Annotated in this window: 40 protein-coding genes and 7 pseudogenes (1 of these 47 running past the window's edge); 41 read left to right on the top strand and 6 right to left on the bottom strand. The window is 60.2% G+C overall.

All coding sequences use genetic code 11. The features are described from left to right. From ACTEK7_RS22530 to ACTEK7_RS22500, 7 genes and pseudogenes are all read left to right on the top strand, one after another. A protein-coding gene (locus tag ACTEK7_RS22530; protein WP_225128631.1) for an ArdC family protein crosses the window boundary here: on the top strand, positions 1-380 show its final stretch. Its footprint begins 574 nt before the window's first position; the window shows 380 of its 954 coding nt (coding positions 575-954); its start codon lies beyond the left edge, outside the window; it ends in the stop codon at positions 378-380. A gap of 105 nt (positions 381-485) precedes the next feature. Beyond that, positions 486-2,596: pseudogene (locus ACTEK7_RS22525) on the top strand (ParB/RepB/Spo0J family partition protein). A gap of 180 nt (positions 2,597-2,776) precedes the next feature. Next, entirely contained in the window at positions 2,777-7,096 is a 4,320-nt protein-coding gene (locus ACTEK7_RS22520) for a strawberry notch-like NTP hydrolase domain-containing protein (protein ID WP_225147714.1), read from the top strand. Next, on the top strand, positions 7,096-8,157 hold the full coding sequence (locus ACTEK7_RS22515; RefSeq protein ID WP_225128629.1) for a DUF7146 domain-containing protein: 1,062 nt from the start codon (positions 7,096-7,098) through the stop codon (positions 8,155-8,157). The genes ACTEK7_RS22520 and ACTEK7_RS22515 overlap by 1 nt, the downstream gene beginning before the upstream one ends. 327 nt (positions 8,158-8,484) lie before the next feature. Beyond that, a complete protein-coding gene (locus tag ACTEK7_RS22510; protein ID WP_225128627.1) occupies positions 8,485-9,408 on the top strand; it encodes a DUF2493 domain-containing protein in 924 nt (307 codons plus the stop codon). A gap of 138 nt (positions 9,409-9,546) precedes the next feature. Then, a complete protein-coding gene (locus tag ACTEK7_RS22505) occupies positions 9,547-9,996 on the top strand; it encodes a hypothetical protein (RefSeq protein WP_225128625.1) in 450 nt (149 codons plus the stop codon). A gap of 573 nt (positions 9,997-10,569) precedes the next feature. Beyond that, positions 10,570-10,890: a DUF736 domain-containing protein gene (locus ACTEK7_RS22500; protein WP_128948358.1), complete on the top strand. Its 321-nt coding sequence runs from the start codon at positions 10,570-10,572 to the stop codon at positions 10,888-10,890. Positions 10,891-10,956: 66 nt separating this feature from the next. Here ACTEK7_RS22500 and ACTEK7_RS22495 read toward each other — a convergent pair. Further along, positions 10,957-11,159: pseudogene (locus tag ACTEK7_RS22495) on the bottom strand (helix-turn-helix domain-containing protein). A gap of 209 nt (positions 11,160-11,368) precedes the next feature. Between ACTEK7_RS22495 and ACTEK7_RS22490 the strand changes: the two are divergent. From ACTEK7_RS22490 to ACTEK7_RS22390, 21 genes and pseudogenes are all read left to right on the top strand, one after another. Then, a pseudogene (locus ACTEK7_RS22490) lies at positions 11,369-11,613 on the top strand (DUF2285 domain-containing protein); the annotation flags it as partial. Positions 11,614-11,894: 281 nt separating this feature from the next. Further along, positions 11,895-12,176 carry a helix-turn-helix transcriptional regulator gene (locus ACTEK7_RS22485; RefSeq protein WP_008561544.1) on the top strand — a complete coding sequence of 94 codons (282 nt, stop codon included), beginning with the start codon at positions 11,895-11,897 and terminating at the stop codon, positions 12,174-12,176. Between the two features lie 22 nt (positions 12,177-12,198). Continuing rightward, on the top strand, positions 12,199-13,080 hold the full coding sequence (locus tag ACTEK7_RS22480; RefSeq protein ID WP_225128623.1) for a replication initiator protein A: 882 nt from the start codon (positions 12,199-12,201) through the stop codon (positions 13,078-13,080). Positions 13,081-13,369: 289 nt separating this feature from the next. Beyond that, complete coding sequence (locus ACTEK7_RS22475) at positions 13,370-13,834, top strand: DUF2840 domain-containing protein (RefSeq protein ID WP_225128622.1); 465 nt, start codon at positions 13,370-13,372, stop codon at positions 13,832-13,834. Next, positions 13,831-14,343, top strand: a complete 513-nt coding sequence (locus ACTEK7_RS22470) for a S26 family signal peptidase (protein WP_225128621.1) — start codon at positions 13,831-13,833, stop codon at positions 14,341-14,343. Before ACTEK7_RS22475 ends, ACTEK7_RS22470 begins: the two co-directional genes overlap by 4 nt. Before the next feature lie 2 nt (positions 14,344-14,345). Then, the gene (locus ACTEK7_RS22465) at positions 14,346-15,176 is read left to right on the top strand and encodes a lytic transglycosylase domain-containing protein (protein ID WP_225128620.1); all 831 of its coding nucleotides are present in this window, start codon (positions 14,346-14,348) and stop codon (positions 15,174-15,176) included. Between the two features lie 385 nt (positions 15,177-15,561). After that, positions 15,562-17,325: a DUF3363 domain-containing protein gene (locus ACTEK7_RS22460; RefSeq protein WP_225147713.1), complete on the top strand. Its 1,764-nt coding sequence runs from the start codon at positions 15,562-15,564 to the stop codon at positions 17,323-17,325. A 36-nt stretch (positions 17,326-17,361) separates the two neighbouring features. After that, positions 17,362-19,350 carry a conjugal transfer protein TraG gene (locus tag ACTEK7_RS22455; protein ID WP_225128618.1) on the top strand — a complete coding sequence of 663 codons (1,989 nt, stop codon included), beginning with the start codon at positions 17,362-17,364 and terminating at the stop codon, positions 19,348-19,350. Between the two features lie 5 nt (positions 19,351-19,355). Beyond that, positions 19,356-19,781, top strand: coding sequence for a ribbon-helix-helix domain-containing protein (locus ACTEK7_RS22450; RefSeq protein ID WP_225128617.1), 426 nt, complete (start codon positions 19,356-19,358; stop codon positions 19,779-19,781). Between the two features lie 135 nt (positions 19,782-19,916). Further along, on the top strand, positions 19,917-21,251 hold the full coding sequence (locus tag ACTEK7_RS22445) for an MFS transporter (protein ID WP_225128616.1): 1,335 nt from the start codon (positions 19,917-19,919) through the stop codon (positions 21,249-21,251). Positions 21,252-21,481: 230 nt separating this feature from the next. Further along, complete coding sequence (trbB, locus tag ACTEK7_RS22440) at positions 21,482-22,396, top strand: P-type conjugative transfer ATPase TrbB (protein ID WP_225128792.1); 915 nt, start codon at positions 21,482-21,484, stop codon at positions 22,394-22,396. Between the two features lies 1 nt (position 22,397). Then, positions 22,398-22,721 carry a TrbC/VirB2 family type IV secretion system protein gene (locus ACTEK7_RS22435; protein ID WP_225128615.1) on the top strand — a complete coding sequence of 108 codons (324 nt, stop codon included), beginning with the start codon at positions 22,398-22,400 and terminating at the stop codon, positions 22,719-22,721. Continuing rightward, positions 22,721-22,984 carry a VirB3 family type IV secretion system protein gene (locus ACTEK7_RS22430; RefSeq protein ID WP_225128614.1) on the top strand — a complete coding sequence of 88 codons (264 nt, stop codon included), beginning with the start codon at positions 22,721-22,723 and terminating at the stop codon, positions 22,982-22,984. Before ACTEK7_RS22435 ends, ACTEK7_RS22430 begins: the two co-directional genes overlap by 1 nt. A gap of 10 nt (positions 22,985-22,994) precedes the next feature. Continuing rightward, positions 22,995-25,436, top strand: coding sequence for a conjugal transfer protein TrbE (trbE, locus tag ACTEK7_RS22425; protein ID WP_225128613.1), 2,442 nt, complete (start codon positions 22,995-22,997; stop codon positions 25,434-25,436). After that, positions 25,433-26,164, top strand: coding sequence for a P-type conjugative transfer protein TrbJ (gene trbJ / locus ACTEK7_RS22420; protein ID WP_225128611.1), 732 nt, complete (start codon positions 25,433-25,435; stop codon positions 26,162-26,164). The genes trbE and trbJ overlap by 4 nt, the downstream gene beginning before the upstream one ends. Further along, positions 26,164-26,535: a putative entry exclusion protein TrbK-alt gene (gene trbK-alt, locus ACTEK7_RS22415; RefSeq protein WP_225128609.1), complete on the top strand. Its 372-nt coding sequence runs from the start codon at positions 26,164-26,166 to the stop codon at positions 26,533-26,535. The genes trbJ and trbK-alt overlap by 1 nt, the downstream gene beginning before the upstream one ends. Beyond that, entirely contained in the window at positions 26,532-27,758 is a 1,227-nt protein-coding gene (gene trbL, locus ACTEK7_RS22410) for a P-type conjugative transfer protein TrbL (RefSeq protein ID WP_225128607.1), read from the top strand. Before trbK-alt ends, trbL begins: the two co-directional genes overlap by 4 nt. Before the next feature lie 92 nt (positions 27,759-27,850). Then, on the top strand, positions 27,851-28,534 hold the full coding sequence (gene trbF, locus ACTEK7_RS22405) for a conjugal transfer protein TrbF (protein WP_225128605.1): 684 nt from the start codon (positions 27,851-27,853) through the stop codon (positions 28,532-28,534). Continuing rightward, entirely contained in the window at positions 28,531-29,562 is a 1,032-nt protein-coding gene (gene trbG, locus ACTEK7_RS22400; RefSeq protein ID WP_225128604.1) for a P-type conjugative transfer protein TrbG, read from the top strand. Before trbF ends, trbG begins: the two co-directional genes overlap by 4 nt. After that, on the top strand, positions 29,559-30,770 hold the full coding sequence (locus tag ACTEK7_RS22395) for a TraB/TrbI/VirB10 family type IV secretion system protein (RefSeq protein WP_225128603.1): 1,212 nt from the start codon (positions 29,559-29,561) through the stop codon (positions 30,768-30,770). Before trbG ends, ACTEK7_RS22395 begins: the two co-directional genes overlap by 4 nt. A gap of 4 nt (positions 30,771-30,774) precedes the next feature. Beyond that, positions 30,775-31,017 carry a DUF2274 domain-containing protein gene (locus ACTEK7_RS22390; RefSeq protein WP_128931751.1) on the top strand — a complete coding sequence of 81 codons (243 nt, stop codon included), beginning with the start codon at positions 30,775-30,777 and terminating at the stop codon, positions 31,015-31,017. Between the two features lie 162 nt (positions 31,018-31,179). Here ACTEK7_RS22390 and ACTEK7_RS22385 read toward each other — a convergent pair whose 3' ends face one another. Together ACTEK7_RS22385 and ACTEK7_RS22380 are read right to left on the bottom strand one after the other, a co-directional pair. Next, positions 31,180-32,088, bottom strand: coding sequence for a TauD/TfdA dioxygenase family protein (locus ACTEK7_RS22385; RefSeq protein ID WP_225128602.1), 909 nt, complete (start codon positions 32,086-32,088; stop codon positions 31,180-31,182). 502 nt (positions 32,089-32,590) lie between these two features. Beyond that, positions 32,591-33,220: an FMN-binding negative transcriptional regulator gene (locus tag ACTEK7_RS22380; RefSeq protein ID WP_225128601.1), complete on the bottom strand. Its 630-nt coding sequence runs from the start codon at positions 33,218-33,220 to the stop codon at positions 32,591-32,593. Positions 33,221-33,420: 200 nt separating this feature from the next. Here ACTEK7_RS22380 and ACTEK7_RS22375 point away from each other — a divergent pair. The 3 genes and pseudogenes from ACTEK7_RS22375 to ACTEK7_RS22365 form a co-directional block, all read left to right on the top strand. Further along, positions 33,421-33,678: pseudogene (locus ACTEK7_RS22375) on the top strand (transposase); the annotation flags it as partial. Positions 33,679-36,908: 3,230 nt separating this feature from the next. Then, positions 36,909-37,124 (top strand): cold-shock protein, encoded by a 216-nt coding sequence (locus ACTEK7_RS22370; protein WP_225128600.1) that lies wholly within the window; start codon positions 36,909-36,911, stop codon positions 37,122-37,124. Between the two features lie 2,302 nt (positions 37,125-39,426). Then, positions 39,427-40,210: pseudogene (locus ACTEK7_RS22365) on the top strand (efflux RND transporter permease subunit). A 414-nt stretch (positions 40,211-40,624) separates the two neighbouring features. On the opposite strand, the pseudogene ACTEK7_RS22360 reads toward ACTEK7_RS22365, so the two are convergent. Continuing rightward, positions 40,625-40,911: pseudogene (locus ACTEK7_RS22360) on the bottom strand (IS3 family transposase); the annotation flags it as partial. Between the two features lie 708 nt (positions 40,912-41,619). Here ACTEK7_RS22360 and ACTEK7_RS22355 point away from each other — a divergent pair. From ACTEK7_RS22355 to ACTEK7_RS22320, 8 genes and pseudogenes are all read left to right on the top strand, one after another. Beyond that, positions 41,620-41,832: a transposase gene (locus ACTEK7_RS22355; RefSeq protein ID WP_463671666.1), complete on the top strand. Its 213-nt coding sequence runs from the start codon at positions 41,620-41,622 to the stop codon at positions 41,830-41,832. A gap of 800 nt (positions 41,833-42,632) precedes the next feature. Then, positions 42,633-43,301 (top strand): pantoate--beta-alanine ligase, encoded by a 669-nt coding sequence (locus tag ACTEK7_RS22350; RefSeq protein WP_463671667.1) that lies wholly within the window; start codon positions 42,633-42,635, stop codon positions 43,299-43,301. Between the two features lie 706 nt (positions 43,302-44,007). Next, entirely contained in the window at positions 44,008-47,112 is a 3,105-nt protein-coding gene (locus tag ACTEK7_RS22345) for an efflux RND transporter permease subunit (RefSeq protein WP_225128599.1), read from the top strand. A 459-nt stretch (positions 47,113-47,571) separates the two neighbouring features. Continuing rightward, on the top strand, positions 47,572-47,760 hold the full coding sequence (locus tag ACTEK7_RS22340) for a hypothetical protein (RefSeq protein ID WP_225128598.1): 189 nt from the start codon (positions 47,572-47,574) through the stop codon (positions 47,758-47,760). A 211-nt stretch (positions 47,761-47,971) separates the two neighbouring features. Then, a pseudogene (locus tag ACTEK7_RS22335) lies at positions 47,972-48,732 on the top strand (IS5 family transposase). A 30-nt stretch (positions 48,733-48,762) separates the two neighbouring features. Beyond that, positions 48,763-49,671 (top strand): sulfite exporter TauE/SafE family protein, encoded by a 909-nt coding sequence (locus ACTEK7_RS22330; RefSeq protein ID WP_225128790.1) that lies wholly within the window; start codon positions 48,763-48,765, stop codon positions 49,669-49,671. A gap of 7 nt (positions 49,672-49,678) precedes the next feature. Further along, complete coding sequence (locus tag ACTEK7_RS22325) at positions 49,679-49,861, top strand: hypothetical protein (RefSeq protein WP_225128597.1); 183 nt, start codon at positions 49,679-49,681, stop codon at positions 49,859-49,861. A gap of 432 nt (positions 49,862-50,293) precedes the next feature. Then, positions 50,294-51,415 carry an MFS transporter gene (locus ACTEK7_RS22320; protein WP_225128596.1) on the top strand — a complete coding sequence of 374 codons (1,122 nt, stop codon included), beginning with the start codon at positions 50,294-50,296 and terminating at the stop codon, positions 51,413-51,415. A gap of 272 nt (positions 51,416-51,687) precedes the next feature. Here the strand turns inward: ACTEK7_RS22320 and ACTEK7_RS22315 are convergent, their stop codons facing one another. Continuing rightward, the gene (locus ACTEK7_RS22315) at positions 51,688-52,665 is read right to left on the bottom strand and encodes a GDP-L-fucose synthase family protein (protein WP_275945323.1); all 978 of its coding nucleotides are present in this window, start codon (positions 52,663-52,665) and stop codon (positions 51,688-51,690) included. Beyond that, on the bottom strand, positions 52,646-53,731 hold the full coding sequence (gene gmd, locus ACTEK7_RS22310) for a GDP-mannose 4,6-dehydratase (RefSeq protein ID WP_225128595.1): 1,086 nt from the start codon (positions 53,729-53,731) through the stop codon (positions 52,646-52,648). Before gmd ends, ACTEK7_RS22315 begins: the two co-directional genes overlap by 20 nt. A 1,045-nt stretch (positions 53,732-54,776) precedes the next feature. Here gmd and glmS point away from each other — a divergent pair. After that, entirely contained in the window at positions 54,777-56,603 is a 1,827-nt protein-coding gene (glmS, locus tag ACTEK7_RS22305; protein WP_225147790.1) for a glutamine--fructose-6-phosphate transaminase (isomerizing), read from the top strand. 646 nt (positions 56,604-57,249) lie between these two features. Then, complete coding sequence (locus ACTEK7_RS22300) at positions 57,250-57,537, top strand: transposase (protein WP_271581332.1); 288 nt, start codon at positions 57,250-57,252, stop codon at positions 57,535-57,537. The last annotated feature ends 134 nt before the right edge of the window (positions 57,538-57,671 follow it).

Here is a 57,671-nt window from a genome sequence, read left to right as displayed (position 1 = left end):
ATGTGCAGGTACCGCCACCACAAGCCTATTTCGAGCCGATCAACTGGCATCGGACGGCCTTTCACGAGCTGGCGCATGCTAGCGGCCATACATCGCGTCTGAGTCGCGATTTGTCGGGAAGCTACGGAAGCAAGAAGTATGCCTTTGAGGAATTGATCGCGGAGATATCATCCGCATTCGGATGCGCCTCGCTCGGCATCGTGCCGACGGTGCGACATGCCGATTATATCGGCTCCTGGCTTGAGGTGCTGCGAGAGGACAATCGTGCTATTGTGCGAGCTGCCTCGCAAGCCAGCAAGGTTGCGGATTATCTCCTTGGGTTCTTGCCGGAGGAGGTTGGCGACATGACGACGGAGAGAGCGGAACAGGAGGCAGCGTGAGGGTCTCCTCGGCCACCGCGGGTAAGCGAGTGAGAGGGCAGGGTCGTTTTCGCGACGGGTTGAAGGCCGAGAGAGGCTCGCGGCGGCCCGTCGTGGAGACTCGACATCACGAAGGCTGTCCAGAAGATCACCCTGTCGCCCTCACGCGACATTCCCTTCAATAAGCTGGTGCTGAGCCAATCCAATGTTCGCCATGTGAAGGCGGGCATTTCGATCGAGCAACTCGCCGAAAGCATCGCGGCGCGCACCCTCCTGCAAAGCCTCAACGTCCGTGCCGTCGTTGATGCCGAAGGGAACGAGACGGGCATGTTCGAAGTGCCTGCAGGCGGCAGGCGCTATCGCGCCCTCGAACTGCTTGTGAAACAAAAGCGCATGGCGGAGACGCAAGCGGTTCCGTGCGTTGTTCGGGACCAGGGTATCGCGGAAGATGACTCGCTTGCGGAGAATGACGAGCGAGTCGGCCTCCACCCCCTCGATCAGTTCCGCGCGTTCCAGCGCCTCCAGCAAGGTGGCATGAGCGAGGAAGACCGCTGCGTGGCATTTTGTGACCCGGCCGTCGTGAAGCAGCGGCTTCGACTGGCCTCGGTTTCGAGCAAGCTGCACGAGATCTATGCCCACGACGGTATGACGCTCGAGCAACTGATGGCGTTCTCGGTGACAGCCGATCATGTTCGCCAGGAGCAAGTCTGGGAGCAGGTCAGTCGTTCGGGTTACGACGAGCCATACCAGATCCGGCGCTTGCTGACCGAACTAACGGTCCGTGCGTCCGATCGCCGCGCTCGGTTCGTGGGCCTCGAGGCTTACGAACAGGCAGGCGGCGGCGTTTTGCGTGATCTGTTCGAGCAGGACGATGGCGGATATTTGCAGGACCTTGCCTTGTTGGACCGTCTTGTTACCGACAAGCTGAAGCTCGAGGCGGAAAGCATCGCAACCGAGGGTTGGAACTGGATCTCAGTGGCGGTCGATTTCCCCTACGGCCATACCAACGGCCTCCGCGAACTCGAGGGCAAACCTATGGATCTCACCCCGGAGGAGCAGGCCACCATCGACGCACCCAACGGCGAGCATACTAAGCTTGAATCGGATTATCAGGATGCCGACGAACTGCCCGATGAGGTCGACCAGCGGCTCGGCAAGATCGAAGCGGCACTGCTCGCATTCGAACACCGATCGATGATCTACGAGCCGGCCGAGATCGTCCGCACTGGCGTCTTCGTCAGCATCGATTCCGAAGGGCGCCTGTCGGTGGATCGGGGCTATGTTCGGTCGGAGGACGACATGTCCGCGATCGATTCTGACGTCAGGCAGGGCACCGATGCGCAGCCGGTCGAGGGGAAGGAGGGTAGCTCCATTCAGCGCACGTCATCGCGGTCGCAAGTAGCGCTGCTGACACTGAAGAAGATGATGAGGACGCGGCCAAACCTTTGCCGGATCGGCTGATCACCGAGTTGACCGCACATCGTACACTGGCATTGCGCGATGCGCTGGCGGAAAATCCGGCGATCGCGTTCCAGGCGGTGCTGCACAATTTCGTGCTGACTGCCTTCTACGGGTTCTCGTCGACGGGGAGTCCCCTTGAGATCGGACTTCGCACGCCGACCTTCCCCGCTCAAGCCCCCGGCCTGAGGGAGAGCGCGTCCGCGAAGACCGTCGAGGCGCCGCCTGAGTCCTGGAAAGCACGGTTGCCGAAAGGCGAGAAGGACCTGTGGGATGCGCTCACAGCTCTCGACGGTGCCGCTCAGGCGTCCCTGTTCGCTCACTGTGCGTCATTTGCGGTCAACGCTCTCTACGAGCCAGCCAACCACTACGATCAGGGCCGTGTCTCCGCCCATAGTGTTCGCGCGCGTCTCGACCAGGCCAATGTGCTGGCGCGCGCGGTCGGGCTGGACATGGTGCAGGCCGGCTGGCGACCCACCGTCGACAACTATCTTGGCGGGGTCATCAAGCCTCGCATTCTGGAAGCCGTGCGAGAAGCAAGGGGAGAATCTTCCGCGCAGCTGATCGCCCACTTGAAGAAGGCCGACATGGCCAAAGAGGCCGAACGTCTTCTCGATGGTTCGGGCTGGTTGCCGGAACCGCTGCGTCTCGTCGATCCCCATGCGGCGTCACTGGAGCCGGAGGTTGAAGCAGGCCCGCTACCCGAATTTCTCGCCGACGATGAGGATCGGGAGAACGCCGGCGACGATGACCCGCAACAGCTCGACGCGGCTGAGTGACACAGAGCGGGATGGCTCGGGCCATCCCGCAGTTGCCTGGAGACCGGTGTGTAACGCCGGTCCCCATTTTATGGGCGAGCGCTGAGAGGGAGAGCAGGGCCGGGAAGGTTTGAATTGCCGTGGTCTTAAGGGGAGCGCCGCGCGGTTCGACCTGTTCCTGCTCTCCCGAGAAATCCTGCCATGACCGAATCTCTCGCCGGCGGCGCTGCCGCCGCGCCGCTCTCGATGCGTGCCGCCGCAAATCTCACCTCCGCCGCCATCAGGGCCGCGCGACAGCTCCTGACCGAGCTCGAACGCGGCCGTCGCATCGATGCCGCCGTCCTGCGTAGCGCCATGGAGGCAGCCTTCGGCGCCTCAGACGCGGCCGGCGTCTGGAGCTGGAAGACCGCCTATGACGTCTGCGAGGCGGCAACAGTTCTATTTCTTCGCAAGTTCGGTCCGGCCATGCGCGCCAAGGCTGGCTCGACGGCTGCCATGCTGCCAATGCTCGCGAGAATCGCGAGCTGTCTGCCGACCCATACGCGGCGTTCCGAGGACAGTCAGGCGTTCCAGCAATTCTCGACGCCGATCCCGCTTGGGCTGGCCGCATGCGTCGCAGCCGGCATTACGCCTGCCGACCGCGTTCTGGAGCCATCCGCGGGGACCGGATTGCTCGCGATCTTCGCCGAGCTCGCCGGCGGCTCTCTGATGTTGAACGAATTGGCTGAAGGTCGCGCGGCGCTGCTCGATCATTTGTTTGTCAACGTTGAGGTCACGCGGTTCGACGCCGCGCAGATCGATGATCACCTCGACGCGAACGTTGTGCCGAGCGTGGTTCTGATGAACCCGCCGTTCTCCGCGGTGGCGAATGTCGATCGACGGATGGCAGACGCCGCTTTCCGGCATATCGCTTCGGCGCTCGCGCGCCTTTGCGATGGTGGACGCCTCGTCGCCATCGTTGGCGCAGGCCTTGCGCCGGATAACCCGGCGTGGCTAGAGGCCTTTGTTCGCCTCCAGGAGCGCGGACGGGTCGTGTTCTCTGCCGCGATCGACGGCGCCGTCTATGCCAAGCACGGCACTCAGACGGACACGAGGCTGCTCGTAATCGACAAGTGGCCCGCTGCCGATCCGAAGGCTTTTCCTGCATCGCAGGGCATGGCCGGCGATGTTGCCATCTTGCTCAATTGGGTGACCCAGTACGTGCCTCCGAGGCTACCCGTCGCCGCGCCGGTCGTGGCCGACATCGTTAGCCGCCCTGCAATGCCCCGATCGGCGGGCGCTTCCGTATCATGTCTGTCGTCCACTTCGGAAAGCGCAGCGCCAAATCGCGTCGAACTCACGTACGAGACCGTCGAATGGTCGCCGCCGGAAGGCGCCCGCCTCACCGATGCGCTATATGAGGAGTACGGATTACAGTCCATCCGTATTCCCGGATCGTGCTCCCATCCGACGAAACTCGTGCAGTCCGCGGCGATGGCGTCCGTTGCGCCGCCGAAGCCGTCCTACCGTCCGCATCTGCCTTCAAGTCTGGTGGCAGATGGAGTTCTATCGGACGCCCAGGTCGAGAGCATCATTTATGCTGGCGAGGCGCTTTCCGAATTCCTTGCGGGCTCCTGGACCGTCGATGCGACCTTTGATGTTGTGGCGGCCGCGCGCGACGACGCTGAGAATGCCGTCCGCTTTCGCCGCGGCTGGTTCTTGGGCGATGGCACCGGCGCGGGCAAGGGGCGGCAGGTCGCCGGCATCCTGCTCGACAATTGGCTCAATGGCCGCCGCCGGGCGGTCTGGATCAGCAAATCCGACAAGCTGATCGAAGATGCGCAGCGCGACTGGTCCGCACTCGGCATGGAGCGACTGCTCGTTACGCCTCTGTCCCGGTTTCGCCAGGGCACACCGATCCGGCTTTCGGAAGGCATCCTTTTTGCCACCTACGCCACGCTACGCACCGACGAGCGTGGCGAGAAGCTTTCGCGCGTAAGTCAGATCGTTGAATGGTTGGGCTCCGACTTCGACGGAGTGATCGTCTTCGACGAGAGCCATGCCATGCAGAATGCGGCCGGTGGCAAGGGCGAGCGCGGCGATCAGGCGGCCTCTCAGCAGGGGCGCGCAGGCCTGAGGCTCCAGCACGCTTTGCCCAATGCTCGGGTGGTTTATGTGTCGGCGACGGGCGCCACCACGGTCCACAACCTCGCTTATGCCCAACGCCTCGGCCTTTGGGGCGGTGCCGACTTCCCATTCGCCACACGTGCCGAGTTCGTTGAGGCAATCGAGCAGGGTGGGGTCGCGGCGATGGAGGTTCTGGCGCGCGACCTCAAGGCGCTCGGTCTCTACGCCGCCCGCTCATTGTCCTATGAGGGCGTCGAGTACGAACTCGTCGAGCACCAGCTTACACCGGAGCAGGTTCGCATCTACGACGCCTATGCCGATGCGTTCAGCATCATCCATAACAACCTCGATGCGGCGATGCGGGCCGCCAACATCATCGGCGAGACCGGAACGCTGAACGGGCAGGCAAAATCCGCGGCTCGATCCGCCTTCGAGAGCGCCAAACAGCGCTTCTTCGGTCATCTGCTGACCTCGATGAAAACGCCGTCGCTCATCCGGTCGATCGATCGCGATCTCGACGCCGGCCATGCCGCCGTCATCCAGATTGTTTCAACGGGCGAAGCGCTAATGGAGCGCCGGCTCGCCGAGATCCCGACCGAAGACTGGGGCGACGTCCAGGTCGACATCACTCCGCGCGAATATGTGCTCGACTATCTCGCCCATTCCTTCCCGGTCCAGCTCTACGAGCCCTTCACCGACTCGGAGGGCAATCTCTGCTCTCGGCCTGTCTATCGCGATGGCCAGCCAGTCGAGAGCCGGGAAGCCGTCGCACGACGCGGCCGCCTCATCGAGAAACTCGCCTCGTTGCCCCCGGTACCCGGCGCGTTGGATCAAATCGTCCAGCGCTTCGGCACCGACATGGTCGCCGAAGTGACCGGCCGCACGCGCCGTATCATTCGTAAGGGCGACCGGTTGGTGGTCGACAACCGAGCCGGTTCGGCCAATCTCGCTGAGACATCGGCCTTCATGGACGACGTCAAGCGAATCCTCGTGTTCTCCGACGCGGGCGGCACGGGGAGGAGCTACCACGCCGAGCTGTCGGCCCGGAATCGCCGCTTGCGGGTCCACTATTTGCTTGAGCCCGGCTGGAAGGCGGATGCTGCGATCCAGGGGCTCGGCCGCACAAACCGGACCAATCAGGCGCAGCCCCCGCTGTTTCGGCCCATCGCGACCGACGTGAAGGCCGAAAAGCGCTTCCTCAGCACCATCGCGCGCCGGCTCGACACATTGGGGGCCATTACGCGCGGCCAGCGCCAGACCGGAGGACAGGGCCTCTTCCGGCCCGAGGACAATCTCGAAAGTCAGTACGGGCGCGATGCTTTGCGTCAACTCTACATGCTGCTGGTGCGCGGCAAAGTCGACGGCTGTTCGCTCGAGAAGTTCGAGGATGCAACCGGCCTGAAGCTGACAGATGCCAATGGGCTCAGGGATGACCTGCCGCCGATCACGACCTTCCTGAACAGGTTGTTGGCGCTCACCATCGACCTGCAAAATGTCCTGTTCACTGCTTTCGAGCAGCTCTTGACCGCCCGGATCGAGGGCGCGGTCGCATCGGGCACGTACGATGTCGGATTGGAAACGCTCCGCGCCGAAAGCTTTGTCGTCAGCGGCCGGCGGACGATCTATGTCCATCCGCGCACAGGTGCCGAGACGCGGCTGCTCAGCGTCATCCAGCGCCGGCGTAACCATCCCGTTGGTTTGGATGACGCCCTTACTCGTCTTTCCAATCCTGCCGTCCTGCTGATCAACGAGCGCTCAGGAAGGGCCGCCGTGCAGGTTCCGGCCGCGAGCATCATGCTCGACGACGGCGACATCGAGCGCCGCGTCCGCCTGATCCGCCCTATGGAGCAGCACCAAGTCCGACTGAACATGATGGCGGAGAGCCATTGGGTCGAAGCGGATCGCGAACGTTTTGCCGCGGCCTGGCTGGCGGAGCTCGCCGAGGTGCCTGAGTTCACGGAAAGCACGATCCACGTAGTGGCCGGCTTGCTGTTGCCCATCTGGAAACGCTTGCCGAACGAATCGACCCGCGTCTATCGGCTCCAGACCGATGCGGGCGAGCGCATCATCGGCCGCAAGGTTTCTGCGGCGTGGGTCGCAAACGCCTTCGCGGCGGACGCGCCTACGCTATCGCCGGACACTGCCTTTGCGGCCTTGATGGAAGGACGCACCCTCCTCGATCTCGCGGAAGGGCTCCAGCTTCGTCGCGTCCGGGTGATGGGCGCATGCCGCATCGAGCTATCGGGATTCAACGACACGATGCGCGATCGCCTCCGTGCTTACGGCCTCTTTGGAGAGATCATCTCCTGGAAGCTGCGGATGTTTGTGCCCACAGACGAAAGCGGCGTCGGGATCCTGACAAAGGTGCTCGAAACCTACCCGGTCGCGCGCGTCAGTGAGCGGGTGGCTGCGTGATGTCCCCCGCGCCTTGCGAACTGGCATGCCGCCTCGCGCGCGAGGCCGAGGCCGTGTGCCGATACTATCTCTCCAATGGCAAGCGCGCGGGGCGGTACTGGGTGGTCGGCGACGTCCGCAACAAGCCGGGCCGCTCGATGTTCGTGCGGCTTCAGGAATCACCGAAGGGCCCTGCCGGCAAGTGGACCGACGCTGCGACCGGCGAGCATGGCGACCTCCTCGACATCATCCGCGAATGCCGGGGGTTGCGCGACTTCAGCGCGGCCGCCGAGGAGGCGAGACGGTTTCTGAAGCTGCCTCGTCCCGTGCCCCAGCTGACCTCGAAACCCGTTCGTTCGGTAGCGCCGGCTGGATCGCAGGAAGCCGCCCGTCGGCTCTTTGCGATATCCAGTCCGATCGAGGGGACGGTGGTCGAAAAATACTTGCAGCGTCGCGGGATAACCCACATCCACCATGGTGGCAGCCTGCGCTTCCACCCTCGTTGCTACTATCGACCGGATGAGCATTCGCCCACCGAGACCTGGCCGGCGATGATTGCCCGCGTCACGGACCTCGAGGGGCGGATCACCGGAGCGCACCGAACCTGGCTCGATCCAGACGGCTTTGATCGCGTTCGTCTCGGCAAGGCTCCGATCGACACGCCACGACGGGCTATGGGTGACCTGCTCGGCAACGCCGTCCGCTTCGGTGTGGTGGGCGACGTGCTCGCCGCCGGCGAGGGGATTGAGACCATGCTTTCATTGCGTTACGTGCTGCCGACCATGCCCATGGCTGCCGCGATTTCGGCCAATCATCTCGCAGCAATCATGCTGCCATCTGGCCTGCGTCGGCTCTATATCGCCCGCGATGACGATGCTGCCGGAGATGCCGTACAGGCGATTCTCACCCAGCGCGCCGAAGAGGCCGGCGTTGAAGCGATCACCCTGTCGCCCCGGCTGGGGGATTTCAACGAAGACCTGCACATCTTCGGTCTCGAGGCCCTCCGAGCAGAGTTACGGCTTCAACTCGCACCAGAGGACGTCGTCCGCTTCCTGCATTCGTCGACAGTAGCCGCAGAATAGGCCGGTGCTTCGATCGACGTTGATAGCTCGGTCGTTCCAAGGCCATTGCCGGAAGAGGACGCGACCTCGGCCTTCTAGAGGGCGATCGGACGGCAAGCGGACCGGGCCGGCAATGGCTACGCCCGGCTATTTTCCGCCGCGCGCTGGCGATGAGAAGACATCAGCCATTAGACCGGCGCGCTTTGCATCGCGAAGCAAAATAGCCGGCCTCCGCCATCCTCCGCTGCCGCTTCGGCCCTTGCGGGTTCTGGCCCGTTCCGCCCGCCGTCTGAGTGATCGCCACGAAGGCCGCGATGGGCGCGGCCGATCCGGAAAAGGATCACTCCAATGACCGACAACGACGATATCGAACCGCCGCACGCCTCTTCTCCAACTGACCACGTGCTGACCGAACTACAGCTCTTCGGCTACCGTCCCTTCGACGACCAGCCTGACCCACGACCGCTCCCCGAGGGCAAGATGATCGCTGGCGCCGTCGCCGATGTGTTCGACGCCCTGGTCGCGACGTTGAGCGACACGCGGCTCGAGCCGGACCTGGGCGATCTGCTGTGGTCGACCGTCAACCTGTTCCATCGAGCCGTCGACCGCATCGAACGCCATCTAGACGATAACGAGCAGGCGCAGCAGAAGAGCCAGCGCGAGCAGAATGGCTCTGAGGTCCGATCAGTCGAACTCGAGCGCTTGACGGCCGAGGGCATCACTTTGATCGAGCGCCGCAACTGCCTGGAACTCTTCCGCGATCAGGCCATCGAACGCTTTGAGACTCACACCGGATCCTCCTGGCGCCCTCGATCGGGATCACTGGTGAATCATCGCACGCTGACCGCAGCAATGATCGACTCCCGCGACTTCATCGCAGCAAAACGTCGCGCTGAAACCGAGGTCTTGTTGCCGGAAGGACCGAAGATCGCACTCACCGGCGGGCTAGACTTTAATGACTACCACCTCATCTGGGACCGCCTCGACAAGGTTTACGCCAAGCATCCCGACATGGTCCTGCTCCATGGCGGCTCGCCGAAAGGTGCGGAGCTTATCGCCTCCAAATGGGCGACTAATCACAAGGTGCCTCAGATCGCATTCAAGCCTGACTGGACCAAGTACGCCAAGGCAGCCCCATTCAAACGCAACGACGCCATGCTCGAACTCCTGCCGATTGGCGTCATGCACTTCCCGGGCACAGGAATCCAGGACAACCTGGCGGACAAAGCAAAGCGCCTCGGCATCCCGGTCTGGAGGTTCGGCGGCACATAAGCCGTCTTCTCGCCTCCAAACAGTTGGAGCGGGGGGCATGCGCCGCAACTCCGCCTCCTTTCCGTCTCATGTTCAGAGTTGCGCCGTGGTGGTGGTGGAAGGCGCGACTGGTACATCTATGCACATGGAGCCACCACCATGCTTGCCCTTGGGCTTGCCATCAACACACTCGGCATCGGCTTGTTCTGCTGGGCGATCTTTGCGATCGCTGTGTATGCACTGCCGTTTTTCGTCGCTCTCAGTATCGGAATGACTACGTTTCGGAGCGGCGCCGGCCTCATTGGTGCGGTACTTATCGCGACGGCCGGCGGTGCGCTGACGCTCGTCCTCGGCCAAGTCGCCGTCGCAATTACCCGGTCCTTGGCTTTGCGCATCGCGATCGCGACAGCATTTGCTATTCCCGCCGCCGTTGCCGGCTATCATGTGGTGTTCGCCCTGTCCCAGATTGGGGTGCCTTCGTTGGTTTGGCGTGAAGTCTTCGCTTGCCTGGGCGCGGTTTGCATTGGCGTTACGTCATGGACGCGCTTGATCGTTCCGGCGGAGACCCGCCCGTTCGAGCCGGGTAGGGTGGTGGAGAGTCCGTCCTAACCAGTTCTTACGGCCGGAAGGCCTGAGAGATGACCATTTACCTCCTTCATCGTCGAACAGGTTCGCATAGATCGGCGCGCTGAACGGGAGCGATCGAGCGCGGGAGAGGCAGTCCGCCTCGGAGCTCTCGATCAAGCCGCCGGCGTTCGGGTCTGGCCCACGCAGCCGCGGCGGAGCGGTGTTGCGCCGATCCATTCGTGCGAGACGATACCGCCCTTTGCAGAAAATTGTTTCTCTTTCTGCGCTGAATGGTTCCGACCTCTTGTTCAGCAAAGCCGATATGAGTCATGTCTTCTCCTGAGATTGCGGTTCAGCACGCCGACGCACGTGGCCTCATGGATGGCTTGATCTGGCCGAAGACCGGCTTCGCCTCGATCGTCTGAGCCGCAACGCCGTTGATGCGACTTTCTTCCCCTGGGCTTCGCCCATTCCTCGCGAGTCAAGAAAGTCGCCACAACGGCGTCCTCCGCTGCGCTCCGGCCCGCGGGCGGGTGCGTCGCCGATCGTCTTCGCCCCTAGATCGCCATCGAGGCCGCGGTGGTCGCGGGCTCGAAACACAACAGGAGAAGTGACATGGCTAACATCGGTTCTTTCAAGAAGGTCGGCAACGATTTCCAGGGCGAGATTGTCACCCTGAGCCTGCAAGCCAAGGGCGTCCGCATCGTCGCCGAGACCAACCGGTCCAACGACAACGCCCCCAGCCACCGCATCTATGTGGGGCGCGCGGAGATCGGCGCAGCCTGGTCGAAGCGTTCCGAGGAAGGCCGCGACTACCTCTCACTCAAGCTCGACGACCCCTCGTTCAACGCTCCGATCTATGCGAACCTCTTCGAGGACGAAAGCGGCGAAGGCTACACGCTCCTCTGGTCGCGGCCGCGTAAGAACGGTGAGTAAGCTCGCTCAATCAAGCCCCGCCCGGTTCGCCGGACGGGGCACTTCGCGCCCGGGCTGAGGTGCGGATTACGATTTGCTAAGCCGCGCAGCCCTTTTGAGCGGGTCTTCCGGCTTGCCCCCTAATGCTTCAGCAATCTGCCCGAGCACGGTATCGCTTGCTGATGCGTCGCCGATGGCGCCGACATAACGGCGATTAGACCCGCACGCTCGGCCAGCTCCTCCTGCGTCATTTGTAGATCATGGCGTTTCCGACGCAGAGTCACAGCCATGATCTCTTGAGATCCATGGCGATATGGGAAACTGACCGGAACGATCGTTCTAGCAACGATCGTTTCTATTCGTGTCCGAACATGCTATCGATGTGACGACGCTACGTGCGCGACCGAGCTCGGCCGTGTGTCTACCCAAGGGCTATCCTGGATTCCAACGCGCATCGGAGACCATGGCGTAGCTTATAGGCGTTCTAAAAGCGGGTATGATGCAGGAGCGAGCCCCAGATCCAGACGTAGCTGACAGTGCGCCGAACGAGCCGACGTTGACGGCCTATAACGAACAGCATGTCGTCACGTACGTTCGCCTTCTGCACGGCCGGCGGTGAGGGGGCGGACTGGGGCGAAGTGGCTCAAGTGGTCCGACCGAGAGCCGGACCGTGCGCGGCGCGCATATCAGAGTCATCTTGCTCGTGCCAAATGGGTGACTGAGCAAGGGCGACTCTTACTCGGCGCCTGTCCGGCAAGAACCGCGTCCCCGATCGCGCTTAGAAGACCCACGAACTGCGTAATCGAACGATCCGCCTGGTGCAAGCCGGCCTCGCGTTGATGCGCGGTGGTCACCGCAAAAAATTCTGCGGCCCGGGCGCAGGGATGGGTAGCGTCGTTCCCAAGGCGTGCCGAAAACCGCTCCCTCCATATTCGGCATCCCCCTCCGAGAACCTGCTCCTCCATGATGGCCGCACACACGCTAGCGCCGCCATCCGTGGTGCGCTGTCATCCTGGAGTCCCCAAATGCCCGATCCGATGGCCGGTCTACCCCCGCGCTTCCTGCGTACCCCGGAGGCCGCGCGTTACCTCGGCCTCTCCGGTCGCACGCTGGAGAAGCACCGCACGTACGGCACCGGACCAACATATCGGAAGATTGGCGGACGTGTCGTCTACGCCGTCGATGACCTGAAAGCGTGGGCCGACCGCGGCGCCAAGACCTCGACATCCGATCCCGGCAAGGGGACCGTGCTGCCCGCCAAGAAGCATCCGGCCCTGCGTCCCTATGCAGGTCAGGAACGTCGCTGATAGCCGCGTGAGAGCAGTGACCATGCGGCGCAAACACCATTCCGAGCGCGGCCAGCTTGAGCTCTTTCGGGCGCTGCCCGGCGATCTCGCGCCGCGAGATGCGCAGGATCTGATGGCCTATCCGTTCTTCTCGCTCGCAAAAACGAAGCGGATTGTGCCGATCGATTTCCGCGCAGGTGCGATCTCAATTCGTGTCGAAGCTGTTCCGGAACACGGCATGGCGACCATTTGGGATGCAGACGTTCTGATCTGGGCCGCGTCTCAGATCGTCGAAGCCCGGGATGCGGGCCTGAAGACGTCGCGTCTGATGGCTGCAACGCCATACGAGATTCTAACGTTCGTTGGCCGCGGCACCAGCGCACGCGACTATCACCGTCTGAAGGCGGGCCTCGACAGACTTCAGTCAACGACGGTGCTGACGTCGATCCGCCAGCCGATGGAACGACGACGGCATCGCTTCTCCTGGATAAACGAGTGGAAGGAGACGGCGGATGCAAATGGCCGCCCATTCGGGCTCGAGCTGATCCTGCCGGATTGGTTCTATGCCGGCGTCATCGACGACGCGCTCGTGCTGACGATCGACCGCGCCTATTTCGAGCTCACCGGCGGACTTGAGCGGTGGCTTTATCGTCTTGTGCGCAAGCACGGCGGTCGGCAGGACGATGGCTGGAGCTTTGACCTTGCACACCTCCATGCCAAGTCCGGCATCCTCTCGCCGCTCAAGCACTTTGCTTACGACGTACGTCAGATCGTCCAGCGCCAGACATTGCCCGGTTATCAGCTCGTGCTCACACGGGATCTGAACGGCATCGAGCGGCTGAACTTCGCGCCAACGCCTGTTGATCCCCTGACGGCACGCTTGCGCCGGCGCGGTCTCATTCCAAATTCGGAGGACAACCTGTGAATCAGTTCGTGCTATCGAGGACCGCAACCCTCGTGCTATCGGGGACCCGATCCTCGTGCTATCGGGGACCGGAATCGACCTTAAAGGCTTGTTTCTCTGCGCTTTCCGGCCGCTCTAACTTTACTAACCAGAAATCCTTCGGATTTCTTCTAACGGACCAGGCCGCAAAGCGCTTGGGAGGTGGCCGGCAAAGCCGGCCCGTTCGCCCTGCTGGCCTTCACAAGCCGTACACGCACTTCCCGGCCGTCGAAGCGAACGGCTCCGAGGTCGAGCGTAGGGGAGCGGCGGTATGAGTGATCTTACCGAAGTAGAAGTGCTGTGGCTCGACAAGCGTATCGAAAACCGGATTCGGTTCGGTCGTGTCGTCAAGGAAAGGGAGCTTGAGCGCCATCGGCGCGTCCTGTCATTTGCGCCGGGCAGCATCTTTGCTTTCGCCCGATGGACCTCCAACGACTTTGGGGCAATCATTTCGCGGATCGACATCTTGCGCGCAGTCGCTCCGGGACAGCGCTGCTCGACCGTGCCGTATGTGAAGCCCGGCGGAGAGATTTTGCTGCGTCTGTCCGGCTGGCCGAAGGTCGAACGAGTGCTGCAAATGATCGATGCCGTTGAGGCACTCGGCATCGATCCTGCTGATGTCGCGCCCGATCATTGGCATCACGTTCATAACCGCCTGTCGGTTAACGAAAACCCGCGCCCGTATACGAAAGCGCGCCACCAGGCTTGGCTTCACCGTCAGAGGATCATGCGATGACGGGCCGCATGAAGACGCTGACCACCACGTTTGGTGTCGCTGCTGCGCTCATCGCGACGATCGTCCTGGAGCCGCTTCCGCTTTACATCTGGAACGCATCCGCAAGCGTGCCAATCGGTCTCTACCGCCTCCGACCGGCAGACCAATTCCAAGTCACTGATTTGGTCGCCGTGCAGCCGCCGGAGCCGCTCGCGACCTTCCTCGACTTGAACGGCTATTTACCCATCGGCGTCCCCATGCTGAAGCGCGTGCTCGCCCTTCCGGGGCAAAGTGTTTGCAGAACCGGCCTCGCGATTTCGGTCGACGATGTCGCGGTGGGCGAGGCGAAGGATCACGACAGACGGGGCAGGCCGCTGCCGAAATGGCAGGGCTGCCGCGTCGTTAGCGACGGCGAGCTGTTTCTGATGAACTGGCAGTCGGACGACTCTCTTGATGGCCGGTATTTTGGATTTCTTCCGGCGTCTAGCGTGATCGGCCGTGCGATGCCGGTATGGACGTGGGAGGAGTAATCATGCGTATTCGAGGTGTTCTCCTTGCCATTCCCTTGCTCGATCGATTGTGGGATCATTCCGTCGTCTCGATCGATGTCTGCAAGGCTGGCGCGAGCCCGACCGCGTCCTTTGGTCGGTTGGGCACGCGTGTTTGCGCTGTCGTGCCCCTGATGCTTCTTCTGACCGCCGGTGACAGTGCTGCTTTGGCCCAGAGCGGATCAGCCGCCCAGCCGGCGATCAGTCAGACCGCTCACTCATTTGCCGGTTTCATCAATGAAGCCTCACAACGCTTTGCGATTGCGCCGAACTGGATCCGATCAGTGCAAAGCGTCGAGAGTGCTGGTGACGTGCACGCCAGATCGCCAAAAGGCGCAATGGGCCTGATGCAAATCATGCCGGCGACCTGGGCGGAACTTCGCGAGCGCTACAATCTCGGGAACGACCCATACGACCCGCACGATAACATTCTGGCCGGTACGGCGTACTTACGCGAACTGCTCGATCGGTATGGCTCGCCTGGCGTGTTTGCCGCGTACAACGCGGGACCATCCCGCTATGAAGAGCATCTCGCAGGCGGCTCTTTGCCAGACGAGACGCGAGCATACGTCGCAAAGCTTCCAAATCTGCTAGCCATCGAACTGCCGCCGAGGTGGACGTCGACCCGACAGTCATCAGCAGCTGCGACGCTATTCGTCGCGCGAGCCAATCTCACGAAAACGAGCGATCGGTTGCCGGCGCTCATGCCATCCAGCGGTGTCACGACCGCAATCTCGGCGCCCGATGTTTCGCCCATGGTCCCCCGGCCAATCGGCGTGTTCGTCCCTCGATCGGATTCGGAAGTGTCGCAATGACCAAGTGTGTGGGTTCACAAGCTGGTGGCGTATGGGCGATGCCTTCGGCCCGCGCTCTACTCGTCGCTTCGCTCCTCACCGAGCCACCCTTCGGGTGTCTCGGCCCTTCGGGTAACGATCGCTATCGCAAGCGCTCGGAAGCAGTGGGGGCTCCGCGAGTTGGCTGGCAACTTGCGGCGGCCCTTTGGGGAACCGGCGACCGGGAGACCACGACGGCAGGACGGCGAGATAAAAGGGGCTCGCCGGTCGAACCGCAAGCCATTGGCATGGCATGGGTTCTGGCGTGCCGGTCGGTCGGGACGCGTGCCGCGCCGTGCATTTTGATGAATGCAATCAACGGCGTTTTCGGCACCGTGCATGCTTTTGATGCCTGGGAGGCCCTTCCGTGAGCGTGCGCGACAGCGACTTGCGCGTTCGGCCTGGGCGCATCCGCAGTACCCGCGCGCCGAAGCAAAAGAGCTTCATCAACCAGGTGCTGCGGGCGGCGAAGAGAGCGGGACACACCTCGGGCCAGGCCGCGGCTGGCAGGCGTTCTGCGGCCTATGGGCGCTCGACGTTTGGCCGCGGGCGCCTCGCCTTTAGCCGCGCCAGATTGTTCAGCCCAACGCGGCGCGTCGTGGTGAAGGCCCGCGTGGTTCGTCACAAAGGGAGAGCCTTCCGTTCAGCGCCAATGACGGCCCATCTTTCATATCTGAAGCGCGACGGCGTGACCCGGAGTGGTGAGCGGGCCGAGATGTTCGATGCTGGCAGCGATCGTGCCGATAGCGCGGCTTTCGCGGAGCGCTGTGAGGACGACCGGCATCATTTCAGGTTCATCGTCTCGCCGGAGGATGCGGGCGACATGACCGACCTGAAGGCCTTTACCCGCGATCTCGCCAAACAGATGGAGACGGATCTCGGGACGCGGATCGATTGGGTGGCCGTCGATCATTGGAATACCGACAACCCTCACGTCCATCTTCTCGTTCGGGGGATAGATGAGGAAGGGGCGGATCTCGTGATCTCCCGCGATTATATTAGCCGAGGTCTGCGCGCGCGCGCCGAGGAACTGGTCGCCATCGAACTGGGACCAAGACCAGAGCAGGAGATCCGCAATTCGCTGGAGAGGGAAGTCACAGCTGAACGGTGGACGCGGCTAGATCGGGAGATCCGGCTGGCGGCCGATGAGACCGGCACTATCGATCTTCGCCCCGAGAACCCGGGCAGCTCCGATCCTGAGATCCGGCGCCTGATGGTCGGTCGCCTTCAGCACCTTGAGAAGATGGGCCTTGCTGCCTCCGCCGCACCAGGCGAATGGATGGTCGGGCTTGAGGCCGAGCGTAGCTTGCGCGACCTCGGTATGCGCGGCGACATCATCAAGACCATGCACCGCGCCTTTACCGAGCGTGGAGAACCCCGCGGCGTTGCCGACTTCGTCATCGAGGGTGGACAGCCGACGGCCCAGATTATCGGACGCCTGGTCGACCGTGGACTGCATGACGAACTGACTGGCGAGGCCTACGCTCTGATCGACGGAACAGATGGACGCGCGCACCACGTGCGCTTCCGAGGGCTCGAGGCGTTCGAATATGCACCGCCCGTCGGCGGCATCGTCGAAGTCCGGAGTTTCGGTCCACCCGGCGATCCGCACCCCACCGTGGTGCTCGCGACCCGTTCCGATCTCGATCTTGGTGGTCAGGTCAAGGCAAGAGGGGCAACTTGGCTCGACCACAGGCTCGTCGAACGCAAGGCCATGCCGCTCGCCATGGGCGGCTTCGGCCGCGAGACACGCGACGCCATGGAAGCCCGTACCGAGCATCTGATCCAGGAAGGCCTGGCGCGGCGGCAGGGCCAACGCATCATATTGCAGCGCGACCTCTTGAACACTTTGCGCCGGCGTGAACTGGATGAGGTGGCCGCAAAAGTCTCGGCCGACACGCGCCTCCCTTACATGAAGCGTGACCCCGGGGAGCATGTGGCGGGCACATATCGCCAGCGGCTGACGCTCAGCTCAGGACGCTTCGCCATGATCGATAACGGGCTCGGCTTCCAGCTCGTGCCTTGGTCGCGCGAACTCGAAAAGAAACTCGGCCAACACGTCACCGGCGTCGTGAAGGACGGCGGTGGCATCGAACGGGGTTTTGGTCGGAAGCGCGACCTTGGCCTCTAGCAGTCTCTCCAATTCAGTTGCGGAAGGGCGTTCGGGATGTCCGGAACCAAAATCCTCTGGGGACAGGTGATCGTTGTCGGCCTGATCGTCTTGCTGGCCATCTGGGGAGCAACCGAGTGGACGGCCTGGCGGCTCGCCTGGCAACCGGAGCTTGGGCGGCCCTGGTTCGAACTGTGGGGCTTCAAGATTTACTACCCGCCAGTGTTCTTCTGGTGGTGGTTCGTTTACGATGCCTACGCGCCACAAATCTTTCTCGAGGGTGCCTTCATCGCGGCGTCGGGAACCTTTGTTTCGATCGCGGTGGCGATCGGCATGTCGGTGTGGCGCGCGCGTGAAGCCAAGAATGTCGAGACCTATGGTTCGGCGCGCTGGGCTGGTCTGGATGAGGTTCGAGCGGCCGGACTTCTCGGTCAGGATGGTGTGGTGCTCGGCAAGCTCGACCGGCACTACCTCCGCCACGACGGACCGGAGCACGTCTTGTGTTTTGCGCCCACTCGGTCCGGTAAGGGTGTTGGCCTAGTCGTTCCCTCGTTGCTGGCCTGGCCGGGCTCGGCCATCGTGCACGACATCAAAGGTGAGAACTGGCAACTGACGGCCGGCTTTCGCTCGCGACATGGCCGCGTCCTACTGTTCGACCCCACCAACCCAAAGTCCTCAGCCTACAATCCGCTGCTCGAGGTCCGGCGCGGCGAATGGGAAGTTCGCGATGTCCAGAACGTGGCCGACGTTCTCGTAGACCCCGAAGGATCGCTCGACAAGCGGAACCATTGGGAGAAGACGAGCCATTCGCTCCTGGTCGGCGCCATCCTCCATGTTCTCTACGCGGAGGTGGACAAGACCCTAGCCGGCGTCGCCTCCTTTCTGTCCGACCCGAAGCGGCCGATCGAGGCAACGTTGAAGGCCATGATGACCACGACGCACCTTGGCGAGCAGGGTGCGCATCCAGTGGTCGCCTCGACCGCGCGCGAGCTGCTCAACAAGTCGGAGAATGAACGTTCTGGCGTCCTATCCACCGCGATGTCGTTTCTCGGGCTGTACCGCGATCCTGTCGTGGCCCAAGCAACCCGCCGCTGCGATTGGCGGATTGCCGATCTGATCGCAGATAGCCGTCCCACGACGCTTTATCTCGTGGTGCCGCCCTCCGATATCTCGCGGACCAAGCCGCTGATCCGCCTGGTGCTGAACCAGATCGGCCGGCGCCTGACCGAAGATTTGCACGCCCGCGACCGCCGGCATCGAGTCCTGATGATGCTTGACGAGTTCCCGGCACTCGGTCGGCTTGATTTTTTCGAGTCCGCGCTCGCCTTCATGGCGGGATACGGCATCAAGAGTTTCTTGATTGCGCAGTCGCTCAATCAAATTGAGAAGGCCTACGGGCCTAACAACGCGATCCTCGATAACTGCCACGTCCGGGTCAGCTTCGCGACTAATGATGAGCGGACCGCCAAGCGGGTCTCCGACGCGCTAGGCACGGCGACCGAGATGCGCGCGATGAAGAACTACGCCGGGCACAGGTTGAACCCATGGCTTGGGCACCTGATGGTCTCACGGCAGGAAACTGCGAGGCCGCTGCTGACCCCAGGCGAAGTCATGCAGCTTCCGCCGGCAGACGAGATCGTCATGGTGGCAGGGACGGCGCCGATCCGGGCGAACAAGGTCCGCTACTACGAGGATCGGCGATTCACCGAGCGGGTTCTGCCGCCGCCCGGTCCTGGGACAGCCGGCCGATCATCGCGAACGGACGGATGGTCAGCGCTCCAAGTGCTGAAACCAACTGGAGGTCCAACTGCCAAAGCTGCGGAGGCCGAGGAAGACACAGCAAACAGCGGGCTCCGTCGTGAGCCCGAACTCCCCGATCACGTCGCGATCGCCAAGGAGACGACCGAACTAACGCCGGCAGAGGAATTCGCCGCCGTTCTTGATGATGACGAGGACACGGTCCGGCAGTCCCGGGTTATACGCCAACAGCTCCGTGGTGTCGCCCGTCAAGTCGCCATGGACCCTAATGACGGTATGGAGCTCTGAGCAGTATGCGCGACCGGATGAACGTCTATTTTCCGCCAGAGCTTCTGAAACAGATCTCGGAACTCGCCGATCGCAAGAAGCTTTCCAGGTCCGCGATCGTAGAAGCGGCTGTCGCTTCATTTTTGTCACCGGACGGCGCGGACAGACGGGAGGCGGCGTTTACCCGGCGCCTGGATCGGTTGTCGCGTCAGATGCAGAGGCTCGAGCGTGACGTTGGTTTGGCGGCTGAGACCTTGGCTCTCTTCATCCGTTTCTGGCTGACGATCACGCCACCGTTGCCCAACGACGCGCAGGCGGCCGCGCAAGTAAAGGGAAGGGAGCGCTTTGAAGGATTTGTCGAGGCGCTAGGGCGCCGTTTGCAAAAGGGGCAAAGCTTTCTGCGCGAGATTCCGGAAGATATTCGCCGTCAGGAACCGGTCGAAGAAGCTTAATTGAATCATGGAGAAAGACCGTTTCGCCGTTCCCTTCTTTTTGTTCGCTAACTTACGCCCGCAGTGATTTAGCTGAACTGACGAAAAGCTGGTCACGCTATCGGCTTGCACCAGCTGACAGCAAGAGGGGCCAGCATGCAGATTTCCGGGGCATGGCGCCTCACCGCGCGCGTATTTCTCCCGTTTGCGGTCGGATACTATCTTTCGTATCTGTATCGTACGATCAACGCTTTGATCGCCAGTCGTCTCAGCTCGGATACCGGGCTTGGGACTGCCGACCTCGGGTTGCTTACGTCGGTCTATTTCCTTGTTTTCGCGGCGGCCCAGATCCCCGTCGGCATATCGTTGGACCGCTTTGGTCCTCGCCGCGTACAGAGTGTTTTGCTCTTGCTCGCAGCAGTGGGCGCTTGGCTGTTTGCGGTATCGACCGGCTTCCTGTCACTTTTGATCGCACGTGCAATGATCGGGCTCGGCCTCGCGGCGGCGCTGACGGCTGGACTGAAATCCATGATCCTTTGGTTCCCCAGGGAACGCGTTGCCTTGCTGAACGGCTATATGGTCATGCTGGGCTCGCTAGGAGCGGTGACCGCTACGGCTCCCGTCGAACATCTGCTGGCTTGGATGGGCTGGCGGCAACTCTTTGAGGTCTTGGCGGCGGCCACCGGTGTGACGGCCGCTCTCATCTATGTCGTGGTACCCGAACGAGGCATTGTCTCGTCTATGGCGTCAACCCCCGCGACCCTTAGCTCCGTTTTCGGCGATTGCCGCTTTTGGCGAATGGCCCCGTTGTCGGCGACTTGCATTGGATCGGCCTGGTCCCTGCAGGGATTGTGGGCATCGCTATGGCTGGCCGACGTGGAGGGGCTTGATCGCGCAAGTCTCGTCAGACAGCTTTTCATGATGTCGATCGTACTTAGCGGTGGCGCTTGGTTATTCGGTATGACGGTCCATTGCATCAAACGAAGGGGAATTGGGGCGGAAACAGTATTGGCGCTGGTTGCAGCGCTATTTATCGCAGCTGAGTTTGCTTTGATCTTGCGAGCGCCTCTGCCATCCGTCTTGCCCTGGTCCGTTGTCGCAATTGTCGGAACGGCAACCGTGGTGAGCTTCGCGGTGATACTGGATTACTTTCCGCCGGAGCTTGCCGGTCGTGCGAACGGCGCCTTGAACGTTTTGCACTTTGGTTGGGCCTTTCTGGCACAATACGCGACAGGTCTTATCCTGGAGCAATGGTCTGCGAATGATGGCCGTAGGCCCGTCCAAGCTTATCAAGTCGCGTTCGGTCTCTACATAGCACTGCAGATCGCAGCGTTGGTCTGGTTCGCGCTGCCTTGGCGCCGATCCGTCGCTTCATGGATAAGTTCAATCGTCTTCTTCGAGCCGACCGATGTTTCCTACGCTGTCGAGACAGTTCGGCTCTATGAGGACTCGGTCATCCTCCTGCCAGCGGATGATGATGCGGAGTGGTGAGCAGCAATTCGCGGCGAGCGGATAAGATTAAGTAGCCGTCAAATATCGGTTTCTCAGTCTTTCTTTTTCTACGCCAGCCTACGATCACCGAAAGCGCTTGTTGCGCCAAGTCCATTGGTGCCTTTTCTAATCCTCCCCATATGAGGGAGTCTGAGGACGCTCTCATTCGGTGGGGGCGAACAGTGGCAATCCATTCCATTCAATCCGAAGCGAGCTCACGCGGTGCGCGAATGCTGCGTAGCGCGCTTGGCTCCGCGATTGCCGGCTACCTCGAAGACGAAGCGATCGTCGAGGTGATGCTCAACCCAGATGGGCGGCTGTGGATCGATCGGTTGTCGGATGGTCTGATCGACACAGGCGAAACTCTGTCCGCGGCGGATGGCGAACGCATTGTTCGCCTGGTAGCGCATCACGTGGGTGCCGAGGTGCATGCCGGTTCGCCACGGGTCTCGGCCGAATTGCCAGGGACCGGCGAGCGCTTCGAAGGTCTCTTGCCTCCGGTCGTTGCAGCACCGGCCTTTGCTATCCGCAAGCCCGCCGTCGCCGTGTTTACGCTTGACGACTACGTCGCCAGGGGGATCATGACCTCGGAGCAGGCCAAGATCCTGAGAGGCGCGGTCGACGCAAGGAAGAACATCCTCGTCGCCGGTGGGACATCGACCGGCAAGACAACGCTGACGAATGCCCTCTTGGCCGAGGTAGCAAAGAGCGCCGATCGGGTCGTTCTGATCGAAGACACGCGCGAACTCCAATGCAAAGCGCCCAATCTCGTGGCGCTGCGGACCAAAGATGGCGTGGCTACGCTATCCGATCTCGTTCGGTCCTCGCTGCGACTGCGTCCTGATCGTATTCCGGTTGGCGAGGTCCGCGGTGCGGAAGCACTCGATCTGCTCAAGGCCTGGGGCACCGGTCATCCCGGTGGCATCGGCACTATTCATGCGGGCACCGCGCTCGGCGCACTGCGGCGGCTCGAGCAGCTCATCCAGGAAGCCGTCATCACGGTTCCGCGGGCCCTGATCGCCGAGACCATCAACGTTATCGCCGTGCTGGCGGGGCGCGGCGCCGGCCGTCGCCTCGCCGAGCTTGCCCTCGTCACCGGGCTAGGGGCCGCCGGCGACTACGACCTTTCATCAGCAGGAGACTGACATGCGTCAGCAATTTCGCTTTCTTCGAGGTGCATCGTTGGCCGCCTTCGGCACGGTGGTCTTGGCAGTTCAGCCAGCATGGGCGGCTGGCTCGAACATGCCCTGGGAGCAGCCACTCAACCAGATCTTGCAGTCGGTCGAGGGACCGGTCGCCAAGATCATCGCCGTCATCATCATCGTGGTGACCGGTCTCACGCTCGCGTTTGGGGACTCGTCGGGTGGTTTCCGCAGGTTGATTCAGATCGTGTTCGGTCTGTCGATCGCGTTTGCCGCCTCGAGCTTCTTCCTTTCGTTCTTCTCCTTCGGCGGCGGCGTGGTTATCTGATGGATGAACCCCTCACAGGCTTTGCCGTGCCCGTTCACCGCGCGCTCACTGAGCCAATCCTGATGGGCGGCGCGCCGCGATCAGTTGCAATCGTGAACGGCACGCTTGCGGCAGCCCTTGGGCTCGGACTTCGGCTGTGGATCGCGGGACTTGTCCTCTGGTTCATCGGCCACATGGCCGCCGTCTGGGCCGCCAAGCGCGACCCCGCATTCGTCGATGTGGTGCGCCGACATCTGCGCATTCCCAGTCATCTCAATCTTTGAGTTATCGGTCATGTTGAACCTTGCCGAATATCGTCATTCCAGCGCGCGCCTCGCCGACTTCCTGCCCTGGGCAGCCCTCGTCGACGAGGGAATCATCCTGAACAAGGACGGCTCGTTCCAACGGACAGCAAAGTTCCGGGGGCCTGACCTCGACAGCGCGGTGCCGGCTGAGCTTGTAGCCGTCGCCAGCCGTCTGAACAACGCCGTGCGTCGCCTGGGATCGGGCTGCGCCGTGTTCGTTGAGGCGCAGCGTCACTTTGCGGGGGCGTACCCGCCTAACGTCTTTCCCGACATCGCGTCAGCGCTGGTCGATGCGGAACGAAGGGCTCAGTTCGAAGAGGCGAGTGCCCACTACGAGTCCAGCTACTTCTTGACCTTCCTCTATCTGCCACCCGAGGAGGGAGCCGCCAGGGCAGAGCGCCTGCTCTATGAGGGACGCGATCGGACTGTGGGAGCAGACGCCCGCGAGGTGCTCCGCGGATTTATCGACCAAACCAACCGTGTGCTGCAGCTCGTTGAAGGATTTATGCCGGAATGCGCGTGGCTCGATGATCAGGACACGCTGACCTACCTGCACTCGACGATCTCGACCAAGCGTCACCGCGTTCGCGTGCCTGAAATTCCGATGTACATCGACGCGCTGTTGTCCGACCAGCCGCTGACCGGCGGGCTAGAGCCGATGTTGGGCTCAGCCAATATTCGGGTCTTGACGATTGTCGGCTTTCCGGGTGCGACGACCCCGGGTATCCTGGACGATCTGAATCGTCTGGCATTCTCGTATCGTTGGTCGACGCGCGCAATCATGCTCGACAAGACCGACGCCACCAAACTGCTGACCAAGATTCGGCGGCAGTGGTTTGCCAAACGAAAGTCGATTGGCGCCATTCTCAAGGAGGTCATGACGAACGAGGCGTCGACGCTGCTCGATACCGACGCCCACAACAAGGCGCTTGATGCCGACGCAGCGTTGCAGGAACTGGGGTCGGATCAGATCGGACAAGCCTTTGTTACGGCGACCATCACTGTCTGGGACCGCGATCCCAACACTGCCGATGAAAAGCTGAGGCTGGTCGAGAAGGTCATACAGGGCCGTGATTTCACCTGCATAATCGAGACCGTGAACGCCGTCGAAGCCTGGCTCGGCAGTCTGCCCGGGCACGTCTACGCCAATGTGCGGCAGCCTCCGATTTCGACCCTCAACCTCGCCCATATGATTCCGATGTCGGCTGTTTGGGCCGGCGAGGCGAGGGATCTGCACTTCAAGGGTCCGCCGCTTCTGTTCGGCAAGACCGAGGGATCGACGCCCTTCCGGTTCTCGCTCCACGTCGGCGATGTCGGCCATACGCTAGTAGTGGGACCGACTGGAGCCGGCAAGTCGGTCCTGCTGGCCCTGATGGCGCTACAGTTCCGTCGTTACCCGAATTCGCAGGTCTTTGCCTTCGATTTCGGCGGTTCGATCCGGGCGGCCGCGATCGCCATGGGTGGCGACTGGCATGATCTCGGCGGTGCATTGTCTGACGGGGACGAAAACCCAGTCGCGCTGCAACCTTTGGCCTGGATCGATGATCCTTCCGAGCGAGGGTGGGCGACGGAATGGATCGGCGCGATCCTGGCACGGGAAAAGATCGAGATCACCCCTGAGGTCAAGGATCATCTGTGGTCGGCGCTAACATCTCTCGCTTCGGCGCCGAGGGAGGAACGCACCCTCACGGGCCTGTCAGTCCTTCTTCAATTGAACTCCCTGAAGCGCGCCCTGCAACCATACTGCCTGGGCGGAGCTTCCGGGCGCTTGCTCGATGCCGAATTCGAAGATCTCGGCGAGGCGTCGGTCCAGGCGTTTGAGACCGAAGGCTTGATCGGAACGAGTGCTGCGCCGACCGTGCTGGCGTATCTCTTCCATCGCATCGGGGACCGCCTCGACGGTCGGCCTACACTACTTATTGTCGATGAAGGCTGGCTTGCCCTCGATGACGAAGATTTTGCCGGCCAGCTCCGGGAATGGCTGAAGACGCTTCGCAAGAAGAATGCGTCCGTTATCTTTGCCACCCAATCGCTTTCGGATATTGACGGGTCCGCAATCGCGCCGGCGATCATCGAAAGCTGCCCAACGCGGCTGTTGCTGCCGAACGAGCGGGCGATCGAGCCGCAAATCACAGCGATCTATCGCCGCTTTGGCCTCAATGACCGCCAGATCGAGCTTCTGAGCCGCGCTACGCCCAAGCGCGACTACTACTGCCAATCTCGCCGCGGCAACCGGATGTTCGAACTTGGCCTTGGCGAGGTCGCTCTGGCCTTTACCGCAGCCTCTTCCAAGACAGACCAGGCAGCCATCTCGCAACTCCTCGCCGAACATGGACCTGACGGCTTCGTGCCGGCCTGGCTACAGCACCGTGGCGTCGCCTGGGCCCTCGACCTGATCCCCAACCTCGTCAATCTGGAGAAATCGCTATGAGGCGTCTTGGCCTATTGGCGGCCGCTGGCATGGTCGCGCTGATGCTCGACCTCAGGGTGCCCGCGCGGGCGCAGTGGATCGTCTTCGATCCCAACAACTACGTCCAGAGCGTCCTGACTGCCGCCCGTGAGCTGCAGCAGATCAACAACCAGATCACCTCGTTGCAGAACGAGGCGCAGATGCTGATCAATCAGGCAAAGAATCTGGCAAACCTGCCGTATTCATCCCTGCGCCAACTGCAATCCTCGATCCAGCGGACCCAGCAATTGCTGGCCCAGGCCCAGCGGATCGCCTACGACGTCGATCAGATCGATCGCGCGTTCTCGACCAGCTACGCGCCAGCGACCAGCAGCCAATCGAACCAGTTACTGATCTCCAATGCTCAATCGCGTTGGCAGAATTCCTATGCCGCAACGCAAGACGCGCTTCGCGTCCAGGCCGGCATCGTTGGCAATCTCGACACCAACCGTGTCCAGACCTCCGCGCTCGTCATGTCTAGCCAGGGCGCAAGCGGCGCTCTGCAGGCAACACAAGCTGGTAACCAGATTCTCGCGCTTAACGCGCAGCAGCTCGCCGACCTCACCGCTGTCGTGACGGCGCAGGGCAGGGCGCAAAGCCTTGAAGCAGCGCAACGCGCCTCGGCCCAGGACCAGGGCCGCGAGCAGCTTCGACGGTTTCTTACGCCAGGGCAGGGTTATCAATCATCCAGCGTGCAGATGTTCCACTGATGACGGACATTCGGGCATTCAAGGCGTTGTCGCTGCTGACGACAATCGGCGTTTTGGTGGTCACAGCCTGCACGATTCAGCTTCGCGGTAGTGACGAGTCGCCCGCGCTGCCGAAGACGGAGCGGACGACAGATGGAGCCAACCCTGATCTCGCACGCTGCCGCAGCGTCACTGCTGAGGAAACAGCAGGTTATCGGCATTGCCAGCAGATTTGGGCCGAAAACCGGCGCCGCTTCTTGGGCAGGAAGAACGTTCCCGCAGATCCTGGCCAAGACGATTCCACCGCAGGCTTGGCGTCCGCCCGAAAGGATCAGAGCCGGATCCCGCAAGGTTATCCGGGACCGGCGATGCCTGAGGCGAGCAAGCCATGACTGGTACGGGGATCATTGACCAGTTCCTTGAAACGTTCACGCGATATATTGACAACGGTTTTGGGCTGCTCGGCAGCGATGTCGGATATCTCGCAACGACCCTTGCTGCGATCGACATCACGCTCGCCGCGTTGTTCTGGAGTTGGGGGCCGGACGAAGACATTATCGCGCGCCTCGTCAAGAAAACGCTCTTCGTAGGCGTCTTTGCCTACCTGATCGGCAACTGGAACAGCTTGGCGCGCACCGTCTTCGAGAGTTTCGCCGGTCTTGGACTGAAAGCATCGGGCGCAAGCCTCTCCGCGGCAGATTTCCTGCGACCGGGAAAGATCGCCCAAGTCGGCCTCGATGCCGGTCGACCATTGCTTGATTCGATCTCCAACCTGATGGGCTACATCAGCTTCTTCGAGAATTTCGTCCAGATCGTCGTTCTCCTATTCGCCTGGATTGTGGTGCTGCTCGCCTTCTTCATTCTGGCGATCCAGCTCTTTGTCACCCTGATCGAATTCAAGCTCACGACGCTGGCCGGCTTCGTGCTCATTCCCTTTGGCTTGTTTGGCAAGACTGCCTTCGCGGCGGAGCGCGTTCTGGGCAACGTCATATCTTCCGGCATCAAGATCCTGGTCCTGGCCGTCATCGTCGGCATCGGCTCCACCCTGTTCTCGCAGTTCACCGCAGGTTTCGGCGGTGCACAGCCGACCATCGAAGACGCGATGACACTGGTGCTCGCGGCGCTTTCCTTGCTGGGCCTCGGCATCTTCGGTCCGGGTATCGCAAACGGCCTAGTGTCGGGCGGACCTCAACTTGGCGCCGGCGCCGCGATTGGAACAGGCCTTGCTGCTGGCGGCATTGTTGCAGCTGGCGCGGGACTTGCCGCTGGCGGTGCCGGTCTCGCTGGCGGTGCGGTTGCAGGCGCCGCGCGCGGTGGCGGCGCTGTCATAAGCGGAGCAACAGCCGCCTATCGAAGCGGCGGCCTTGCCGGCGTCGCGGAGGCTGGCGCTTCGGCTGCGTGGAGTCCATTGCGCCGGGCAGCGGCTACCTTCGGAGGTAGCCAAGCGGGCGACCAGGGCGCGAGCGCTCCGGCCGACGGGCAGCCTGATTGGGCTCGCCGCATGAAGCGTGCTCAGATCATTCAGCACGGTGCCTCGGCTGCTGGCCACGCCGTCCGCTCGGGCGATCATGGTGGCAGCGGCTCTTCCGTCGATTTGTCCGAAGGAGAACGCTGAGACGCACCACTACACCTCCGCCGCACAGCAGCGCCTCAAATCCTTCTATCGCACACTTGAAACCGATCACTCGATATCAGGGGCACCCATCGATGTTCAAACGACCAACAGTTCACTACGGGCGCATGCCCGAGCCGATTACGCCTTATCAAAAGGCCGCTCAGGTTTGGGACGAACGCATTGGATCAGCGCGCGTGCAAGCTAAGAACTGGCGCCTGATGGCGTTCGGCTGTTTGATGTTGTCTGCCGGTCTCGCTGGCAGCCTTGTCTGGCAATCGAGCCAAGGCTCGATCACGCCCTGGGTAGTTGAGGTCGATCATCTCGGTCAAGCCCAAAGGGTTGCGCCGGCCAACATCGACTATCAACCTACTGACGCTCAGATAGCCTACCATCTGGCGCGCTTCATCGAGGACGTCAGAGGTTTGCCGGCAGACAGTATCGTTCTGCGCCAGAATTGGCTCCGGGCCTATGATTTTACGACGGATCGTGGCGCGGCTGCACTGAACGACTATGCGCGCAACAATGACCCCTTTGCCAAGCTGGGCAAGGCACAAATCTCAGTGGACGTCTCAAGCGTCATTCGCGCGTCTTCGGAGAGCTTTCGAGTCGCCTGGACCCAGCGCATCTACGACAACGGCTCGTTGAGCGCGACTGAGCGTTGGACCGCAATTCTCTCGATCGTGATCGAGACACCCCGCGATGCCGAACGCCTGCGCAAGAACCCCCTTGGCGTCTACGTCCGCGCCATCAACTGGTCAAAGGAGTTGAGCCAGTGACCAAGATGCCGTTTGACGTTCATTCGAAACGTTCCCTCCAGCAAAGCAGGCTCGGCTCGGCTTGGCCCGAGTTCGTGAGCTCGAAGCGTGCATTTTTATCCGCTTTCCTGCTTTGTTCGTCCGCGCTCGGAGGCTGCGCGACCTACATTCCGCCGGAGATCAGCTATGACGCTGATGTTCCTCCGCTGCCGGCGGCGCCAGTGGCTCTCGACGACAGATCGCGACCGCTTCACGTTCCACCTCTCTGGAAGCCTGCTCTCGGCGGCAAGTTAGGCGCGAAAGAAGACGCTGAGCCGGTGAGCCGCGTAGAGACGGCAAACAGCGCAGCCCGGGTCGAACCGCGCAAGCGGGGCTATTTCAACGCAGCGCAAATCTACGCCTACAGTCCCGGGGCGCTCTATCAGATTTACGCCGCACCGGGGCAGATCACGGATATCGCGCTCGAGGAGGGAGAGCAGTTGACGGGATCAGGACCGATCGCGGCCGGAGATACCGTACGCTGGGTCGTGGGCGATACCGAAAGCGGGAGCGGCGACACACGGCGGGTCCATATCCTGGTCAAGCCGACCCGAGCTTCGATTGAGACCAACTTGGTGGTCAATACGGACCGGCGCACCTACTTGATTGAGCTCCGCTCCCGCGAACGGCCATACATGCCGTCTGTTGCTTGGTACTATCCAGAAACTGCACGGGAACGATCGCGTTCGGTCGCGCAGCCTGTTCTTCCGGACCCGGCGCAGCGCACCTTCCGCTATGCCATCGAAGGGGACAGTCCTCCCTGGCGGCCGCTCGCCGCATATGACGATGGCCGCAAGGTCTATGTCGAATTCCCGGCGGGGATCGTGCAGGGCGAGATGCCTCCGCTCTTCGTCATCGGTCCAGACGGCAAGACTGAACTCGTCAACTACCGCGCTTACGGCAACGTATTGATCGTCGATCGGCTGTTTGCTGCCGCCGAACTGCGGCTTGGCGGCGAGCACCAGCAGAAGGTCCGTATTGTCAGGACCGATGGGAGACCGTCGTCATGAACACTCGGAATATGAACGATCAGGAGCAAGCGGCTCCGCCTGAGACACAAGAGGATCAGTCCAGGGGCTTCCGCTTGAGAGCGGAGCACCCGCGCGTGACACGGTTGTCACGGAAAGTACTGGCGGGAGGGAGCGCGGTCGCCCTGCTTGTCATCGGTGGAGCCGTGCTGTGGTCGCTGCAGAAGAATCGCCCTCGAGACCAGGCGGCCGATGAGCTTTACAGTACCGACCATCACAATGTCGCTGACGGTATTACGGCGCTGCCGAAGGACTACACTGGCATTCCGCGCCAGCCAATCCCGCAACTGGGTCCGCCCCTTCCCGGGGACCTCGGTCGGCCGATCCTTGCGGCCCAAGGCCAGTTGCCGACGATCGGCGCTGATCCAGAACAGCAGCGCCGGGATCAAGAGACCGAAGCAGCCCGCATCAGCCATCTATTCGCTTCGGCGAATGGACGAGAAGTGCGTCCGCCCGCCGCTGCGGCGGTTGGAAACGAGCGCGTCGTGCCTGCGAGCGCGACGAGCACCGGCGACGACGGAAATGCGCAAAACGGTCAGGACCGCAAGCTTGCCTTCGTGAACGCTTCTGTGGACCGTCGCACGGTAAGCCCTGATCGCGTCACCAAGCCGGCTTCACCGTATATCGTGCAGGCTGGGACGGTTATTCCGGGAGCCCTGATCACCGGAATCCGGTCGGACCTGCCGGGCCAGATCACGGCGCAGGTGACCGAGAATGTCTATGACACGCCGACCGGCCGCTCTCTGCTTGTGCCTCAGGGAGCGCGTCTGATCGGCATCTACGATAGCCAGGTCACTTTCGGCCAGTCCCGTGTCCTGCTCGTCTGGACCCGGCTGATTATGCCGAACGGACGTTCCATCGTTCTCGAGCGGCAGCCTGGCGCTGACGCTGCCGGGTATGCAGGCCTCGAAGACCAGGTCGACAATCACTGGGGTGAGCTGTTCAAGGCTGCGGCACTATCGACGTTTCTGGCGGTCGGGACCGAACTTGGGGCCGGCTCGGACACCAACAGCAACGACAGCGCGATCATCCAGGCATTGCGGCACGGCGCCTCAGACTCACTGAATCAGACCGGACAGCAGGTCGTTCGCCGCAGCCTCAACATCCAGCCCACTCTGGCTGTACGACCTGGCTTCCCGGTTCGTGTTCTTGTCAATCGTGACCTCATACTTACGCCCTATAGAGGGTGACAACATGCCAAAACTCAAAATTGGAGAGCTTCCAGACGACAAGCCGGTCAAAGTGAGTACCGAGCTGCCTGCGGCCGTGCATCGTGATCTCATTGCATATGCGGAAGCGCTTACGCGTCAGGGTGGCCAAGTGGTCGATCCGACTAAGCTCATCGCTCCCATGTTAGCGCGCTTTATGGCCACGGATCGAGGATTTTCTAAACTGAAACGTGAAGGCCACGTACCGGCCGCTGGCGAAGGACAGTGATGCTCAAGGTTTCCGAAACTGTTGGTCGATGCTAATTCTAGGCGCTGCCGAGCTGGCGCCAAGAGCCGAGATATCTTGTCGGAAAGGTGTGTTCGCGCCGGATACAACTCCGATTATCAGGTTTTCTCGGTTTTCAGACGCGAGGCGCTGGGCCAACTGCAGTTATTCGGTCGCCTTGAAGCGCGTTACACTGCTCCGGCCATCGACGCTGACAGGCACGTCACCCTCGACCGTGGCCCGCCGTACGACGCGATGCTGGTCCCCGTAATCGTTTACCGCGTAATGCTGCGTTGCGCGGTTATCCCATATTGCAATATCGCCCTCTAGCCAGTTCCAGCGCACAGTGTTTTCGGGCGCGGTGATGTGAGATTGGAACAGATCGAACAACTTTTGTCCGTCGTATTTGCCGACCCCAACAAAGTGCTTCACCAAGGCGCCGAGCACTAGCGTCCGCTCGCCTGTCTCGGGGTGGACGCGTACAGCGGGATGCTCGGTCTCAAAAGCCGTTCTGGTGAACACCTCGTCAAAGTGCTTCTTGTCGACCTCGCGGACACGCGCGATCCCGGCGTAATCGAAAACGTTACTGTGAACGGCCCATAGGCCGTCGGCAAGGCGTTGTAGAGGCGGCGGCAGATCAAGATAAGCGGCAGCTGTGTTCGACCACACGGTGTCGCCTCCGAACCTTGGCATTACAACGGCCCGCAGGACCAAAATCTTGGGATAGGCGTCGGCGAAGGTCCCATCCGTATGCCAAACGTCTGCGCGACCGCCGCCGCGAGTGGAGTCCAGTTCGAGGAGCGACGCCATCCCCTTGGTGGCACCAAGCATCGGATGCGGCACTAACTTTCCGAGACGAGCGGCAAAGCGCTCCTGCTCGGCGTCATTGAGATGTCCTTGATTACGGAAGAAGATCACCTTGTGCTTGAGCAATAAGCTGTTGATCGCAGCGATCGCGTGATCCGGTAAATCGCCTGATAGCTTGATATTTTTGATTTCGGCGCCGATGCGCGCTGCTCGTTTCACCACATCGGTGCTCGGAATGACGCCACCGATCAAAGCCGTTGTGCTCATGTTGCTTTTGTAAGCCCTTGCAGTTTCTCTCTCTCGCCTCTCGGAGCGAATGATCTTCAGCAAGCATCGTGCCAGGCGAAAGACGACCATGTACCGCCAATGGGCACTGAACGAATCGTGGTATTCGGCGCGAGTCATCGAACTGAGCCGATGGTTGGACCGAGTGACGAAAAAACTCGATCACCGACCTCCCCCTTCTAATGTCGAACCGTGAAAGCCGAAGCGGACAGCAGGAGGCGCCAACCTAGGCGGCGCTGGCAAGCCACAAGGCCGAATGGACTTTCGATATTCGCGCTGTACTGGACCTGACACGAGATTGTGCCTCTGTCAGAATACAGACAAGTGTCTACAGCGCGGTAAGCCCGAGCTGACTGTTCGGTTAATAAATGTCGCGAGGTAATTGTATGCCCGGGTTAATCTCTACTAATGCCGCTGGAGCGTGTGAGAGCTGCAGATGTAATGTCCATCGGCGCTGTTGGCCACGGTCATGCACATTATCGTCTCAGTCCTGAGCCAGGATAAGAGCTGCAACTTCCAGGTCCTGTGCCAGTTTGCTCGCCGCTAGGCCGGTGGCGACACCAACGCGATCGGGCGCAGGGCGGTTCTGGCTCATCTTGCGCTTGCCTTCGACCATGGTGATCGGGATGCGCACGCCGGCGATTTCACGCAACTGGACGGCAATGAAATCCGCGGGCGCATCGCTGACGGCCCAGGGCGTCGCACGTGACGTCTCATGGATATTCGTCAGACGCGTCACGATCTCAAGCAGGCGTTTAGGATCCTCGAAGAACTCAATCGGTCCATGGGCGTGGACCGCGATGTAATTCCATGTAGGCACCACGTGTTCAGTTTGACGCTTGCTTGGATACCAGGATGGTGTCACATAAGCCTCTGCGCCACTAAAGATCGCCAGAGCTTCTCCAATCGGGGCCGTGCGCCATTGCGGATTGCCCTTCGCCAGGTGCCCGTACAGCGCGCCGTGTTTGCCTTCGCTCTCATCGAGGAAGAGCGGAAGAGGCGTCGCAAGTGGCCCATCTGATGTCGCCGTGATCAGGTTGGCCAATCGGGCGCAGCGGATTGTCGCTTGAATGCTCTTGAGGTCGTCATCTCGAAAGTGGGATGGTATGTACATAGAGGGTCTCCGTTGGCTGTCGTCCAGATAAAACCCAAGTCAAGAAGCTAGAAAACCGGCAGTTTCGGTAGCTCCCGTAGAGGTGCTCCGCTTCCTCTTTTGACGTGAAGTTTTCGGATTTGTCCGGGACGTGACCCGCCACTAAGTATTTGTTCCAGAAGGCGAAGGAGTTAGAGTCCAGCCCGAAGAGGGACGGACAGATGAGGCGAGCAAGGTTCAGGAAGAGCAGATTATCGCGGTATTAAAGGAGGATGAGGCTTGGGCGAAACGGCTGACCTGGCTCGCAGGCATGGGATCTCCGAAGCGACGATCTACAATTGAAAGGCTAAATTCGGCGGCATGGATGTCTCTGAGACCAAGCGCCTGAGGCGCTGGGAGAGGAGAGCGCGAAGCTGAAGAAGCTTCTGGCCGAGCAGATGCTCGACGCGGCCGCCCTTCGCGAGCTGCTTTCAAAAAAGCGATAGGGGCCGTCCACGCCGGGGATCTGCCGCGTGCCGATCTCCGCGCCTGCGTCCACCAGCCGACGTTAGCTCCTTGCGCAATGCAGGAAGCTTCCCCCCGGTCCGGCAGCGCGACAACGAAGTAAGCGCGCGACGCGAGGGAGAGCCCTGGTTTAAGTGAAATATATAGCCAGCCCCGGTTTCACCAACGCTACGGCGTGCACCGGTTCCGACTCCATACATGTGAATCGAAAGTTAGGGGCATGAGGGAAGGCCCTCCGGGCTGGCTGGCGGACCCTCGACCCCGAGCCTGAGCACAAGGCCGTGCATGTCCCCACGGTTCGTCCCAAGAGCAAACTGCAGATTCTTGCTAACGATCGGCTAAGATCCTCGCCGGGTTAGCGCGCGATGTGCTAGGTCAAGCCGCAGCGCCCATCGTGCGGAACGTCGCGGCACAGGCCCCAGGAGCTGTCTTGAGGCCGCGACTGCGGTCTTCTCGCCCGGCCTTCTGAGAAGTGTTCGCTTTGTAACACGGCTGACCGCCCCCGAGAGGGGCGTGGTATTCTGCCGAATGCCAGACCGATCTCCCGCCGAATTATTCGCACCGCTCGCTTGAACTGCTCGGCCGGCACCAGGCCGCCCTAACCGGCAATCCGAAAGCGAAGCGCGAGCTCGGGCAGATGGCCCGCGAGTACAAACAGATGGCGGACTGGCACGACCACAACCCCCAGCATCGAGAGTAAGGCCGCCTCGGCCTGTCCTGATTCACGGCTGGGGCCGGATTAACCGCCTTCGTCCAGTGTTAGTACACGTATGGATCGAAATGATCCTGTATCGGCAATTGGCGGTACAGCGGTCTGCGCGGCGATCGTCGCCATCTTCGAGATCAAGGTGGCAATGGATCGTAGGCGCTTCAAAAGTAGCGCCGCCTCATGGCGCAGCTATCGTTTACGAACTTGTGGCGAAGGGATTGGATTGTTGATGCGCCCTGGCCGATAGCCCCCGCCGTGCCAGAGCACAACGGCCCCGGCTGTCGCCGATTGGCTGGGGCCGCTTTTATGCGGGCGAGGCGCACTTGGGGCTTGCAATGCGGGGGGGCGCAAATGACAAGCGCGGGCCACGCTTTCGGTAAGCGCCTTCACGCCGACCTTGCCGCACAGCATCAATCCCCTTTGAGATTCGCTCTGGAGGCCAACAAGGATCGCCTGATGGCAACATAGCTATGTCCTTAGGTGCAGCGGTTCGGGAGTGGCCCGACGGGGCGCTATGCCACTTTGATCCGATCGAAAGGGATGAGGTGGCAGTTTGAACAGCATTCCCGCGTTCGGCTCAGTGCGGCAGGACTTCCATGTTCTTCACCTCACTACGACGTGCCTTCGCAGGCAGGGAATCGCTGAAGTCAACTGGAGTGATGCAAATATTCCTGCCTCATTGCCTGGATCGTAGCGCAACTGTATCGCAACATTTCTCGTTCGGCTGCCGGTCCGACGGACTTTGAGACGATAGCCGTAGCCATCCAGCGTACTGGCTCTGACTCACTTCAGATGAAGTTCGACGGACGTCTGGCACTTTGATTGGAGAGGATCTCACAGTTCTGCTTCAGAAAGTCGGTTTGAAGCTCAGGAGCCGCGGTGATTGCGCAAACGCGCCCGCAAGGACCTACCAAGAATGGCCGGTCGCACTGTCGCGGGAAGTTGGTTATACTGTCGCTCTCAACGGAGGGGGATCCGTGTCCTACAGCATTAGGTGTCATCGAACGGGGTTTAGCCGGAGGCATTTTTCAGTTCAAAGTTTGAGCGCAAGAGAAGCCCTGTGTAAGGCGGAGTGTCTTGAGAGATCGGGAGTAGACATAGACTATATTGATACTCCCTCAGGCGGACGTGTCGACCTCCGCACGTTCCGGAAGCTGGCTGAGACGGAGGGCGGCTTCGAACAAGAACTTCCCAGCCAATGATGATGATCATACCTACGCTTTCAGGAAAATACTCAAACATTTGAGCTCGCACCTACGAAGCCCTGTCACTTCAAAGCTGGCGCCTTCACGTTTCAATGCGTCGCGTTTCGGCCTGGAATCTCCCAGGCCCTTCGGATACCTGGGCCGGCCAATTTGCGTTGTCTCGAATACGCGCATCGTTGCCCTCGCTAGCATCCATCAACTTCGCGCAGATTCCACCATGCACAAGAACTAACAAGACGAGCGGCTGCCATGAACGATGGACATTGATTTGGTTCACTCTCAAGAACGCGGCTTCTCAAGCGACTTCAGTATTGCGAGCTGCCTCGGACTGCCACCGAAGCAGTGTCCCCTGCCGTTTAGATTGTTTCAGTCGAGAAGATGCTGCGCATTTCCGGCAGCGTTCAAAAGACCGTTCACAGTCTTCAAGCCGAGCCCGTCTTACAGCAGGATGCATGATCCGGCGAAGCAGCCTAGTCTGCACAGTAGGCGACCGCTGTTGAGCCACGAGCCTACGACAGCTTTCCGGGCCGGCAGCCTCAAAGCCGAGACCTTACTCGCCATAGCGAAGGACGTGCAGATTGCCGACAGACGCGCACGTGGGGTACGGCGTGGTTTTGGTCCGGCGCAAACTATCCATGCTTGCTTGGCCTGCCGGTCCAGCTTCGCGAGCTGTCCTAGACATGCACTACTTCCGGCGCTTGACCTTGCGCGGCACTTAGCTAGCCAAGGCGCCACGCTGACCTAAAGAGTGTTCGCCGTCGGGGCCTGTGAAACAGGCAGTGTGATTTTGCTTTGGGAGGAGTTCCTGGTTCATAGTAGCCAGCGGGAGCGAAGATGAAACAGAAATCCGGACCGAGAAAAGCACCGGCAGAACAAGTTGTAAAAAGACATTAGGCGACAGACCCGCCGGCATTATTCGGCGGAAGAGAGGATCCGCATGATGCTGTGCGCGGCAAGGAGAACATCTCGAGATCTGCCGCCCAGAAGGCATCGCTGCCTCGATGTGTTACAGTTGGTTCAAGGAGTTGTCTGACGACGGACGTCAGCTCTCAAACGAATGTCGACAACTTGACCCTGCAGCCCGCTACGAAGTCCCTGCTGAACCTCCAATTCTCAATTCGGCACGGCCCTTGCTTGGTTAGAGGTACCATCACGTATTGCTCCAGATACGGCGATGTTAGGGGCGGGCTCGGCGTCGCGAGCGTCTGGTCCGCCCCGCCGATTTGCTGTGGCTTGCGACTTCGGCGCCTAAGCGGCCATGCCATAGCCTCGAACACACGTTAGATCAGAGATGCAGACTGGAACAGTAGTCTCCTACAGTGTTGAGAAGGGCTGGGGCTTCATCAGACCCGACAGCTGCGACGGCATGGATTTGTTCGTTCACATTTCGGACCTTTGCGACTGCACAGGGGCTGATCTGGTGCCGGGGACGCGCGTGTCTTTCGATCGTCGCTTCAACAAACGCCGCTCAAAGTACAGAGCCGCCGAGGTCAGACTAATCAATTGAGATGCCGTATTTTCTGAAGCACGGGTTGCTTATCATTTGATATCGGAACGGCGATGCAGGAGCGCTTCCCTTGCAGGGCGCATTAAAATTTACGGTCGATCTTCTGAAGAATCTTGCCAACTCCAAGAGTCCTTTTGGCGTAGTGACGTGCCACCTGGATGTCGTGCGCAAACCTGGTCAAAATCGTTCAATGAAGCATCGAAGATGTTGGACCAGTTTAGAACGACGGCGTCATCTGACGGCAGCGTTTTGGCACGGACCTCGTACAAATGCGATCGTCCCCAAACAGCCGAAACTGGACGGCCGCGCCGACGGAAAGACTATCATACACGGATTCGGCGACGCCCGCGGTGACGCTCAGCGTATTGCGGTCGACGATCTTGACGAGATCCTAGCCACGCCGCGTGTATTGGCCATCGGTATATTCCAGGCATGCCAACAACGCCGGCGTTGAGCGTAGCGAAGATCAGACACGAACAGGCTCGGCACGATTTGCCGGTCGAGATGGACGATGCGCGCTTTCACTTGCTCGCTCTCGACATTAAGCTCGGCCAGCCGCTGATCGAGTTCTCGGATCGAGTTAATTACCTCGAGGCCGAACTTGCGTCAGCCCGCGACGGAGTCTTCATCGGGAGCCCTACAATGATGCTCCTTCGCTGGTCGAAGTGCGCAGCACCTCCAGCGCTTTGATGTCACCGTGATTGTTTCAGATCTCGCAGGAGAGCCAGATCTCGGCTGCGCGATTGGGAGTACTGGACGCGTTATCTTCACCGGCGGCCCGATCGCACAATTCCGTCGGTTTCTTACGCGCTACGGGCTCTGATGCTGCTGCCCTCACGACTCTTTGCGGCTTTCCACGGCCTTTGTCGCCGTACTTGACGCCGATTTCGTTTTGCAGACGCCGCTTTCAGAATCGGGCTCCGCCTTACCGTCGTTCCGTTGCTCAATCCGACAAAATGGTATTGGCGCGCTCTTCTGGGAGTGGCTGCCATAGTGTCTTAGCGCCATGTGGTTCGCCGACGCTTGTGCCACTCGACTGGACTGCGGACGCGCTTCCCCATGCGGACTTAATCGAGCGAACGTTGGCACTGTTTAACGAGCCGAGCGTTGGTCGAGTTGAGGATTCGCATGCTCGAAGCTGTACTGTGCCGTCCTCGTCCATTGCGACTCGAATCAACCCGGACCTAACGCTTTATCGTGGAGGAATACGGTGAACTGTTGCGGTACTCGAGCGCGGGTTCCTATCGACGAACAGATACTCTTCAGATCGTCCCACAGCTATTTGGGGGATCAAGCGGGCTGGAGGACAGGCGCAGTCTGCCCCTGCCATAACTTGCGCGATCGACGATGCTTGTCAAAGTAGAGATCCAAGACAGCGCGTCGGCCAAGTCGACAGCGTCCTTCATCAAAAGCCCCGTGAAGGTGACGTTGCCCTGGCATGCGGCCTGCCCGGTCACAACACCGATCACAGTCCATCCGAACCCATCGCGTCAGATCGCGTAGCGAGCTAATCTGGGTGAGAGCTCGATCGCGTTTCACCACTGTGCTCATAGCCGACGCGGCGCTATGGGATGCTTTGCCACTCAGATAAGTCTCGCGGGATACCCATCTTTGTAGGATCTCCAGCCCACGGCCAATGACATCTCCCGTTCGCTAACCCTTCTGCTGCGATGACTGGCGAGATATACTGGCCTAAAACCTGACCATCAAACAGGAGAGCGCATCCTCCCGGCACGATAATGATCTCGGCTAGACCGGCGTATGTTTCATACCTCCATTTCATAGCTAACTACCGGGTTAACCCCTTTGATATTGACGGCAACGCAGGTGCGACTCGGCGCCTTCACTCAAGAGAACTCGACGCTGTCCCTGCCGCGCCCACGCTGCCGGTGAAGTTAGCCCGACGTGACTCGGCGCTTGTGCTGGTCCGAAAAAGCGCTGTCCCTACCACGCCCCACTAACTTCAGTGGCCAACCTTGCCATAACAACGCTAACCACCCTCGCCTTCGCGGGAGTGTCTGAAGCTCCCACGGGCTGCGGAATTGTAGCGCCAAGAGCGATCATGGGACGCCTACCAGGATTGGTGGCTGGCCGACGGCGTAAAGGCGCACTATCGGTGTGGTAATGGCCGCACGAGATGGGCACATGTACATACACGATTGCCCGCGCCAAGCTTGGGCAACTACGGGCGCTCACCTCAGCCACGTAGAAACGGGCCCCGAGCATATCTGGCGAGGATGCAGACAAGCCGGCACTACACCGTGGTGATACGGGGCGCGGCGTGTGCGATGCGACGAGCCGCATGCAGGTTGACGACGTGCTCAAGCTTTACGTCAGCAACAATGCGGGCGCTACGGTGTCCTTGTCAGAACTCGTCACACCGGTCATGGAAACCAGTCCCCTCCAGTTCGTGCGCTCCAACGGCTACCCGGCCATGCGTATTGCCGGCAAGGGCTGCACCCGGGATAGCCGGCGACGCGATGATGGAAATGGAAAGACTAGCCTCAAACTGCCCCCAGGTTTCACAGTCGAGTGGATTGGACAGTCTCTGCACGAAAGCAATCTGCCTCGCAGGCGCCAATCCTGCTTGCTCTCTCCATGTTGGTCGTCTTTCTGGTGCTGGCTGCGCTTTACGGGAGCTGGTCAATTCCGTTCTCGGTGACGCTTGTCGTGTCGCTTGGAATAATCGGTTCCGTTCTCGCGGCCCATCTGCGCGGGCTCGAAAAAGACGTCTTCTTCACCATCGGCTTTACTACTATCATAGGTTTTTCGGCCAAGAACTCGATCCTGATCGTCGAATTCGCCAAGAACCTTCGCAGTCAGGGCGTGGGCTTACGAACGCCGTCGTCGGAGCAGCCAGGCTTCGATTGCGTCCGATCCAAATGACCTCACTGGCCTTTCCACTCGGTGTGGTCCCATTGATGCTTGCCCGCGGCGCTAGCGCCGAAACCCAGCGCGCCATCGGGACCGGGGTATTCGGTGGCATGATTTCAGCAACGCTCCTCGCTGTGTTCTTTGTGCCCGTCTTCCACGTCTTCGTCACGGAACATTTCGGTGCACGCAAAGACTGGGCCTCCATGCAATAAGCGAAGGGTGACCTCGACTCTGGAAGAGATCTCAGGGTCGATTCAAGGTGATCGACACGGTGCGGGAGAAGTTCAGTTGTCGGACTACGAGGCGATCACGCACCCCCAGGCGATACTTGTTCTGCCGTCGCTTCGCCCGGTTTGGACTTGTGGTTCATCTTCGCTTCTGATGGCTACGATGAACCACAAATCTCCTCGTAGAGAACTTGGGCAACTCGTCCGAGCAGATGGCCGGCGGACGTCATCCGCCGCCGGCTATCCTACGCTGCCCGGGGCCTGGGGGCTGGGCAGCGGTCGACTTAGTGCTCGTAAGCCTGCCGATCGCCGATTCGTAACCCGCCAACTATTCCGGCAAGCTCCGAACCCGAGAAATCGGTGGTCTTACGCGTTCACCAAGCGCCTGAGCTTTCCGGTTTAATGGACACGGGGTTCAGCTAAACCCGTCTTGCGCCCGAACTCAACCGGGTTGACATAGGCGTGGTCGAGTCCATGCGGGTATTGTTGCAAAATCTTTCAGTTTAGCTGAACCCATCGGCGCGTGCCTCGTCTCTAGTTCTGTAGATCTTTCCTGCCGTCCGTTCGGTCTTGAGAAGAGAAGAAGCTCTCCGTGGCCGCATCGTCCCACGCTTCCCGGAACGGCTCATGCTGCAAACGATGCCATGGTCGGCCATCAGGCGCTAGAACTGCTCGCTCGTGTGCTGGCGCACCAGTCGGGTGCTTCGTGATGATGGATGATACCTGGGCGACAACCCTACTTTCACGCCGCCACCAAATATCTCGCTGGTTGCCGACGCATTCCTCGGGATCGCGACAGCAAATGACGCCGCATGGCCGGCGCTACGGGCGACCTCATCAGTTCGAGAGGTCGCCGGGCCCAAAGATATCGATTTGGCCCTGCTTAGACTACGCATCCTCACGATCCGCAAACAGCATTGGGAAAACGGCCTTAAACTGGCTCCAAGGCTGCAAGCCAATTTGAACCCAGCACCAGTTCCCCGAGGTTCGGTGGACATCAATGCCAATCACCCGTCGCATTCGCACCTCCTGCCAGACACGAGCCGAGAACTTAGGGCTGGTCGCCTCCGACTCGCCCGGTTGCGCCGAGAGCGCGCGCCCGCAGCTCTCGTCGGGTCATTTGGAACCGAGAGTTTTTAGGCGCGAGCAGCCTTTTCGGAGTTTGTGCTGAAGCCGATGCCGCGCCCTCAGCTAGCGCGTGTAGCAGGGACAGCGTCGGGTTCTCACTCACTCGAGGCGCCGAGGCACGTCCGCGCTGCTCCGGAAGCTACATGCGTGCATCGACAGCTAGGAGTCCAAGCCGAGGCACCGGAAGCACGGTGCGGGCAGCCCGATACACACGACACATGCAGGCCGCATTGATATCACGCGGACTGCGCTGCAGGATCAGCCGGTTGAACAGCCCGCAGAAGCTGGTGAGCGATTTCGGGCTCAACACGCGGGTGCGGCTGTCGGGACTGGGAGCTGCCCCTCACGGCCGCATCAGCAAGATCGGCCGCAGTTATGCGCGCGCCATGCTGGTCGAGCCGGTCTTGGCTGCGACCAAGGCGCCCGGTCCACTGCATGCGTTTGGTACTGCCGGTTCCGGCCGTGGCGGGCGATCCTAGCGATAGGCTATCGCACGCAGGTTCACTCCAGGGCCGCACGCCCATCCCACAGGTTGTCCGTCACGGTCTGGGTGAGTCCTAGTGGCTCCAAAATTTCGTTGGCATAGGATCAGCTCGGCTATGCCAACGTATAGCTTTCGAAGGAATTCCTCCGCCGGCATTGTTGAGGAGGACACGATCATTGGGAGAGCCGAGGCGACGCTATCGGAGGCCATACAGTTGATCACACTTCTGTTCAGATGAGTTTTGTCATCCTGATTGGGACTGTACTGCGCACTCCAGAACACGAACGCGGAGATCGCAGGCCAAGCTTGGCAATGCGCTCGGCACGGAACAGGCTCGCCGAGGCTGGCGGACAGTTCTTCTCTAGAACCGCATGAATTCAGGGCTAAGAGGTTAACTTGAAGGCGGCTCTCCGCTCTCCTCGCTGGACCAGACGGGAAGATGAACTGTTGCGCGAGCTTGTTGATGCAGGCGCGCCTGTGGAATCCATTTGCGAAACGCTCCACAGGTCCGAGCCGGAACTTCGGAGGCGTGGCTACTACATTGGCCTACCAAGGAAATGGTTTAAGCGAAGAGTCGCCCTCTGACGTTGAGGCCGCGCTCGACTGCGATCCTGGTTTTGGCAAAGTAAGGCCACTAACTGAGGCCACCTCTTTCATTCAGTAGAAGAGGGCGACGTCGACTTCTGGGCCCGCCGGCATACGAGGATGATGAGCGCGCGCATTTGTCGCGCGGCTATGCGCTCAGTCGGGCCGGCGCCGGGCTGGCTTGATTGAGCCCGGCGATCGAACGTCAGCATCTTCGTCGACCCCACTCAGTTCGGACTGAACGAGGATCTCAGCACCTACACGCCCGACTTCTTGCAGGATGAGGGACTGTGCCGCGACGCCGGTGTTGCCTTCCACTTTGCGCCGGATGCACAGGAAGTTTATCCGAGTCATTTCGAGACCTTAATTGAACCGGGCGACCTCGCCAAAGCTGTGCGGAGCCTTCAGGCCTGGACATTTTCGCGGTGTCGCTACTGTCGTATGTCAGTTGTTGAACATGGTGCAGCCCGACGTGCTGTTTTTTTTGGCCAGAAGGATTTTCAGCCAATGCGCAGTCGTGCGTCGCATGGCGCGGTTGATCTCAATCTCCCAATCGAGATCGTCACCGTACCGACCGCTGCCGAGCAGGATGGGCTCGCGATGAGCAGTCGCAACCAGTATCTCGGCAAGGAAGAACGTCAGCGGGCCCTTGCGTTCAATCGTGGACTCTCCGCCGCGCTCGATGAATTCCGCTCGGGAGAAAGGCCAATTGCGATCGCCAAGGGGCATTTAGAGACAGTTGACCGACTCCAGTATCTTGAACTTGTGGACGGTGCCGCCGACAGTCCACTGCGACGCCCCGCGGAGCTTTGTGCAGCAGCCTACGTTGGATGGACCCGGCTGACCGACAAGGTAATACTGGCGTTGCCAACTCCATAGCGCACTGCGCAGCCAACATTACGCAGCATATTGAGCTGGAAGAAGTGCTCAAGCCAACTGTTCCGACAGACGTGTCGATTGGTGCCAAGGGCGAACTCCGAGCAAAGTTGTTCAGCGAGTTAGCGATGCGGAGAGGGGGGCTTGCGGAATATTGTAGGCCCGAGAATTTTGCCTCTGGCAAGGTCATACTTCGCGGGGCTGCGACCAGCGAGCGTTTCGACAAACCTTGGTATAGTCTTTTGCAGCCCATTCTATATTTCCCACTTACCTTTGTAGAGTTGAGCACCCGTCAGGTCGTTTGTACTTTCGATCTCGAACCCGGATCATTCGATCGACGGGGCGGCGCGAAGCCCGAAGTGACGCCTTGCTAGAAGTCGTTGCGTTCCAATCAGGTGTGAGGACGAATCTTGAGTCTGACCGTTAGCCGGTTGCACGCAAAAAGACTTGGGGGGCTGTGCCTTAAGAAGGTGCCCACTATTCGAGATCGCGATGAGCGATCAGAACAGCGCAACCAACCTTCATTCAAGCGACGAAGATGAAGAAGCGGAGGATCGGGCACGCTATGCTCAGCAACGTGTGATTCCTTAGAGTAGCCGATAACGCTTCCCTCATACTACGGGCTTTAGCGCAGTCGCCGCATTGATGATCATTGCTGTACCGCAATTTGCTGGCGTATTTGCATCCCCCTCTGGAAATGCGAGTCGAGATGGCATTTACCGAGCTTTTCATCAAACGTCCGGTATTGTCTATTGTCGTTAGCCTCCTGATCTTGCTGATCGGCTTTCGGGCGGCGACCGTACTGCCGATCCGGCAATATCCCAAGCTATCTAATACGGTCGTCAATATCACTACTTCCTATCCTGGCGCCTCCGCCGACATGATCCAGGGGTTCATCACGACTCCCCTGGAGCAGGCCGTCGCTTCCGCCGAGGGCGTCGACTACATCAGCTCCTCATCGGTGCTCGGTACCTCGACGATCCAAGTCTACATCAAGCTGAATTTTGATCCCAACGAGGCGCTCACCGAGGTGCTCTCCAAGGTCAACTCAGTGAAATATTTGATCCCAAAGGAATCAAACGATCCGGTCATCACCAAATCGACCGGTCAAACAACCGCTGTCATGTATATCGCGTTCTCCAGCGAGGAATTGACGGCAAGCGCGATCTCCGACTACCTCTCGCGCGTCGTGCAACCCGTTATGGCAACCGTGGATGGCGTCGCAGCGGCGGACATCCTGGGCGGTCAGAGTTTTGCGATGCGGCTATGGCTCGATCCTGCGAAAATGGCTGGGCACGGCGTGTCGCCGGCCGAGGTTTCGGCTGCAATCGCCGCCAACAACTTCCAGGCCGCGGCTGGCCAGGCCAAGGGCTATTTCACTATCTCCGATGTCACGGCAAATACGGATCTGCGGAGTGTGGATGATTTCAAGCGGATGATCGTCAAAGCCAACGACGGTGGCTTTGTGCGCATGGAAGACATTGCGGTAGTCGAGCTTGCCGCGCAGACGGCAGACACTAGCGTCGCGATGAACGGCGAGCACGCGGTCTTCATCGGCGTGCAGGCGAGCCCGCAAGGCAATCCGCTAAACATAGTGCGAGGCGTTCGAGGGCTGTTTCCAGAAATGGAGCGTAACCTGCCGCCGTCGCTGACGATGAAAGTGGCCTACGACTCCACCCAGTTTATTCAATCATCGATCGATGAAGTGGAGAAGACGCTCATTGAGGCTGTCGTGGTCGTGGTGATCGTGATCTTTCTGTTCCTGGCCTCACTGCGGTCGGTCATCATTCCTGTGGTCACTATTCCGTTGTCGCTCGTGGGTGTCTGCAGCATGATGCTCGCGCTGGGGTTTTCATTCAATCTCCTGACTCTCCTTGCGATGGTTCTCGCGATCGGTCTCGTGGTCGACGACGCGATCGTGGTGGTGGAGAACATTCATCGCCATTTAGAAGAAGGTGCGACGCCCCTACTGGCTGCTACAAGGGGCGCGCGCGAGATCGTCGGTCCCGTTATCTCCATGACGATCACCTTGGCTGCGGTATATGCGCCGATTGGGTTTCTCGGCGGCCTCACCGGTGCGCTGTTCCGCGAATTCGCGTTTACGCTGGCGGGAGCTGTGATCGTGTCGGGCGTGATCGCGTTGACGCTGTCGCCCATGATGTGCTCGCTCTTCCTGAGGCGCGCCGAGGGGGGCCGATTTGCAAGGCTTGTGAACCGCGGGTTCGGCGCCATAACACGATGGTACGGCCGCAAGCTCGACCGCTCGCTCGAATATCGCCCAATTACCGGGCTATTTGCGCTGACCATGTTAGGCCTTGTCGGTTTTCTCTACATGAATATTTCCAAGGAGCTCGCGCCGGAGGAGGATCAAGGTATCGTATTCGCGCTAACGAAGGCGCCCAAATACGCCAATATCGACTACCTCGACTATTACGGCGCCAAACTTGAAAACGCGTTCAAGAAATTTCCAGAGAGTGACTTGAGCTTCGTGCTCAATGGCATCAGTGGCCAGCAGAGTGGCATGGCCGGCATGTTGCTCAAGCCGTGGGACGAGCGCAAGCGATCATCGATTGTACTAAAATCCCTCGTTCAAGCCGAGCTGTCCAAAATCGAAGGTATTAACGCGTTTGCCTTTAGCTTGCCTCCGCTTCCGGGCGGTTCGGGTGGCCTACCAGTGCAGATGGTGATTAATTCGACGGTTGGCTTCCAATCCGTTTACGAGCAGATGTCCAAGCTGAAGGATGTCGCGCGCAAGAGCGGTCTGTTCATGGTGAGCGACTCCGACCTCGAGTTCAACCAGCCGGTGGTGCGAATCAAGGTTGATCGGTCTAAGGCCAACGAGCTTGGCATCACCATGCAGACTATCGGTAGCGCGCTCGCCACCTTACTTGGCGGAAACTACGTCAATCGCTTCAATTTGCAGGGCCGTTCCTACCAGGTGATCCCGCAGGTCCCACGTCAGGAGCGCCTGGCGACGCAAGCAATCGGGAGCTATTATGTGAAGACTGCGACGGGCTCGATGCTCCCGCTGTCTACTGTAGTCTCCATCGAGACTGCGACCGATCCGAACGCTCTCACCCACTACAATCAGCTCAACTGCGCGACCTTTCAGGCCGTGCCGATGCCTGGCGTCACGATCGGTCAGGCTGTGGACTTCCTGGAAGCCGAGGCAAAGAAACTGCCCGCAGGCTTCAGCCACGATTTTCTGGCCGACGCCCGCCAATACGTATACGAGGGTAACCAACTGGCGATTACCTTTGCATTTGCAATCATCATCATATTCTTGGTGCTTGCGGCGCAGTTTGAAAGTCTGCGCGATCCTTTCATCATCATGATCAGCGTACCGATGGCAATCGTGGGCGCCTTGATCCCGCCATTTTTTGGCTGGGCAACTATGAACATCTACACCCAGGTCGGACTGTTGACACTGGTGGGGTTGATTTCCAAGCACGGCATCCTGATGGTTGGGTTCGCCAATGAGCTGCAGCTCAAGGAGAGACTTGACCGTCGCTCGGCTATAGAGATGGCGGCGCGCGTCCGACTGCGTCCAATCTTGATGACTACGGCGGCAATGGTCACGGGCTTCATACCCTTGTTGACTGCAACGGGAGCTGGCGCCGCGAGCCGCTTCTCGATTGGGCTCGTGCTCGTCGCTGGCATGACTGTCGGCACGCTGTTCACGCTTTTCGTGCTGCCGGCGGTCTATGTCGTGTTCGCGTCGGACCACCGCGCCGACGCGAGCTCCGGCCGCGCGAAGAACGCCGCCGAGTTCGGCCTCACCGGCGCTGCTGATCCCCAGCTGGCCAAGCAATGACGATAAATTCAATCCAGGTTCGCTCAGTGTCAAGCGAGGGAGCCTGCGATCGCTTCACGCTCCGTTACGCATTGAGATCTTCACGCCCGTGGTGCCGAGCTTGGCGGCTATCGGGGGCTCGGAAGAACACATCGGTGATCCCCGGCTGCTCCGCTAAGGTGAATTTCACCGTACATTTCAAGGCAGCGGAATGCCCAAGCTCGACATCGCCGGGGGAGAAGGGAATTGATCCTCGCTGACAAAAGGCGCGTTGCTATTTATCCCAGGGCTCTTGAAGGAGAATTGTTTGCTTCCGTCTAACCGCGTTGCGTTGCTAGCCGAAAAATGATGGCGCTGAACCGCTTAGGGGTCGACACGCGCCGTGGGAACGGCCCGTATCCATGGCCGACGCACTTACCGCTTTCGATACGAGGACCATTGATCGACAAGCCGAGAAACAAGCCGACGCGTTTTGGCTGAATGATCGTTGCCGGGTATCGGGAAGTGCAGCACAGCTTGCGTTGCACGATCGAAAGTCGAGAACAAGAGCAACTGCTGAACGCAAAAACGGCCGCTGCCATTGTGAAGAAGGGCGGAGCTGCTAAGCGAATGTTCAGCATCTGCCGCAACCCGATGACCAATGGCCGCGCTGGCTCCCCCGACGTGTGACCCGACCCTCTGGAGTGGGAAAATTAAGGAAATGCCTGAGTTTGATGCTGCTATCTGGTTTCTGGCCGCAACGACGTGTTTTGCTGCCTTTGTAAATGGAGCCATTGGCTACGGCTTTTCGTCGCTCACTGTACCCTTTGCGCTAGGGTCTGTACCTAATTAGCGAACTCTGATTCCCTCGCAGCGGGTTGATTCCACGCGGGGGACTTCGATGCGCAAAGGACTGTTCTGGCTCAACGACAAGCAATGGACTCTGATAGAGCCGCATCTGCCAACGAACCAGACCGGACCGGTGCGCGATGACGATCGACGCGTCATCAGCGGTATCATTCACATGCTTCAGTGCGGCGCACGCTGGCGCGATTGACCGCCCGACTATGGTCCGTACACGACGATCTACAATCGTTTCAATCGCTGGGCCAAGCGCGGACATTTGCGGGCGATCTTTGAAGCGCTCGCCCGCTGCGGCAAAGACGGCGTGACTTTGTCCATCGACTCCACCACGATCAAAGCGCATCGCTCGGCGAGCGGCGGAAAAGGGGGGAGCATGAACAAGCGATCGGCCGCTCGCGCGGCGGGCGGACCACGAAAATCCACGCGCTGAGCGACCCTGACTGCAGACCTTGCGCATTTCATCTCACTCCAGGCCAGGACGCTGATATTGCCGCAGCGCCAGCCCTTTTGGAACTCGCGAAACCCATGTCTGCCCTCATTGGCGACAAAGGGTACGACGGCGACGGCTTTCGAGCCGAAATCGTCGATCGTGGTGCCAAGCCCGTCATCCCAAACAAATCCAACAGGGTCACTCTCCACAGCTTCAGCAAACGCGCCTACAAGGGGCGCAACGTCATCGAGCGCTGTTTCTGCCGCCTCAAGGATTTCAGGCGTGTCGCAACTCGCTACGACAAACTAGCCAGGAACTTCTTGGCTGCCATCCATCTCGCCGCCATCGTTGCCTATTGGATCAATTGAGTCCGAGCCCTAGTTTTCTACACCAATCGCATTCTCAACCCCGCCATTGTCATCATCGAGGTCTTCGTCAACGTTTACGTCCTCCTCATCAATCTGAAGGGCGTGCGGGTGGTTTGGAGACGAGTGTTTCCCATCTTGCTCGGGCTCTTGCCGGGCGTTGCGCTCGGCGGCTATGCCTTGACCTCGCTTCAGCCGGGCTGGATCAAATTCGCCACCTACACGATCATTCTGCCCCTGATCCTGCTGCAAGCTGCGGGTTGGCGCCGCCCTATCGGAGCAAGCTGGCTGATCGGCCTGCCATTCGGGTGGATGCTGGGCGTTCTCTATTCGCTGACGACAATCTCCGGGCCTCCCATAGCGATGCTGTTTAACAACCAGGGCTTGGTCAAACACGAATTTCGCGCCGGCCTAGCGCTGGTTCGCGTGGTGGAATCGAGCGTTACCGCCTTCGTCTACTATCAGCTCGGCTTGTTCATTTACGAAAGCGGCAGCTTGCTCTATGTTTTTGTACCGAGTGTCCTGCTTGGCGTCCCGCTGGGGTCCTACGTCATTCGCCGGCTTGATGCGGAGATATTCCGACGCATCTGTATGAGCTTTGATGCTTGGATCGTGGGCTTCGGCTTGTCACGGGTGCTGATTGAGCTCGATCTAGTGCAGAGCGCCTGGGCTTATAGCGTGATGGCGGCGGCGATACTGATCGATCTCTCCCTGCTATACTTGTTCTTTACAACGCACAATCCAAATCTCATCTCGGCGAACTGCGGATATAAGCACCTGAACGATGCCGGCGGGCAACTCGGTATCGAATGCGCGCGCGTCCTGGACCTGATCGACGCCGCCCTCTTCGGCGGCGATGATGATGGCTTGCAAATCTGGTTGATTGCTCCAGACGGCCCAGCCCACCGCCGCCGGGAACCCGGGATCACAGGACAGCCCTGATGCCGCCATGCTACTCGAAATGGCTGTTGCCGGCGGCGACACGCTGGCCCAGAACAAACGAACTGAGGCCCAATGGCTGCGCGGGAACCATCTGGCGGCCGGAAACCAGGGACGAACGAATGTCAAAACCATCGGGGCCGACATTAACCGCTTGCGCGTGGTAGCGGAGCTCGTTGTAGTGATCTCTTGAGACAGCGCCGCCACTCGTGATGAGAGCTTCCGATTGTGCAAAGTTGTCGGAAAAAGGACGGCCGTGTTAGCGCCAACTGCATAGAGGCCTGGGGCGCCGTCGGCTTTGTAGGCGTTGCGACAAGCATGCTGAGCGTTGCGATTTGGCTGTCGCAGACCAGCAAAAATCATTGCCCTCGTGTGGCCAGCTCATCCGGGAGAGATTGGCCGAAACACCGCCATCCCCAGGGGCTCGACGATCACCCCTACTTGTCGCTCTGCGTGTGACGCAGTTCAGCATTTGTGACGGCATCGCATTTGCAGGGATGAAGAACGTCAACTTGAGGCCATCATCGTCGAGCCGCGCGTCGCTTGCAGGCGACGCACGCAGGATGAGGGGCGCCGCGCCCGCGAGTCCGTTCTCTCAGGAGCGTCCGTGATACCATGTGCCAATTTGTCTGCCGGCCTGCTTGGGACACGCCTGACATTTTTTGTGGCCGGATTCGGCCTCGCGGCCTGGGCGCCTTTGGTGCCACTCGCCAAGGAGCGGCTCGCGGCGGATGACCGCATGCTTGGTCTACTGCTGCTCTGTCTCGGAACGGGATCTGTCGTCGCGATGCTTTTGACCAGCGTGTTGAACTCGCGGTACGGCAGCAAGCCCATTATCCTCGCGGGTGGACTTGGACTCGCGATCATCCTGCCGTGCCTTGCAATTTCCGACACACCTGTAAGGCTCGGTGCCACGCTATTTGCTTTCGGCGTTTCACTCGGCTCGATCGATGTAGCAATGAACATCCACGCGATTGAACTGGAGCGCGCCACGGGCCGTCTATTGATGTCCGGCTTCCACGCTCGGTACAGCATTGGGGAAGTCACCGGCTCTGCCGCGGTCACCTTGTTAGTCTCCCTGCAGTGTGGCTCGCTTCTCTCGACGTTGGTCTGTTCGGCGTTAGTAGCGATCGCGATTGTGACGGCCTGGCCGAGGTTGCTGGCGACGGGTTCGAGACAGCAGGGGCCATTATTTGTCTTGCCCCACCGCAGTGTGTTGCTCATAGCGGTGCTCGCGGGTATCACCTTTCTTGTAGAAGGTGCAATGCTCGATTGGAGCGCTTTGCTTCTCGTTGAACGAGATCTTCTCGCGGAGGCGCACGGGGGCATTGGTTATATGCTCTTCTCAATCGCCATGGCCGCAGGGCGTCTCAGCGGAGATGCCGTGGTGGCGCGAATCGGCGACCGTGCCACATTGATGCTCGGGACTGTACTAATGGTAACAGGCTTTTTGGCCGTGGTAGCCGCGCCCGTTGCGTTGATTGCTATGGCAGGGTTCCTGCTTATCGGATTGGGTATTTCAAATGTTGTACCCGTACTGTGTCGACGCGCCGGCAAACAGAACGTGATGCCAGCAGGCATAGCGATAGCGGTCATCACGACCGGCGGCTACGCGGGTATACTCGTCGGGCCGGCCGGCATCGGGCTCATCTCACACATATTTGGCTTGCCAATGGCGTTCGGGATGTTAGGCGCGCTCATGTCCATCGTGATGCTGTCGGCGAGGATGATGACCGACCATCGCTAAGGCATTGGTCAAGAGGAAGGGAGCGCCGGTTCGCTCCGGCTAGTGATCGCCCGTCGGCGGTTGAGATTTAGAGTCGATGAGCTCTCAACTGCTGGCAGCACGTCTCGATCTGATCTTTCCTTTCCTGCAAGTCGGCAGGGGTTCTTGGCGGCGAACTGAGGGCAGCTGTTGACAATGAACGTTCGTCAACTTGCGAAGCAAGATTGATCGTTACGTGAGCGGCGAGTCTGCTAGGACGGACGTTCACCGCCGGGCGATCGTGGTATCGCCCCTTATCCGGGAACAAGCGAATCACTCTGGTGCCGTCCGTCGCTGTCAGCCCGATACGCCCGATATGCCAGCTGAATGCCATCCTTTAGCGAAGTCGTGGCGCGCCAGCCGAGCCCAGACAGCCGACGCACGTCGAGCAGCTTGCGTGGCGTGCCGTCCGGGCGCGACGTATCGAAGCTGATCTCACCGCGAAAACCGACGGCGGCCGCGATCATGAGTGCGAAGTCGGCGATGCTGATGTCCTCGCCGCTACCGATATTGACCAGTTCCGACGAGGAATAGGTCTTCATCAGATGGATGCAGGCATCGGCGAGATCATCGACATAGAGGAATTCGCGGCGCGGCGTGCCGGTGCCCCACACCACGACGTTGCGGCTGCCCGAAATCTTGGCCTCGTGGAAGCGGCGGATCAGCGCGGCGACGACGTGGCTGTATTCGGGGTGATAATTGTCCCCGGGGCCGTAGAGATTAGTCGGCATCACGCTGATGAAATCGGCGCCGTACTGGCTGCGATAGGCCTCGGCCATCTTGAGGCCGGCGATTTTGGCGATGGCATAGGGTTCGTTGGTCGGTTCCAGCGGGCCGGTCAATAACGAATCCTCTCGCAGCGGCTGAGGCGCCAAGCGCGGATAGATGCAGGAGGAGCCGAAGAACATCAGCTTCTCGCACCCATTGGCATGCGCCGCCTGGATGACGTTGCTCGATATCGCCAGATTGTCGTGCAGAAACTCGGCGCGCAGCGTGTTGTTAGCGACGATGCCGCCGACCTTCGCGGCGGCGAGGAACACGGCTTGCGGCCGCTTCGCGGCAAACCAGGCGTTCACCGCGGCCTGGTCGCGCAAGTCGAGCTCGCTGCGCGGCACCGTCAAGAGATCGGCCTGTTCGCGTGCTAGCCGGCGCATCAGCGCCGCGCCGACCATGCCGCGATGGCCCGCAACGAAAACCGTCTTACCCTTCAGTTCAAACGACGTGCTTGCCATTGGTCGCATCCTGCTTGGCTTCAACGAGATCGCTGGCGACCATTTCCTTCACCAGTCGCGAGAACGGCGTCTTCGGAGCCCAGCCGAGCTTGGCGCGCGCCTTGCTGGCGTCACCGATCAGGAGATCAACCTCGGTCGGACGGAAATAGGTCGGATCGATCTGCACCAGGGTCTTGCCCGAGGCCTTGTCCACGCCGACCTCCTCGACGCCCCTGCCGCGCCATTCGATGCTGCGCCCGACCTCGGCAAACGCCACCTCGACGAACTCGCGGACCGACCGCGTCTCGCCGGTCGCCAGCACGAAGTCGCCGGGCTCGTCGACCTGCAGGATCCTGTGCATGCCATCGACATAGTCGCGGGCATGGCCCCAGTCGCGCTTGGCGTCGAGATTGCCGAGATAGAGCGTGTTCTCGAGGCCGACCTCGATGCGGGCGACGGCGCGGGTGATCTTGCGCGACACGAACGTCTCGCCGCGGGTCGGGCTCTCATGGTTGAAAAGGATGCCGTTGCTGGCGAAAATGCCATAGGCCTCACGGTAGTTCACCGTGATCCAATAGCCATAAAGCTTGGCGACGCCATAGGGCGAGCGCGGATAGAATGGCGTGGTTTCCTTCTGCGGCACCTCTTGCACGAGCCCGTAAAGCTCCGAGGTCGAGGCCTGGTAGAACCGCGTCTCCTTTTCCATGCCGAGGATGCGGATCGCTTCCAAAAGGCGCAGAACGCCGATTGCGTCGGCGTTGGCGGTGTATTCCGGGCTCTCGAAACTGACATGGACGTGGCTCTGGGCGGCCAGGTTATAGATCTCGGTCGGCCGGATCTGCTGCACCAGCCGGATCAGATTGGTCGAATCCGTCATGTCGCCATAGTGCATCAGGAACGGCACGCTGCCGGCATGCGGATCCTGGTAGAGATGATCGACGCGCGCGGTGTTGAACGAGGACGATCGGCGCTTGATCCCGTGCACGTGGTAGCCGAGACCGAGCAAATACTCGGCGAGATATGCTCCGTCCTGCCCGGTGACGCCGGTGATCAGCGCAACGCGTCGCTTTGAGTCCTGAACCGTCATGGTCTCTCGTAGTTTCGCCGGAAAGAAAAGCCCTGTGAAACGCTATTGGAAGCCGTTTCTCGTGAAGTCTAGACGGCGCAAGCCCGCTCCACCCGCAGTTTGAGGAAAGCGATCGTTATGTCCAGTCATACACATCAGCTAGGAAAGCACACTATATACATTGTTTTAAATCGGACTGGATTGTGTGAACGCATTGATCTCCAAAACATCAAAGTCAATTAACGCTCGCATCCTGGCTTATATCTCTGACGATCCTAAGTAGGCGAGATGCATGCGATCGCGGTTGCGAGCGCAAGGGCGCGCTTGTCCGGGCTATATCTCCAACGAGATAGAAGCTGACCATCTGTGTTCCTATCTAACCTCAGGCGCAAGTACGCATACGCGTGGTCTCGTCACGGCTTGCGAGAGCGACGAGCTGGAGCCGCAGTCATCGATGCATTTCGCCCGATGACGGGATGCAAGCAAGCGTACAGTCAAGCTTGCACGCCAATTCGTAGTCAAGAAAGCCCCCCTACCGTTAACTTCCGGACAGAACACCCGGTCTTCGCGGTCGATTCATCGCCCGTGATCAGCGCTGTTGCCAATGTCAAGCTCGCGGCAGGCAGTGGAGCGGCCGACACAAGACAAGATGAGAAAGAGTAGTAAACGTTGGTATAGATGCTCCAACGTTTCGATATCGAAAGTTTACGCTCGTACAATAGAGCTTCGCTGCCAATCGTCTAGTCTCGATGAGCGTAACTTGCCTTCGTACGAGTATGATGGGCCTCCTAAATCCAAGCCGGCAAAATGTTTCAGGTAGAACAGAACAATTCAAGCTAGAGCTGCTGCGCAGTTTGTACTCGATCGGCAGCCAAAAGCGGAATGTAGTCGGCCGAAGCGATGATGGCTAAAGGAGGTCTAACTCACGCTTGCGAATGCGGCGGCGATACAGGCGGCCGCGAAAAAGCCCGAACTTGACGCCTGTTACCATCGTGCAGGCGATTTCATGATCGGATTCCTGTAGGCGGGACCTCGGGCCCCTTGAACTTGGGCTGCATTGATCGATATGTGTGGAATTGTTGGCATTTTGGGGCGTGGTCCGGTCGTTGGCCAGTTGGTCGCGTCGCTCAAGCGATTGGAATATCGTGGCTATGACTCCGCAGGCCTCGCGACTCTCGAAGGTCTCCGTATCGAACGCCGGCGCGCTGAAGGTAAGCTGAGAAACCTTGAAGAGCAGCTGCGCTATTATCCGCCGTTGGGTCATATCGGCATCGGTCATACCCGCTGGGCGACTCATGGAAAGCCGACCGAGAGCAATGCTCACCCGCATGCGACAGAAAATGTCGCGGTCGTTCATAACGGGATCATTGAGAATTTCCGCGAGCTGCGAGCCGAACTGGAGCGGAATGGAGCCCACTTTAACTCAGAGACAGACACGGAGGTGGTGGCGCATCTCGTCGAATCTTATCTCAACAGGGGCTACTCGCCGCGGGATGCGGTACAAGCGTCACTGCCACGGCTGCGCGGTGCCTTCGCGCTGGCATTCCTTTTCAAAGCCCACGATGATCTTTTGATCGGTGCGCGTAAGGGGTCGCCCCTTGCGATCGGACATGGTATCGGCGAAGTGTATCTAGGATCGGACGCGATTGCGCTCGCGCCTTTGACCGACACCATCACCTATCTTGAAGACGGCGACTGGGCCGTGCTTACCCGCACGATGTGCGTGATTTATAGCGCAGACGGATCTGTCGTCCAGCGGGAAACATCAAAGTCTGGCGTATCGTCACTCCTTGTGGACAAAGCGAATTATCGCCACTTCATGGCCAAGGAAATCCACGAGCAGCCGACAGTGGCCGGCAAGACATTGGCGCATTATCTCGACATGGCGGCCGAGCGCGTCGCCCTGCCGGTCACATTGCCGTTCGACTTTAAATCCGTTCAGCGCATCTCAATTACCGCGTGCGGGACTGCAGGCTATGCCGGGCACATCGCCAAATACTGGTTCGAGCGGCTGGCGCGCTTGCCTGTCGAGATCGATGTAGCGTCCGAGTTCCGCTATAGGGAGGCGCCTTTGCGCCGGGGCGATCTCGCGATCGTCATCTCGCAATCGGGCGAAACCGCTGACACGCTAGCTGCACTGCGATACGCCAAGGACCAGGGCGTGCACACGATATCTGTGGTCAACGTCGCGACGTCGACGATTGCGCGCGAGAGCGAATCCGTTCTGCCGACGCTGGCGGGGCCGGAAATCGGCGTCGCCTCCACCAAGGCATTTATCTGCCAGCTGATGGTATTGGCGGCGCTTGCCGTCGCAGCAGGCAAAGAGCGCGGTAAACTGTCTGAGATCGATGAAACGAGGCTCGTGCGTGAGCTTATCGAAGTGCCGCGGTTGATTGCTGCGGCGCTGTTGATCGAGCCGCAGATCGAGAAGCTCGCGCGTTATATCGCCGATTCAAGGGACGTGCTCTATCTCGGTCGTGGCACATCGGCTCCCTTGGCGTTCGAGGGCGCACTCAAGCTGAAGGAAATTGCTTATATCCACTCAGAAGGTTATGCCGCCGGCGAGCTCAAGCACGGACCGATCGCACTGATCGATGAGGCCGTGCCTGTGGTGGTGATCGCACCTTATGACGATGTCTTCGAGAAGACCGTCTCGAATATGCAAGAAGTTGCGGCTCGGGGCGGCAAGATCATCCTGATCACCGATTCGAAGGGTTCTTTGGAACCGACGGTGGACACACTCATGACCATTGTGCTGCCTGAGATGGTCGCACGCTTTACGCCGATGGTCTATGCCATTCCGGTACAACTCTTGGCTTACCATACCGCTCTCGTAAGGGGCGCGGACGTGGATCAGCCGCGTAATCTAGCAAAATCGGTGACTGTGGAATGAGGCTACAGTGTTATGTCGGTCCTTGAGGCCACGAATCGCCTGGGCGAGCTCAGAAAGAGAACGATCCCGGTATCACAGGTCAATCATAGACCGATCCAGCTCGATGAGCAGCAGTCAGCCCTGCTTGCGTCATCATCGTCTACCGACTAACGTCCTGGGAGCGAGCGTTACCTTCCTCTTGTTCGAGCCGAACGGTCGATAACAAGTGGAAATTCCGGATAATTGGAAGATCGAAGTCGGCTCTCGGTTACCAGCCCGCGATCTGCTTTGCAGGGCCAAATCAGCCTGAAGCCACAAAAGATACTCTCTAACTCATCCTCCCACCTCGCCGATGTCGACGAACAAGTCGCTGCACAACAGCTTCGGGCCGCTCCGTCGCAGCTTATTCACTGGCGGCGCATACGCGCGACAACTTACTTTTCCCGATTGCCAGCATCCGAGCGATGTCGGGCACGTCGAGCATGCACTTCGATTGCTCAGGATTAGCAGTCCAGTTTGTCCCTTCGATCGCGCGTGGCAGGGGTTCACGCAATCCGGTTGGGCCACACGCGCCACCGCGGCTCTCCGACCTGTGAAGTGGCCCCCGGATTTGGGACCGGAAGCCTAGTTGGAATGTAGCCGTTCCGTTTGGTAAACGGAGCGGACGATGACGAAGAAGACGAGACGGAAGATCGACGCGGCGCTGAAGGCGAAGATCGCTTTGGAGGCGCTGCGTGAACAGGTGAGCGTGGCCGATCTGGCGCAGCGCTACGAGGTGCATCCCAACCAGATTTATTCCTGGAAGAAGCAACTGCTGGATCAGGCGGCCAGAGCTTTTGATCCCGCTGGGGAGGCGGCGGACGTTGGTCGCGACCGTGAGATCGAGAAGCTGCATGCCAAGATCGGGCAGTTGGTCGTGGAGCGGGATTTTTTAGCGAAGAGGTCCGGAAGATGAGCGTCCCGGACCGCAGGGCGAAGCTCGACCGCGCGCATGGCGTGCTGTCGATCCGCCACCAGTGCCGGCTGCTCGGGCTGTCGCGCTCGGGCGTTTACCGAACGCCGCAGCCGGCCAATGACGACGATCTGACG

The sequence above is a fragment of the Bradyrhizobium sp. JHI2711 genome, assembly GCF_056156565.1.
The sequence above is the reverse complement of the archived record's forward strand: the minus strand, read 5'-3'. Positions and strand labels throughout refer to the sequence as shown.

Coding starts and splice junctions, on each gene's coding strand:
- ACTEK7_RS22520 (WP_225147714.1), top strand. CDS start 2,777: ATGACCGAATCTCTCGCCGGCGGCGCTGCCGCCGCGCCGCTCTCGATG.
- ACTEK7_RS22515 (WP_225128629.1), top strand. CDS start 7,096: ATGTCCCCCGCGCCTTGCGAACTGGCATGCCGCCTCGCGCGCGAGGCC.
- ACTEK7_RS22510 (WP_225128627.1), top strand. CDS start 8,485: ATGACCGACAACGACGATATCGAACCGCCGCACGCCTCTTCTCCAACT.
- ACTEK7_RS22505 (WP_225128625.1), top strand. CDS start 9,547: ATGCTTGCCCTTGGGCTTGCCATCAACACACTCGGCATCGGCTTGTTC.
- ACTEK7_RS22500 (WP_128948358.1), top strand. CDS start 10,570: ATGGCTAACATCGGTTCTTTCAAGAAGGTCGGCAACGATTTCCAGGGC.
- ACTEK7_RS22485 (WP_008561544.1), top strand. CDS start 11,895: ATGCCCGATCCGATGGCCGGTCTACCCCCGCGCTTCCTGCGTACCCCG.
- ACTEK7_RS22480 (WP_225128623.1), top strand. CDS start 12,199: ATGCGGCGCAAACACCATTCCGAGCGCGGCCAGCTTGAGCTCTTTCGG.
- ACTEK7_RS22475 (WP_225128622.1), top strand. CDS start 13,370: ATGAGTGATCTTACCGAAGTAGAAGTGCTGTGGCTCGACAAGCGTATC.
- ACTEK7_RS22470 (WP_225128621.1), top strand. CDS start 13,831: ATGACGGGCCGCATGAAGACGCTGACCACCACGTTTGGTGTCGCTGCT.
- ACTEK7_RS22465 (WP_225128620.1), top strand. CDS start 14,346: ATGCGTATTCGAGGTGTTCTCCTTGCCATTCCCTTGCTCGATCGATTG.
- ACTEK7_RS22455 (WP_225128618.1), top strand. CDS start 17,362: ATGTCCGGAACCAAAATCCTCTGGGGACAGGTGATCGTTGTCGGCCTG.
- ACTEK7_RS22450 (WP_225128617.1), top strand. CDS start 19,356: ATGCGCGACCGGATGAACGTCTATTTTCCGCCAGAGCTTCTGAAACAG.
- ACTEK7_RS22445 (WP_225128616.1), top strand. CDS start 19,917: ATGCAGATTTCCGGGGCATGGCGCCTCACCGCGCGCGTATTTCTCCCG.
- trbB (WP_225128792.1), top strand. CDS start 21,482: ATGCTGCGTAGCGCGCTTGGCTCCGCGATTGCCGGCTACCTCGAAGAC.
- ACTEK7_RS22435 (WP_225128615.1), top strand. CDS start 22,398: ATGCGTCAGCAATTTCGCTTTCTTCGAGGTGCATCGTTGGCCGCCTTC.
- ACTEK7_RS22430 (WP_225128614.1), top strand. CDS start 22,721: ATGGATGAACCCCTCACAGGCTTTGCCGTGCCCGTTCACCGCGCGCTC.
- trbE (WP_225128613.1), top strand. CDS start 22,995: ATGTTGAACCTTGCCGAATATCGTCATTCCAGCGCGCGCCTCGCCGAC.
- trbJ (WP_225128611.1), top strand. CDS start 25,433: ATGAGGCGTCTTGGCCTATTGGCGGCCGCTGGCATGGTCGCGCTGATG.
- trbK-alt (WP_225128609.1), top strand. CDS start 26,164: ATGACGGACATTCGGGCATTCAAGGCGTTGTCGCTGCTGACGACAATC.
- trbL (WP_225128607.1), top strand. CDS start 26,532: ATGACTGGTACGGGGATCATTGACCAGTTCCTTGAAACGTTCACGCGA.
- trbF (WP_225128605.1), top strand. CDS start 27,851: ATGTTCAAACGACCAACAGTTCACTACGGGCGCATGCCCGAGCCGATT.
- ACTEK7_RS22395 (WP_225128603.1), top strand. CDS start 29,559: ATGAACACTCGGAATATGAACGATCAGGAGCAAGCGGCTCCGCCTGAG.
- ACTEK7_RS22390 (WP_128931751.1), top strand. CDS start 30,775: ATGCCAAAACTCAAAATTGGAGAGCTTCCAGACGACAAGCCGGTCAAA.
- ACTEK7_RS22385 (WP_225128602.1), bottom strand. CDS start 32,088: ATGAGCACAACGGCTTTGATCGGTGGCGTCATTCCGAGCACCGATGTG.
- ACTEK7_RS22380 (WP_225128601.1), bottom strand. CDS start 33,220: ATGTACATACCATCCCACTTTCGAGATGACGACCTCAAGAGCATTCAA.
- ACTEK7_RS22370 (WP_225128600.1), top strand. CDS start 36,909: ATGCAGACTGGAACAGTAGTCTCCTACAGTGTTGAGAAGGGCTGGGGC.
- ACTEK7_RS22345 (WP_225128599.1), top strand. CDS start 44,008: ATGGCATTTACCGAGCTTTTCATCAAACGTCCGGTATTGTCTATTGTC.
- ACTEK7_RS22340 (WP_225128598.1), top strand. CDS start 47,572: ATGATCGTTGCCGGGTATCGGGAAGTGCAGCACAGCTTGCGTTGCACG.
- ACTEK7_RS22325 (WP_225128597.1), top strand. CDS start 49,679: ATGCTACTCGAAATGGCTGTTGCCGGCGGCGACACGCTGGCCCAGAAC.
- ACTEK7_RS22315 (WP_275945323.1), bottom strand. CDS start 52,665: ATGGCAAGCACGTCGTTTGAACTGAAGGGTAAGACGGTTTTCGTTGCG.
- gmd (WP_225128595.1), bottom strand. CDS start 53,731: ATGACGGTTCAGGACTCAAAGCGACGCGTTGCGCTGATCACCGGCGTC.
- glmS (WP_225147790.1), top strand. CDS start 54,777: ATGTGTGGAATTGTTGGCATTTTGGGGCGTGGTCCGGTCGTTGGCCAG.
- ACTEK7_RS22300 (WP_271581332.1), top strand. CDS start 57,250: ATGACGAAGAAGACGAGACGGAAGATCGACGCGGCGCTGAAGGCGAAG.